The organism is Bacillus cereus ATCC 14579, assembly GCF_000007825.1.
GTDB classification, from domain to species: Bacteria; Bacillota; Bacilli; order Bacillales; family Bacillaceae_G; genus Bacillus_A; species Bacillus_A cereus.
On the sequence record NC_004722.1, the window covers coordinates 90,001 to 147,127 of the forward strand.

The following is a 57,127-nucleotide window of genomic DNA, read 5'->3' on the forward strand; positions in this document are numbered from 1 at the left end:
CGTAGTCGAAACTTCGTTCTCTCTTGAATGTATCCTGAGTACGGCGGAACACGTGAAATTCCGTCGGAATCTGGGAGGACCATCTCCCAAGGCTAAATACTCCCTAGTGATCGATAGTGAACCAGTACCGTGAGGGAAAGGTGAAAAGCACCCCGGAAGGGGAGTGAAAGAGATCCTGAAACCGTGTGCCTACAAATAGTCAGAGCCCGTTAACGGGTGATGGCGTGCCTTTTGTAGAATGAACCGGCGAGTTACGATCCCGTGCGAGGTTAAGCTGAAGAGGCGGAGCCGCAGCGAAAGCGAGTCTGAATAGGGCGTTTAGTACGTGGTCGTAGACCCGAAACCAGGTGATCTACCCATGTCCAGGGTGAAGTTCAGGTAACACTGAATGGAGGCCCGAACCCACGCACGTTGAAAAGTGCGGGGATGAGGTGTGGGTAGCGGAGAAATTCCAATCGAACCTGGAGATAGCTGGTTCTCCCCGAAATAGCTTTAGGGCTAGCCTTAAGTGTAAGAGTCTTGGAGGTAGAGCACTGATTGGACTAGGGGTCCTCATCGGATTACCGAATTCAGTCAAACTCCGAATGCCAATGACTTATCCTTAGGAGTCAGACTGCGAGTGATAAGATCCGTAGTCAAAAGGGAAACAGCCCAGACCGCCAGCTAAGGTCCCAAAGTGTGTATTAAGTGGAAAAGGATGTGGAGTTGCTTAGACAACTAGGATGTTGGCTTAGAAGCAGCCACCATTTAAAGAGTGCGTAATAGCTCACTAGTCGAGTGACTCTGCGCCGAAAATGTACCGGGGCTAAATACACCACCGAAGCTGCGGATTGATACCAATGGTATCAGTGGTAGGGGAGCGTTCTAAGGACAGTGAAGTCAGACCGGAAGGACTGGTGGAGTGCTTAGAAGTGAGAATGCCGGTATGAGTAGCGAAAGACGGGTGAGAATCCCGTCCACCGAATGCCTAAGGTTTCCTGAGGAAGGCTCGTCCGCTCAGGGTTAGTCAGGACCTAAGCCGAGGCCGACAGGCGTAGGCGATGGACAACAGGTTGATATTCCTGTACCACCTCTTTATCGTTTGAGCAATGGAGGGACGCAGAAGGATAGAAGAAGCGTGCGATTGGTTGTGCACGTCCAAGCAGTTAGGCTGATAAGTAGGCAAATCCGCTTATCGTAAAGGCTGAGCTGTGATGGGGAAGCTCCTTATGGAGCGAAGTCTTTGATTCCCCGCTGCCAAGAAAAGCTTCTAGCGAGATAAAAGGTGCCTGTACCGCAAACCGACACAGGTAGGCGAGGAGAGAATCCTAAGGTGTGCGAGAGAACTCTGGTTAAGGAACTCGGCAAAATGACCCCGTAACTTCGGGAGAAGGGGTGCTTTCTTAACGGAAAGCCGCAGTGAATAGGCCCAAGCGACTGTTTAGCAAAAACACAGCTCTCTGCGAAGCCGTAAGGCGAAGTATAGGGGGTGACACCTGCCCGGTGCTGGAAGGTTAAGGAGAGGGGTTAGCGTAAGCGAAGCTCTGAACTGAAGCCCCAGTAAACGGCGGCCGTAACTATAACGGTCCTAAGGTAGCGAAATTCCTTGTCGGGTAAGTTCCGACCCGCACGAAAGGTGTAACGATTTGGGCACTGTCTCAACCAGAGACTCGGTGAAATTATAGTACCTGTGAAGATGCAGGTTACCCGCGACAGGACGGAAAGACCCCGTGGAGCTTTACTGTAGCCTGATATTGAATTTTGGTACAGTTTGTACAGGATAGGCGGGAGCCATTGAAACCGGAGCGCTAGCTTCGGTGGAGGCGCTGGTGGGATACCGCCCTGACTGTATTGAAATTCTAACCTACGGGTCTTATCGACCCGGGAGACAGTGTCAGGTGGGCAGTTTGACTGGGGCGGTCGCCTCCTAAAGTGTAACGGAGGCGCCCAAAGGTTCCCTCAGAATGGTTGGAAATCATTCGTAGAGTGCAAAGGCATAAGGGAGCTTGACTGCGAGACCTACAAGTCGAGCAGGGACGAAAGTCGGGCTTAGTGATCCGGTGGTTCCGCATGGAAGGGCCATCGCTCAACGGATAAAAGCTACCCCGGGGATAACAGGCTTATCTCCCCCAAGAGTCCACATCGACGGGGAGGTTTGGCACCTCGATGTCGGCTCATCGCATCCTGGGGCTGTAGTCGGTCCCAAGGGTTGGGCTGTTCGCCCATTAAAGCGGTACGCGAGCTGGGTTCAGAACGTCGTGAGACAGTTCGGTCCCTATCCGTCGTGGGCGTAGGAAATTTGAGAGGAGCTGTCCTTAGTACGAGAGGACCGGGATGGACGCACCGCTGGTGTACCAGTTGTTCTGCCAAGGGCATAGCTGGGTAGCTATGTGCGGAAGGGATAAGTGCTGAAAGCATCTAAGCATGAAGCCCCCCTCAAGATGAGATTTCCCATAGCGTAAGCTAGTAAGATCCCTGAAAGATGATCAGGTTGATAGGTTCGAGGTGGAAGCATGGTGACATGTGGAGCTGACGAATACTAATAGATCGAGGACTTAACCATATAATATGTAGCAATGTTATCTAGTTTTGAAGGAATATGCCTTCATAGTTTGGTGATGATGGCAGAGAGGTCACACCCGTTCCCATACCGAACACGGAAGTTAAGCTCTCTAGCGCCGATGGTAGTTGGGACCTTGTCCCTGTGAGAGTAGGACGTCGCCAAGCAACTAAACACGAGTCAAATGACTCGTGTTTTTTCGTGTTTTCTTTTATAATCCATAGTAATTAAAAAAATATGCTTAAATAATTACTATTTTGATTAAATGCAGGGGAATGTGGCTAGGATAGTGAATAAGCAAAAGAGTTGCAAATTTTATTAATACGTATATAATTAAAGTCAAAGATAGTCAAAGTCAATAAAGGTGGCGGATAAATGAGAAATATATCTGATATCATTGAGCAATATCTAAAGCAAGTTATTGACTTAAGTAATAATAATGTGATTGAAATCAAAAGAAATGAGATTGCGGATCGATTCGAGTGCGTACCATCTCAAATCAATTATGTAATCAATACCCGTTTTACATTAGAAAGAGGATTTGTAGTAGAAAGTAAACGTGGTGGAGGAGGTTACATTCGCATTATAAAAGTCAAACTGCATGATGATATAGACATTATTGATCAAATGCTTCATATGATTGATCATAGCGTTGCACAAGGGAATGCAGAGAGTATGATTATACGTTTATTAGAAGAGGGAATCATAACAGGCCGTGAAGCAAAATTAATGTTAAGTGTACTAGATCGTTCTGTATTATCAATGGATATTCCTTCTCGAGATGAACTTAGGGCTCGAATATTATGCGCAATGTTAAGAACACTGAAATATAAATAAATACAGCTTTTGTAAAAGAATGATAATTAAGATAGGGCAGTTAAATATTGTAGAAGTTTTGAAAAAGAGCATGTACTTTTATCTGAGTGGATTAAGGAAAGAGGACAATCTAGTAATGTATGAAAAGTATCATGAGGTAGATCGTTCCTGTTGTAAAGGTGGGGATATTGATGACTTGTCAAAACTGTAATATAAGACCAGCAACTTTACATTATACAAAAGTAATCAACGAGAAGAAGGCGGAAGTTCATCTTTGTGAGCAATGTGCGGAGCAAAGTGGCTATACGTCTTTCTTTCAATCATCACAGTCTAACTTTTCATTTCATGATGTATTTGCTGGTTTATTACACGGTGAATCAACAATGTTTGGAGAAGGAAAAAACGGGTTTTCAAATACAAATACAGTAAGATGTCCAGATTGTAAGATGACATATGAACATTTTACAAAAGTGGGACGCTTTGGTTGTGCTTCTTGTTACGATACATTTAAAGGACACTTAAACCCATTGTTAAAGCGACTTCATGGTGGACATACAGAACATTGTGGAAAAATTCCGGAACGAATGGAAGGAAATATCCACTTAAAGAAAGAATTAGATGAACTAAAACTTATTCTGAAACAATATGTACAGAATGAGGAGTTTGAGAAAGCTGCTGAGGTAAGAGATGAAATTCGAGGGCTTGAAACTCAGCTTAGTGAGCATAGAGAGGGGGAGTAGTTCTATGTCACTGGACAAAATTATGAATGAAGCGATTAGTCCATGGATGAAGGGGGATGGCCCTGATTCTGATATTGTTTTAAGTAGTCGAATTCGTTTGGCTCGTAATTTTAAGCAATATCAATTTTCTACTATGCAAAACGAAGAGGAAGCTCAAAAGGTTCAAGAATTATTTAAAAAGAAATTTATAAATAAAGCGGTAGAGCCCTTTGGGAAGTTTGGACTATTAAAAATGAATGAACTAACTCCTCTTCAAAGGAGAGTTTTAGTCGAAAAGCATTTAATTAGTCCAAATCTAGCAGGGACCGAATATGGAGCATGTCTGTTATCAGAAAGCGAACACATTAGTGTGATGCTTAATGAGGAAGACCACATTAGGATTCAGTGCCTATTTCCAGGACTACAGTTATCAAAGGCGCTTCAAAGCGCCAATCAAATAGATAATTGGATTGAGAAAGAGGTTGAATATGCTTTTGATGAATCACTTGGATATATTACGAGTTGTCCTACTAACGTTGGTACAGGATTAAGAGCTTCTGTAATGATTCATTTACCAGGGCTGGTTTTAACAAAAAGAATTAGCCGTATTATACAAGTAATTCAAAAATTAGGTTTAGTAGTAAGAGGAATATACGGTGAAGGTAGCGAAGCGTTAGGTAATATATTTCAAGTATCAAATCAAATGACGTTAGGGAAATCCGAAGAAGATATTATTGCAGATTTAAAGAGTGTCATGCAGCAAATTATACAACAAGAAAAATTGGCCAGAGAATTAATTGTACAAAATTCGAGCATTGAGCTTGAAGATAAGGTTTATCGTTCTTACGGTATACTAGCAAACAGTCGTTTAATTCAATCTGCAGAAGCGGCAACTTGCTTATCGGATGTACGACTCGGTATTGATCTAGGATATATAAAAGGTATATCGAGAAATATTTTGACTGAGCTAATGGTTCTTACGCAACCTGGTATTTTACAACAATATGCAGGAGGACCTTTAGGACCAGAAGAAAGAGATTATCGAAGAGCAACCTTAATCCGTGAGCGATTACGTATTGAAAAAAACTAAGCGCAAGTAGGAGGCGATTTCTATGATGTTTGGAAGATTTACAGAAAGAGCACAGAAAGTATTAGCTTTATCTCAAGAGGAAGCAATTCGCATTGGGCATAATAACATTGGAACAGAACATATTTTACTTGGGCTTGTACGCGAAGGTGAAGGAATTGCAGCAAAAGCGTTAATTGCTCTTGGATTGAGCCCGGAGAAAGTGCAAAAAGAGGTAGAAGCGTTAATTGGACGTGGAACAGAAGCTTCTCAAACTGTACATTATACACCTCGTGCTAAAAAAGTTATTGAATTGTCTATGGATGAAGCGCGTAAGCTAGGACATTCTTACGTTGGAACAGAACATATTTTACTTGGCTTAATCCGTGAAGGTGAAGGTGTAGCGGCACGTGTATTAAATAATTTAGGTGTAAGCCTCAACAAAGCAAGACAACAAGTGTTACAACTTCTTGGAAGTAACGAAGCAAGTTCAGGTCATCAAGGTGGTTCATCGACAAATGCAAATACACCGACACTAGACAGTTTAGCGCGCGACTTAACAGTTGTTGCACGTGAGAATCGTTTGGATCCTGTTATTGGACGTAGTAAAGAAATTCAACGTGTAATTGAAGTGTTAAGCCGTAGAACAAAAAACAATCCAGTGTTAATTGGAGAGCCTGGTGTAGGTAAAACAGCAATTGCTGAAGGGTTAGCACAGCAAATCGTAAATAATGAAGTTCCTGAAACGTTAAGAGATAAGCGTGTTATGACACTAGATATGGGAACAGTGGTAGCTGGGACGAAATATCGTGGTGAGTTTGAAGATCGTTTAAAGAAAGTAATGGATGAAATACGTCAAGCAGGGAATATTATTCTATTTATTGATGAACTTCATACATTAATCGGTGCAGGTGGAGCAGAAGGTGCAATCGATGCATCGAATATTTTAAAACCATCTTTAGCACGCGGAGAATTACAATGTATTGGTGCGACAACTTTAGATGAGTATCGTAAATATATTGAAAAGGATGCAGCTTTAGAGAGACGTTTCCAGCCAATTCATGTTGATGAGCCGAGTCTAGAAGAATCAACTCAAATCTTGAAAGGGTTACGCGATCGTTATGAGGCGCATCACCGTGTGTCTATTACAGATGATGCAATTGATGCAGCTGTAAAACTTTCAGATCGTTATATTACGGATCGTTTCTTACCAGATAAAGCAATTGATTTAATTGATGAAGCTGCTTCAAAAGTTCGCTTGCGTTCTTATACAACACCACCAAACTTAAAAGAGCTTGAAGTGAAGCTTGAGGAAATTCGAAAAGAAAAAGATGCGGCTGTACAAAGTCAAGAGTTTGAAAAGGCTGCTTCCTTACGTGATATGGAACAACGCTTACGTGAGAAATTGGAAGATACAAAACGTCAGTGGAAAGAACAACAAGGAAAAGAAAATTCAGAGGTTACGGTAGAAGATATTGCAAATGTCGTTTCTACATGGACACGTATCCCTGTTTCTAAACTTGCACAAACAGAGACTGATAAATTATTAAACTTAGAATCCATTCTTCATGATCGTGTCATCGGTCAGGATGAAGCTGTAGTGGCTGTAGCGAAAGCTGTTCGTCGTGCAAGAGCAGGATTGAAAGATCCGAAACGTCCAATTGGTTCATTTATTTTCTTAGGGCCAACAGGTGTAGGTAAAACAGAATTAGCAAGAGCATTGGCAGAATCTATGTTCGGTGATGAGGATGCAATGATTCGCATTGATATGTCTGAGTATATGGAGAAACATTCAACTTCTCGCTTAGTTGGTTCTCCTCCAGGATATGTTGGGTATGAAGAAGGCGGACAATTAACAGAGAAGGTTCGTCGTAAGCCTTATTCAGTTGTCCTATTAGATGAAGTAGAGAAGGCACATCCTGATGTATTTAATATTCTACTACAGGTATTGGAAGATGGTCGTTTAACTGATTCTAAAGGACGTACAGTTGATTTCCGTAATACGATTGTTATTATGACGTCTAACGTTGGTGCTGAGGCGTTAAAACGTAACAAACATCTTGGATTTAACGTACAAGATGAAAGCCGTGATTATTCGGATATGAAAGGTAAAGTAATGGATGAGCTGAAAAAGGCATTTCGTCCAGAATTCTTAAACCGTATTGATGAAATTATCGTATTCCATATGCTTGAGAAAAAACATATTCAAGAAATTGTGACTCTTATGGTAAATCAGTTAGTGAATCGCTTAAAAGAACAAGAAATTGAATTGCACTTAACAGAAGGAGCGATTGCAGCTATTGCTGATAAAGGGTTTGATCGTGAATATGGTGCTCGTCCACTACGTAGAGCAATTCAGAAGCATGTAGAAGATAGACTATCGGAAGAACTTTTAAAAGGTGCTATTGAGAAAGGTCAAAAAGTTATCTTTGATGTAGAAGGGGAAACATTTGTCATTCATAGTGCTGAAAAGGTAAAATAAGTATAGACAAACTAAGAGGGCTACGAGATAGCCCTCTTTCTTGTACGAGAAGGTCAAATGTTTATAGATGAAAGCGAAGTGAAATATAAAAAGATATGGCTAAAAAGAAAACAAAATTCACATGTCAAGAGTGTGGTTATCAATCACCAAAATATATGGGTAAATGTCCAGGGTGTGGTCAATGGAATTCGCTTGTTGAAGAGATGGAACCCGTTGTATCATCCAGACGCCTAAATTATGCAAATGCAATTCAAACAGAAGTAACAAAACCAAGACGTCTTACAGAAGTAGAAACAAAGTCTGAGGCACGTATTGAAACGAAATTTCAAGAGTTTAACCGTGTACTAGGTGGCGGAATTGTAGATGGATCTTTAGTACTTATTGGTGGGGACCCTGGGATTGGAAAATCAACGTTATTATTACAGATTTCCTCGCAATTAGCAGATGCTTCATATGATGTATTGTATATATCGGGTGAGGAGTCAGCAAAGCAGATTAAACTTCGTGCAGATCGTTTACATGTAAATGGTAGTAATCTATTTGTTGTATCAGAGACAGATTTACAGCGTATTGCAGCACATATTGAAGAGATGAATCCTGCTTTTGTTGTTATTGATTCTATTCAAACGATACATTTACCTGAGGTGACATCAGCTCCTGGTAGTGTGGCGCAAGTACGTGAATGTACAGCAGAATTAATGAAACTTGCAAAAACAAAGGGAATCCCAATTTTCATCGTAGGACATGTGACAAAAGAAGGTGCAATTGCGGGACCGCGTATGCTAGAACATATGGTCGATGCAGTTCTTTACTTTGAAGGAGATCGACACCATACATATCGTATTTTACGAGCTGTAAAGAATCGTTTTGGTTCTACGAATGAAATGGGTATCTTTGAAATGAAAGAACTTGGCCTTGCAGAAGTCTTAAATCCTTCTGAAATTTTCCTTGAGGAAAGACCAGTTGGAGTTGCAGGTTCAACAGTAGTTGCCTCAATGGAAGGAACAAGACCAGTTTTAGTAGAAATACAGGCATTAATTTCCCCTACTAGTTTTGGAAATCCTCGAAGAATGGCGACAGGAATTGATCATAATCGTGTCTCGCTTATTATGGCGGTACTAGAGAAAAGAACAGGTTTACTATTACAAAATCAAGATGCGTATTTAAAAGTAGCTGGTGGTTTGAAATTAGACGAACCGGCAATTGATTTAGCTGTCGCCTTAAGTATAGCTTCAAGTTTTAGAGATAAATCTACGGCACCAACTGATGCGGTAATAGGAGAAGTTGGATTAACTGGAGAAATAAGAAGAGTATCAAGAATTGAACAACGTGTACAAGAAGCAGCTAAATTAGGATTTCAACGTGCTATCATTCCTAGAAAAAATTTAGGGGGATGGACAATTCCAGAGGGGATTGAGGTTGTAGGTGTTTCTAATTTGGGAGAAGCGCTTCGTTTGACATTAGGAGGCTAGGCTATGGAAGAAAATAAGCAACGTGTCAAAAGTATGATTAACATTTTACAGCTCGTGGCCCCAGGAACACCACTGCGCGAAGGGATAGATAATGTACTTCGCGCACAAACGGGGGGACTAATTGTTCTTGGGTATAATGAGCAGATTAAAAGCATTGTTGATGGTGGTTTTCATATTAATTGCGCATTCTCTCCTGCTAGTTTATATGAATTAGCAAAAATGGATGGAGCACTTATTTTAAATGAAACTGGAAGTAAAATTTTAATTGCAAACGCACAGTTAGTTCCAGATTCATCTATTGATTCTATTGAAACAGGTATGCGTCACCGAACAGCAGAGCGTGTAGCAAAGCAGACGGGCAGCCTTGTTGTGGCCATTTCACAAAGACGTAATGTAATTACGCTATATCAAGGGAACTTACGTTATACATTAAAAGATATAGGTGTCATTTTAACGAAGGCAAATCAAGCAATTCAAACGCTAGAAAAATATAAGGCTGTATGGAATGACGGCATTACGAATTTGGGTATTCTAGAATTTGAAGAGGTCGTTACAATGTCCGAGGTGGTTCACGTTTTACATAGTGTTGAAATGGTGCTGCGTATTAAAAATGAAATATTGAGCTATATTCATGAGTTAGGAACAGAAGGTAGGTTAATTCGTTTACAGCTTACAGAATTACTAGCTGATTTAGAGGCAGAGGCAGCATTGTTAATTAAAGATTATCACCAGGAGAAAACACAAGACCATCATCAAATCTTGAAAAAGTTACAAGATCTTGCAAATACACAACTTTTAGAGGATAGTGATTTAGTTAAATTGCTTGGCTATCCAGGACAAACAAGTTTAGAAGAAAGTGTGACACCTAGAGGGTACCGAATCACAAGCAAGATTTCTCGTGTTCCACCACTTATTATCGAGAATTTAATTAATCGATTTAAAACATTGCAAGGTGTTTGCCGAGCAACTATTAATGAATTGGATGATGTGGAAGGAATTGGAGAAGTGAGAGCGAAGAAAATACGAGAAGGTCTAAAAAGAATTCAAGAGCATCTCTATATGAGTAGACACAATTAAGAATATTACATTGATTCTATAATATAACGACACTAGAACATTTTTGGTATATGATATGATATATTGGTAAATAAAACTATTTACAAAAAAACACGTCCGCTTTTGCATTCGGCGTTTTGATTAGCGAAACAATGGTTAATAATGAGTAGGAGGTGGTTGGATGTTAAAACGGATTGTACAGCTCTTCTTTTTAGTGATCGGGGGAGCGTTAGGGATTTACTTAATCCCAAAAATTATTAATGTATTAGATATCGGTGCGGTTCCTTTGTTGGAAGGATCGTATGTTCGTGCAATTATTGGTGCAATTATTTTATTTTTAACAACATTTTGGCTTGTAGATTATATTGTTCAACTTATTAAGCATATTGAAGAGGCTCTTGTAAAGGCGCCTGTAGCAGATGTTTTATTTGGTACATTAGGATTAATCTCTGGTCTTATTGTTGCATATTTAATTTTGATACCAATTCGTGAATTTACAATTCCAGTTATTAGTACGGTGTTGCAAGTGTTCTTCACCCTTTTACTTGGATATTTAGGATTCCAAGTAGGATTTAAAAAGAGGAATGAATTGCTAGGATTATTTACATTACCCCAACGCGGAGGTAAGAAGAAAAACAATAGTGAGAATGAAGAGGTAGAGGTCGAAGCAGAAAAATCTACGACTCATTGGAAAATTCTCGATACGAGTGTAATTATTGACGGACGTATTGCAGATATTTGCCAAACAAAGTTTTTAGAAGGAACAATTGTCATTCCGCAATTCGTATTAGAAGAGCTTCAGCATATTGCCGATTCTTCAGATGCTTTAAAGCGTAATCGTGGCCGCAGAGGGCTAGACATTTTAAATCGTATTCAAAAGGAGATGCCAATTCCGGTAGAAATTTATGAAGGCGATTTCGATGATATCCAAGAAGTAGATAGCAAGCTTGTAAAGTTGGCAAAAATCACTGGTGGAACTGTAGTAACAAACGATTTCAATTTAAACAAAGTTTCTGAATTACAAGGGGTTACGGTGTTAAACATTAATGATTTAGCTAATGCGATTAAACCAGTCGTACTCCCTGGTGAAGAATTAAGTGTTTATGTTGTGAAAGATGGTAAAGAACAAAATCAAGGTGTTGCATACTTAGATGATGGTACGATGATTGTAGTAGAAGATGGTAGAGAGTATGTGGGTTCACAACTTGACGTACTTGTTACTAGCGTATTACAAACATCGGCTGGTCGTATGATTTTCGCAAAACGTAAATTGCTAGAAAAAGCATTATAAGTAGAGGATTATTAATATGTATACATTAATTATTCCGGCAGCGGGCCAAGGAAAACGAATGGGTGCTGGTAAAAATAAGTTATTTTTACTTATAGATGAAGTACCAATTATTGTGCACACATTGCGTGCTTTTGAAAAAGATAAAGCGTGCAAAAGTATTATTATGGCAATTAACGAAGAAGAACGCCCGTATTTTGAAGAGTTAATGCAGAAGTACCAGATTGAAAAGCACGTACAATTCATTCAGGGTGGAGCCGAAAGACAAGATAGCGTCTATAACGCACTTCAGTATGCGAGTGGTGTCGAATATGTTCTTGTGCATGACGGGGCGCGCCCGTTCGTAACGAATAAAGTGATTCGCGATGTATTAACTGCAGCAGAAAAATATGGAGCTTCCATTTGTGCAGTGCCAGTAAAAGATACTGTTAAGAAAGTAGAGCAGGGTGTTGTTGTAGAAACGGTAGAGCGATCTCAACTTAACGCTGTACAAACACCACAAGGATTCTCTGTTTCTCTTTTGCTAGAAGCTCATAGAAGCGCAAAGCAAAGTTGTTTTCTTGGCACAGATGATGCAAGTCTTGTAGAACGTGTTGGGAAGCAAGTAGGTGTAGTAGAGGGGAGTTACTATAATATTAAAGTGACGACTCCGGAAGATCTATTAATTGCTGAAAGTTTCCTACGTGTTCAAAAGAAATAACATTGATGACGTGTTAATAAAGAAAAGCTCGGCAACAGCCGGGCTTTTCTTTATAAGGATAGCGATATAATATAGAGTCATAAAGCTCAGTAGTTTAGCTTAAGGAGGAAGTAAGGATGTTTCGAATTGGACAAGGTTTTGATGTACATGAATTTGCGGAAGGGCGCCCGTTGATTATCGGTGGAATTACAATTCCACACGAGAAAGGATTAATCGGCCATTCAGATGCAGATGTATTGTTACATACGATTGCTGATGCATGTTTAGGTGCGATTGCAGCAGGAGATATCGGAAAGCATTTTCCTGATACAGACCCAGCTTTTAAAGATGCAGATTCAGCTGTATTGTTACAAAAAGTTTGGGAATTTGTGCGTGAACAAGGTTACGAGTTAGGAAATTTAGATTGTACAATTATTGCTCAAAAACCAAAAATGGCACCACATATTGAGAGTATGCGTAAGCGCATTAGTGAACTGTTAGAAACGTCTATCGATAACATTAATGTAAAGGCAACAACAACAGAAAAATTAGGATTTACAGGTAGAGAAGAAGGGATTGCTTCTCAAGCGGTTGTTTTATTACAGAAAAAATAATGGTTTTTAATTCGTAAGATGGATAATCACATTTTTTTGGTGTACAATTATAGAATGTGTTGACATTAAGAATGGAAGGTGTACCAATTATGGAAAAGCAAGTGAGAGTGCGCTACGCGCCAAGTCCAACAGGACACTTACATATCGGAAATGCGCGTACGGCATTATTTAATTATTTATTTGCTCGTCATTTAGATGGCAAATTTATTATTCGTATTGAAGATACTGATGTAAAACGTAACGTGGCTGGTGGAGAAGAAAGCCAATTAAAATACTTGAAATGGCTCGGTATGGACTGGGATGAAGGTGTTGATGTTGGTGGTGAATTTGGACCATATCGCCAAACAGAGCGTTTAGATATTTATAAAAAATTATATGAAGATTTATTAGAGCGTGGTCTAGCTTATAAATGTTATATGACAGAAGAAGAGCTAGAAGCAGAGCGTGAAGGACAAATCGCTCGCGGTGAAACACCTCGTTACGCATGTAACCACCGTGAATTAACTGAAGAACAAGTGAAAGAATTTGAAGCTGAGGGACGTATTCCAAGTATTCGTTTCCGTGTACCAGCTAATCGTGACTACACATTCAAAGATATTGTAAAAGATGAAGTTGCGTTCCATTCAAATGATTTCGGTGATTTTGTTATTGTGAAAAAGGATGGAATTCCAACTTATAACTTTGCAGTAGCAGTAGATGATCATCTAATGGAAATTACACATGTACTTCGTGGTGATGATCATATTTCAAATACACCGAAACAAATGATGATTTATGAAGCTTTCGGCTGGGATATTCCACAATTCGGTCATATGACTCTAATTGTTAATGAAAGTCGTAAAAAGTTAAGTAAGCGTGATGAATCTATTATTCAATTTATTGAGCAATATAAAGAGCTTGGGTATCTTCCAGAAGCAATCTTTAACTTTATTGCACTACTAGGTTGGTCTCCGGTAGGAGAAGAAGAAATCTTCTCTAAAGATGAGTTTATCAAAATGTTCGATGCAGCTCGTTTATCAAAATCACCTGCATTATTTGATTCTCAAAAACTAAAATGGATGAACAACCAGTATATGAAAAAGCAAGATTTAGATACGGTTGTAGAGTTAAGCTTACCGCATTTAGTGAAAGCTGGACGTGTGGGAGAAACTTTAAGCGAACAAGACCAAGCTTGGATTCGTGATGTAATTGCTTTATACCATGAACAAATGAGTTTTGGAGCTGAAATTGTAGAGCTTTCTGAAATGTTCTTTAAAGATCATGTTGATTATGAAGAAGAAGGACAAGAAGTATTAAATGGTGAACAAGTACCTGAAGTACTTCGTGCATTTGCTGGTCAAATAGAAGCTCTAGAAGTAATGGAGCCAGCAGCAATTAAGGCAGCGATTAAAGCAGTTCAAAAGGAAACAGGACATAAAGGTAAAAATTTATTTATGCCAATCCGTGTTGCAACTACAGGACAAACGCATGGTCCAGAGCTTCCGAATGCTATTGCACTTCTTGGAAAAGAAAAAGTTTTAAATCGTCTTCAAAAAGTAATTGGTTAACATTTTCTAGGTTTAGAAATATAATAAGTATACCTAAAACCTAATAAGGAAAAGCGACGAGAAGGAGAAGTAGAAAATCAGGCTTTTTACAGAGAGAACCACCTTTAGGCTGGGAGTGGTTTATAAGCGGATTTTTGAAATGCCCCTTCGAGTCTTCTGCTGAACAGCGAATTGCTTCGTGGGATGTCTTAGGCCGCAAAGTAAGCAGAAGCGGTTTACACCGTTATCATGGATGAGTTTGAGGCTTTTTTAAGCCTAAACAGAGTGGAACCGCGCTTAAAAGGCGTCTCTGTCAATATGACAGAGACGCCTTTTTTTTATACCGTGTAAATAGGTATGACTATAGAATTTATCTCCTTATATAAAGAATTATGGGAGAAGTGATGAGTTAGGGGAGTTAGTTCGCTCGACAAAAAAGCAGCCCATAAAGGGGAGGGAACACCGATGTTTAAGAGGCTTCGGGAAGATATTGAAGTCGTTTTTGAACAGGATCCAGCGGCAAGAGGTTATTTCGAAGTCATTTTAACTTACTCTGGATTACATGCAGTTTGGGCCCATCGAATTGCACATGCTTTTTATAAAAAAAATTTTTTCTTTCTTGCACGTTTTGTTTCACAAGTGAGCCGCTTTTTTACTGGCATTGAGATCCATCCAGGAGCAACAATTGGTCGACGTTTTTTCATAGATCATGGAATGGGAGTTGTAATCGGAGAAACTTGTGAAATTGGTGATAATGTAACGATTTATCAAGGGGTTACATTAGGTGGTACAGGAAAAGAAAAAGGAAAGAGGCATCCAACAATTCAGGATAATGTATTAATTGCGACGGGTGCTAAAGTTCTTGGTTCTATTACTGTGGGAGAGAATTCTAAAATCGGAGCAGGGTCCGTCGTATTAAAAGAAGTTCCTGCACATTCTACAGTTGTAGGTATACCTGGCCGTGTCGTTATTCAAAATGGAGTAAAGATTGGTCAAGAATTAAATCACTCTGACCTTCCGGATCCGATTTTTGATAAATTAAAGGCTATGGAAGTAGAACTTGATAAATTGAAGAAACAATTGGAATTAAAGGTAGAAAGGAAGGATAAAAATGACTATTCACATTTATAATACGTTAACACGTCAAAAAGAAGAGTTTGTTCCATTAGAAGAAAATAAGGTAAAGATGTATGTATGCGGACCTACAGTTTATAACTACATTCATATTGGGAATGCAAGGCCTCCTATGGTATTCGATACAGTGCGTCGTTATTTAGAATACAAAGGATACGATGTGCAATATGTATCTAACTTTACGGATGTAGATGATAAATTAATTAAAGCGGCAAATGAATTGGGTGAAGATGTACCGACAATTGCTGATCGTTTTGTTGAAGCGTACTTTGAAGATGTAACAGCACTAGGTTGCAAACACGCAACAGTTCATCCTCGTGTAACAGAAAATATGGATATCATTATTGAATTTATTCAAGAACTTGTGAATAAAGGGTATGCATATGAATCAGAGGGTGATGTGTACTTTAAGACGAAGGAATTCGAAGGTTACGGTAAATTATCACATCAACCAATCGCAGATTTACGTCACGGTGCTCGTATTGAGGTAGGGGAAAAGAAACAAGATCCTCTTGATTTTGCTTTATGGAAAGCTGCGAAAGAAGGAGAAATCTTCTGGGAAAGCCCTTGGGGGCAAGGACGTCCAGGATGGCATATTGAATGCTCAGCAATGGCGCGTAAGTACTTAGGGGATACAATTGACATTCATGCTGGTGGTCAAGACTTGGCTTTCCCACATCATGAAAATGAAATTGCGCAGTCAGAGGCATTGACTGGAAAAACGTTTGCACGTTACTGGATGCATAATGGATATATTAATATTAACAATGAGAAGATGTCTAAATCGCTTGGTAACTTTATTTTAGTTCACGATATTATTAAGCAATACGACCCGCAGTTAATTAGATTCTTTATGTTATCAGTACACTATCGTCACCCGATTAACTTTAGTGAAGAGTTATTACAAAGTACGAATAATGGACTGGAAAGAATTAAAACAGCTTATGGAAACTTAAAGCATCGTATGGAGAGTAGTACGGATTTAACGGACCATAATGAGAAATGGTTAGCTGAAATAGAGAAATTCCAGACTGCATTTGAAGAGGCAATGAATGATGACTTTAACACTGCAAATGCAATTACCGAATTATACAACGTAGCAAATCATGCAAATCAATATTTACTTGAAGAGCATACATCTAAAGTTGTGATTGAAGCATACGTAAAACAACTGGAAACGTTATTTGATATTTTGGGATTAGAATTATCAAAAGAAGAATTACTGGATGAAGAAATTGAAGAGCTTATCCAAAAGCGCATTGAAGCTCGTAAAAATCGTGATTTTGCATTGTCTGATCAAATTCGTGACGATTTAAAAGAACGTAATATTATTTTAGAAGATACCGCTCAAGGTACAAGATGGAAAAGAGGATAAGGATGATCGATGCAAAGCAATTAAACAGCTTGGCGTTAGCGTATATGGGTGATGCGGTATATGAACAATATATCCGCTATCACCTCCTTCAAAAAGGAAAAGTTCGCCCTAATCAATTACACCGCTTAGGGACGAGCTTTGTTTCAGCAAAAGCACAGGCAAAAGTTGTTTATCATTTATTAGAGACGGCATTTTTGACAGAGGAAGAAGAGGCGGTATTAAGAAGAGGGCGTAATGCAAATTCAGGTACAGTTCCGAAAAATACGGATGTACAAACATATCGACATAGTACAGCCTTTGAAGCGCTAATTGGTTATCATCATTTATTAAATAATCGTGAAAGATTAGACGAAATTGTATATAAGGCAATTGCAGTTTTAGAAGAACAGGAAGGGGGCACATCATCATGACTAGTGAATATATTATCGGACGTAACCCTGTAATTGAAGCGTTAAGATCAGGGAGAGATATTAATAAAATTTGGATCGCAGAAGGTGCTGCCAAAGGACAAGTACAAATTGTACTAGCGTTAGCGAAAGAAAATAAGATTATTTTACAACATGCACCAAAGAAAAAGTTAGATCAATTAGTTGAGGGTAATCATCAAGGTGTAATTGCTCAAGTAGCTGCATATCAGTATGCAGAGTTAGAAGATTTATTCAAAGTGGCAGAAAAACGTAATGAAGATCCATTCTTCTTGATTTTAGATGAGATTGAAGATCCGCATAACCTAGGTTCTATTATGCGTACTGCTGATGCAACAGGAGCTCATGGAATTATTATTCCGAAGAGAAGAGCTGTGGGACTTACAGCATCAGTTGCGAAAGCATCAACAGGAGCGATTGAATACATTCCTGTTGCGCGCGTAACAAACTTATCTCGTACAATTGATGAATTAAAAGAGCGTGGACTTTGGATTGCTGGTACAGATGCTAAAGGGAAAACGGATTACCGTAATTTAGATGGTACAATGCCGATTGGGTTAGTAATTGGTAGTGAAGGAAAAGGTATGAGTCGTATTATTGGTGAAAAGTGTGATTTCTTAATCACTTTACCGATGGTTGGTAAAGTTACATCCTTAAATGCTTCAGTAGCCGCAAGTTTGTTAATGTATGAGGTATATCGTAAACGTCACGAAATTGGTAAATAAAAAATGAACGATATTTTAATCGTTGACGGTTACAACATTATCGGAGCTTGGGGAGATTTGAAGAAACTGCGGGATGTAGATTTACAATCATCAAGAGATGCGCTTATTGATAAGATGGCGGATTATCAAGGTTATACAGGTACAAAAGTGATGATAGTCTTTGATGCCTATACAGTCCATGGTATTGAAAAAAAGATGAAACAATCTCGTGTAGAAGTAATATTCACACGAAAGAATCAAACTGCAGACGAAAAGATAGAGCAACTTGCGATAGAGCTTAGAAATATAAATACACAAATATATGTTGCGACTTCTGATTATACAGAACAATGGGTTATATTTGGACAAGGTGCCCTTCGAAAATCTGCGCGTGAATTAGAGTTGGAAGTACAAGCGATGGAACAACAAGTAAGAAGGCGCACAAAAGACACGAAAGAACAGCAGCCCGCCATGCGAAAGATATTTAGTAAAGATATTACAGAAAAATTAGAAAAATTAAGAAGAGGAGAGCGTTGAAGCATTGACGCTCTTTATCTTTTTACTGTATAATATTGCTAAATAAATAGCGGTCGGAGGGATCAAGGTGGAAGCAGGCTTCGTAAGTATAGGCGACGTTACATTTCGTGATTTAGAGGATGAGGCAATCGTTGAGTTAGTTCGAAAAGGTAATACTGACGCTCTAGAATATTTAATTCACAAGTATAAGAACTTTGTTCGTGCGAAATCAAGATCTTACTTTTTAGTGGGTGCCGATCGAGAAGACATTGTTCAAGAAGGTATGATAGGGTTGTTTAAAGCAATTCGTGATTATAAAGAGGACAAGCTGTCTTCATTCAAAGCATTTGCTGAACTATGTATCACTCGACAAATTATTACCGCTATTAAAACGGCAACAAGACAAAAACATATTCCTTTAAATTCGTATGTGTCTTTAGATAAGCCGATTTACGATGAGGAATCTGATCGAACGTTATTGGATGTTATTTCTGAAGCGAAGGTGACTGATCCTGAAGAGATGATCATTAGCCAGGAAGAATATACAGACATAGAATCAAAAATATCTGAATTATTAAGCGATTTAGAAAGGAAAGTGCTTTCTTTATATTTAGATGGTCGTTCTTATCAAGAGATTTCAGAACAGTTAAACAGGCATGTGAAATCTATTGATAACGCTTTACAAAGAGTAAAGAGAAAATTGGAACGATATATGGAAATGAGAGAAAGTACAACTTTAAATTCATAAGAAGTAACAAGTGCTACAGGTGTAAAATAAATCACCTGTTTTCTTTTGTAGAGAGTACAAAATGCATGTCATTGACATTGTCTTTTATTGTATGATACATTTTTAGGGACATAATGTTACAAGGTTGGTGTAACTAATGAGGAAAAAAGTTGTACTCTCATGTGAAGAGTGTAAAAATCGAAACTACTCTACTATGAAAGATACGAGCTCAATAGAGCGACTTGAATAAAAAAGTTTTGTAAAACATGCAATCAGCATACAGTTCACAAGGAAACAAAATAAATAATTGAAATAATACACTGGAGGTCCCGCAGATGCGTTTAACGAACTTTTTCGGCGATGTAGGTCGCGAAATGAAAAAAGTAAGTTGGCCTAAAAAAGATGAATTACTCCGCTCAACAGCGACTGTTGTTGCTACAGTTGTGTTCTTTGCGATTTTCTTCGCAGTAGTTGATATGGGCATTTCTTCTTTAATTCGGTTAATTCTTGGTTAATTCTTGAATAAGAAGCACTTATCCATGATATAATGTTATTTATAAGAACTGTGTAAAAGCCCGGTGAACGGGTTTTTTCATTTGCGCAAAAAAATGTACGTCAGGGAGGGAAGGACGCTCGTCCTAAATGAATGGAAAAAAGTTGGTATGTTGTCCATACTTATTCTGGATATGAAAATAAAGTAAAAGCAAACCTAGAGAAACGTGTAGAATCAATGGGTATGCAAGATAAAATTTTCCGTGTTGTTGTCCCGGAAGAAGTAGAAGTAGAAATGAAAAACGGAAAAGAAAAATTAATGAAAAGAAAAGTGTTCCCAGGTTATGTATTAGTAGAATTAATCATGACTGATGACTCTTGGTATGTTGTACGTAACACGCCGGGTGTAACTGGGTTCGTTGGTTCTTCTGGTTCTGGATCTAAACCATCACCTCTATTAGAAGAGGAAGTTGTTACCATTATGAAACATATGGGAATGGATAACGAAGTGGTTGATTTCGACTTTGAACTTCATGAGACAGTACGTGTAAATGAGGGACCATTCGCAGATTATACAGGTGCTATTGAAGAAATTGATGTGGAGAAGAAAAAGGTTAGCGTGCTTGTGGACATGTTTGGTCGCGAGACTCCAGTTGAACTTGACTTCCATCAAATTGAAAAATTATAAAATGAAACTTGAAATGAATTGTAAAAAGTGATAATATCTTTTAAGTCAGTACGTCTTCGTTATCGGAGACGTTTTTTGAAAGATTTTATCCTTACAGATAAAATATGACGTGGGAGGGCAAATCACTGTCCAATTGACCACATCACGGACTTAAGGAGGTGTGTCTCGTGGCTAAAAAGGTAATTAAAATGGTAAAGCTTCAAATTCCTGCAGGTAAAGCTAACCCAGCTCCACCAGTTGGTCCAGCATTAGGACAAGCAGGTGTTAACATCATGGGCTTCTGTAAAGAGTTTAACGCTCGTACAGCAGATCAAGCTGGTCTTATCATCCCTGTTGAAATTACGGTATTTGAGGACCGTTCATTCACTTTCATTACTAAAACTCCTCCTGCTGCTGTTCTTCTTAAGAAAGCGGCTGGTATTGAGTCTGGTTCTGGTGAACCAAACCGTAATAAAGTGGCAACTGTTAAGCGTGATAAAGTACGCGAAATCGCTGAAACTAAAATGCCTGACCTAAACGCTGCTAGTGTAGAAGCTGCAATGCGTATGGTTGAAGGTGCTGCACGCAGTATGGGCATCGTTATCGAAGATTAATTCGATTTGTTTTTAAAAAAGGTTGCGGGTCTGGAATTCCAATTCGCAACCTTTATTATCGTAAATGATTATCGTTTTTAAATAAATGGATGGCGCTCATCCTCAGGTTATACCTGAAAACAGGCGTAAACGTGGGAGGTTATTCCGCTAAAACCACATTCGAGGAGGAAATGAAAATGGCTAAAAGAGGTAAAAAGTACGTAGAAGCTGCAAAGCTTGTTGATCGTGCAGCTGCTTACTCTGCAACAGAAGCAGTAGAGTTAGTAAAGAAAACAAACACAGCTAAATTTGATGCAACTGTAGAAGCTGCATTCCGTTTAGGTGTTGACCCTAAGAAAGCTGACCAACAAATCCGTGGCGCAGTTGTTCTTCCACACGGTACTGGTAAAGTACAACGTGTATTAGTATTTGCTAAAGGTGAAAAAGCTAAAGAAGCTGAAGCTGCTGGAGCTGACTTCGTAGGCGATACTGATTACATCGGTAAAATCCAACAAGGTTGGTTCGATTTCGATGTAGTAGTAGCAACTCCTGACATGATGGGTGAAGTTGGTAAACTGGGTCGCGTATTAGGACCTAAAGGTTTAATGCCAAACCCTAAAACTGGAACAGTTACTTTCGATGTAACTAAAGCTGTTAACGAAATCAAAGCTGGTAAAGTTGAATACCGCGTTGATAAAGCTGGTAACATCCACGTTCCAATCGGTAAAGTATCTTTCGAAGATGCTAAATTAGTAGAAAACTTCAAAACAATTGCTGACACTTTACAAAAAGTTAAGCCAGCTGCTGCAAAAGGTACTTACATGAAGAACGTAACAGTTGCTTCTACAATGGGACCTGGCGTACGTGTAGACGTTTCTACATTAGCGTAAATTTTGGAAGTTGACTTCATAAAGAAGTTTTAATATAATCATTTATGTTGTGAATTTAATTAGTGTACCGTAGACAGTAGGTGTCAATAGACTTAATTTCCTACCCAGGTGTTAATATACGAAGCGGAATCTTTTTTCTGTGACTATATGCCTCCATGTCTACAAGTTGGGCATGGAGGTTTTTAGTGCACTTTCGGTACATCTTCTATATAATCTACAGGAGGTGTAATAACATGAGCAAAGTAATGGAAACTAAACAACAAGTTGTAACTGAAATCGCGGACAAACTTCGCGCTAGTAAATCTACAATCGTTGTTGACTACCGTGGTTTAACAGTTTCTGAAGCAACAGAATTACGTAAGCAATTACGTGAGGCTGGCGTTGAGTTCAAAGTTTACAAAAACTCTCTAACTCGTCGTGCTGCAGAATCTGCTGAAATGGCTGAGTTAAATGAATTCTTAACAGGACCAAACGCAATCGCGTTCAGTAACGAGGATGTAGTTGCTCCTGCGAAAGTATTAAACGACTTCGCTAAAGATCATGAAGCTTTAGAAATTAAAGCGGGCGTAATCGAAGGTAAACTTGTAACACTTGATGAGGTTAAAGCAATCGCTACTCTTCCATCACGTGAAGGCTTACTTTCTATGCTTCTTAGCGTTCTTCAAGCTCCAATCCGTAACCTTGCACTTGCTACTAAAGCAGTTGCAGACCAAAAGGAAGAGCAAGGCGCTTAATTTTTTAAAAGATAATTACGTATTATCGATAAACCAATACAAACCTATTTAAGGGAGGATATTTACAATGACTAAAGAACAAATCATTGAAGCAGTTAAATCTATGACTGTATTAGAACTTAACGACTTAGTAAAAGCTATCGAGGAAGAATTCGGCGTAACTGCTGCTGCTCCTGTAGCTGTTGCTGGTGGCGCTGGAGAAGCTGCTGCTGAGAAAACTGAATTTGATGTGGAACTAACTAGCGCTGGTGCACAAAAAATCAAAGTTATCAAAGTTGTTCGTGAAATCACTGGTCTTGGCTTAAAAGAAGCTAAAGAATTAGTTGACAACACTCCAAAAGTAATCAAAGAAGCTGCTGCTAAAGAAGAAGCTGAAGAAATCAAAGCTAAACTTGAAGAAGTTGGCGCTGCTGTAGAAGTTAAGTAATTAACTTTTGATGCTTTAAAAAAAGCTCGCTCTCATGCGAGCTTTTTTTTTAACTGTAAAGAAAAGAGGTGGCCATATGGCAGACCATTATTTTTCTAACGACCCTTCTAGTAAAAGTGATCGTAAGCGATGGGAGTTTGCCCTTCGTGGATCTCGATTTACTTTTTTATCTGACCATGGGGTGTTCTCGAAAAACGAAGTGGACTTTGGTTCCCGTCTTTTAATTGAAGCGTTTCAAATGCCAGATATTAAAGGTAATATATTAGACGTAGGTTGCGGATACGGTCCTATTGGTTTGTCGTTAGCGAAAGAGTTTCAAGGTCGTGAAGTTCACATGGTGGATGTGAATGAGAGGGCACTTGGGCTTGCGAAAGAAAACGCCGCTAATAACAAAATCAAGAATATACGTATTTTTCAAAGTAGCGTCTATGAAAATGTAGATGGTAAGTATGCTGCTATTCTATCTAACCCTCCAATTCGTGCGGGTAAAGATATCGTACATGAGATTTTAGAAAAAGCTGTGGAGTATTTAGTTCCAGGTGGAGAACTTTGGATTGTTATTCAAAAGAAACAAGGTGCACCGTCTGCGCTAAAAAAACTAGAAGAAGTATTTTCTGAGGTTGAGGTTGTAGAAAAGAAAAAAGGATATTATATCATAAAATCAAAAAAACGTTGACGGTTATTTTTGGCTATGTTAACATTATACAATGCCAATATATGATTTTCTGCGTTGAGAAAGATGTATATTTTTGTTTCTCTTGGAAAAGATAGTAAAATCAGCAGATTATGAAACAGAATGATGGTTTTCTTATAGAAGCCATTTTTCTTTTTTGAGCAGGTAGAAAGACTCAACGTATTTATCTTTAAGAGAAAGAGACTACGCTAATAGCAGTAGTTGTATTTATTTGTGATTTTGCACAAATTTTTTGTGCATTTATAATACTCATGATTTGAGGGGTGAAGCAGTTGACAGGTCAACTAGTTCAATACGGACGCCACCGCCAACGAAGAAGTTATGCCCGTATTAGTGAAGTATTAGAGTTACCAAATCTTATCGAAATTCAAACCTCTTCTTATCAGTGGTTTCTTGATGAGGGTTTGCGAGAAATGTTCCAAGACATTTCTCCGATTGAAGACTTTACGGGAAATCTATCGCTTGAATTTATCGACTACAGCTTAGGTGAACCTAAATACTCTGTAGACGAATGCAAAGAGCGTGATGTGACGTATGCAGCACCACTTCGTGTAAAAGTGCGTCTAATCAACAAGGAAACTGGTGAAGTAAAAGAACAAGATGTGTTCATGGGAGATTTCCCACTCATGACAGAGACTGGAACATTCGTAATTAACGGTGCAGAACGTGTTATCGTTTCCCAGTTAGTTCGCTCTCCAAGCGTATACTATAGTGGCAAAGTGGATAAAAACGGAAAACGTGGTTTTACTGCTACTGTAATTCCAAACCGCGGAGCTTGGTTAGAGTATGAGACAGATGCTAAGGATGTTGTATATGTGCGTATTGACCGTACGCGTAAACTTCCTGTAACTGTTTTGTTACGCGCATTAGGGTTTGGCTCTGATCAAGAAATCACCGAGCTTTTAGGTGATAACGAATACTTAAGCAACACATTAGAAAAAGACAACACAGATAGCACAGAAAAAGCATTGCTTGAAATTTATGAGCGTCTACGTCCTGGTGAACCACCAACAGTAGAAAATGCTAAGAGCTTACTTGTGTCTCGTTTCTTTGATCCAAAGCGCTACGATTTAGCAAATGTAGGTCGCTATAAGATCAACAAGAAGTTACACATTAAAAACAGATTGTTTAATCAACGTTTAGCTGAAACATTAGTGGATCCAGAAACTGGTGAAATTTTAGCGGCAGAAGGAACAATCTTAGATCGTCGTACACTTGATCGCATTTTACCTTACTTAGAGAAAAACATTGGATTCAAAACAGCGAAACCAATGGGTGGAGTGGTAGAAGGCGATGTTGAGCTGCAATCTATTAAGATTTATGCTCCTGAGTCGGAAGGCGAACGCGTAATTAATGTAATTGGTAATGCAAACATTACTCGTGATGTGAAACACATCACACCAGGTGATATCCTTGCTTCTATCAGTTACTTCTTCAACCTACTATACAAAGTAGGGGATACAGATGATATTGACCATTTAGGAAACCGTCGTCTGCGTTCTGTTGGAGAACTGTTACAAAATCAATTCCGTATCGGTCTTTCTCGTATGGAACGTGTTGTTCGTGAGAGAATGTCGATCCAAGATACAAATGCAATTACACCACAGGCACTAATTAATATTCGTCCTGTTATTGCATCTATTAAAGAGTTCTTCGGAAGTTCTCAGTTATCTCAGTTTATGGACCAAACAAACCCATTAGCAGAGTTAACTCATAAACGAAGACTATCTGCATTAGGACCTGGTGGTTTAACGCGTGAGCGCGCAGGCTTTGAAGTGCGTGACGTTCATTACTCTCACTACGGTCGTATGTGTCCGATTGAAACACCAGAGGGACCAAACATCGGTTTGATTAACTCATTATCTTCGTTCGCGAAAGTAAATGAGTTTGGTTTCATTGAAACACCATACCGTCGTGTTGACCCAGAAACTGGTCTTGTAACAGGGCATGTTGATTACTTAACAGCAGATGAAGAAGATAACTATGTTGTAGCCCAAGCGAATATGAAATTATCTGACGAAGGTGAATTCCTAAGTGAAGATATCGTAGCTCGTTTCCGTGGTGAAAACATTGTCACAAATAGAGAACGCATCGACTACATGGATGTATCTCCAAAACAAGTAGTGTCGGCAGCGACAGCTTGTATTCCGTTCTTAGAAAACGATGACTCTAACCGCGCACTTATGGGAGCGAACATGCAACGTCAGGCGGTTCCGTTAATGAATCCGGAATCTCCGATTGTAGGTACAGGTATGGAGTACGTATCAGCAAAAGACTCAGGTGCTGCAGTAATCTGTAAACATCCTGGGGTTGTTGAGCGCGTAGAAGCACGTGAAGTTTGGGTACGTCGCTATGTAGAAGTTGACGGTCAAACAGTAAAAGGCGACTTAGATCGCTACAAAATGCAAAAATTCATTCGTTCTAACCAAGGAACTTGTTACAACCAACGTCCAATCGTAAGTGTTGGAAATGAAGTTGTAAAAGGTGAAATCCTTGCGGATGGTCCTTCTATGGAATTAGGTGAACTAGCACTTGGACGTAACGTGCTTGTTGGCTTCATGACTTGGGACGGTTATAACTACGAGGATGCGATCATCATGAGTGAGCGCCTTGTAAAAGATGATGTGTACACTTCTATTCATATTGAAGAATATGAATCAGAAGCTCGTGATACGAAGCTTGGACCAGAAGAAATTACACGTGACATTCCAAACGTTGGGGAAGACGCATTACGTAACCTTGACGAGCGCGGTATCATTCGCGTTGGTGCTGAAGTAAAAGATGGAGATTTACTTGTTGGTAAAGTAACACCTAAAGGTGTAACAGAATTAACAGCTGAAGAACGTCTATTACATGCTATCTTTGGAGAAAAAGCGCGTGAAGTACGTGATACATCACTACGTGTACCACACGGTGGTGGCGGTATTATCTTAGACGTAAAAGTATTCAACCGTGAAGATGGCGATGAATTGCCACCGGGCGTGAATCAACTTGTACGTGCATATATCGTTCAAAAACGTAAAATTTCTGAAGGTGACAAGATGGCCGGACGTCACGGTAACAAAGGTGTTATTTCTCGTATTTTACCAGAAGAAGATATGCCTTACCTACCAGACGGTACGCCAATCGATATCATGTTAAACCCATTAGGGGTACCATCTCGTATGAATATCGGTCAGGTATTAGAGCTTCATCTTGGTATGGCAGCAAGATACCTTGGCATTCACATTGCAACACCAGTATTCGATGGTGCTCGTGAGGAAGATGTTTGGGGCACAATTGAAGAAGCTGGTATGGCAAATGACGCGAAAACAATCCTGTATGACGGACGTACTGGTGAACCATTCGATAACCGCGTATCTGTTGGTGTCATGTATATGATCAAACTTGCGCACATGGTTGACGATAAACTTCATGCTCGTTCTACTGGACCATACTCACTTGTAACGCAGCAACCTCTTGGTGGTAAAGCTCAGTTCGGTGGACAGCGTTTCGGTGAGATGGAGGTTTGGGCACTTGAAGCTTACGGTGCTGCTTATACTCTTCAAGAAATCTTAACAGTGAAGTCTGATGATGTTGTTGGACGTGTTAAGACTTATGAAGCAATTGTTAAAGGCGAAAATGTTCCAGAACCAGGCGTTCCTGAATCATTCAAAGTATTGATTAAAGAGCTGCAAAGTTTAGGTATGGACGTTAAAATGATGTCTAGCGACGATACAGAAATTGAAATGCGTGATACAGAAGATGACGATGATCATCAATCAGCAGATAAATTGAATGTCGAAGTTGAGACAACTAAGGAATAATTGGGATAACCTGTAGACTAAAAGGGAGGTAGGCCCCTTGATAGATGTAAATAACTTTGAATATATGAAGATTGGACTTGCTTCACCTGACAAGATTCGTTCTTGGTCATACGGTGAAGTTAAGAAACCAGAAACTATTAACTATCGTACGTTAAAGCCTGAAAAAGATGGCTTGTTCTGTGAGCGTATTTTCGGACCACAAAAGGACTGGGAATGTCATTGCGGAAAATACAAACGTGTACGTTATAAAGGTGTAGTTTGTGATCGATGTGGTGTTGAAGTAACGCGTGCAAAAGTACGTCGTGAACGTATGGGTCATATCGAATTAGCTGCTCCTGTATCTCATATTTGGTATTTCAAAGGTATCCCGAGCCGCATGGGACTTGTCTTAGACATGTCCCCTCGCGCGCTTGAAGAAGTAATTTATTTCGCTTCTTATGTTGTAACAGAAAGTGGAGATACACCACTTGATAAGAAGCAATTACTTTCTGAAAAAGAATACCGTGCATATCGTGATCGATATGGTAGCACATTCCAAGCTGCTATGGGTGCAGAAGCAATTAAAAAGCTACTACAAGACATCGATTTAGATAAAGAAGTAGACTTCTTAAAAGAAGAATTAAAAACAGCACAAGGACAACGCCGTACTCGTGCTATTAAACGTCTAGAAGTATTAGAAGCATTCCGTAACTCTGGAAATGAACCGTCTTGGATGATCTTAGATGTTCTACCAGTAATCCCACCAGAACTACGCCCAATGGTACAGTTAGACGGTGGACGTTTTGCTACTTCTGACTTAAACGACTTATACCGTCGTGTAATTAACCGTAACAACCGTTTAAAACGTCTATTGGACTTAGGTGCACCAAGCATCATCGTTCAAAACGAAAAACGTATGTTACAAGAAGCTGTAGACGCATTAATCGATAATGGTCGTCGTGGCCGTCCAGTTACTGGGCCAGGTAACCGTCCATTAAAATCACTATCTCACATGCTTAAAGGTAAACAAGGACGTTTCCGTCAAAACTTATTAGGTAAACGTGTTGACTACTCTGGTCGTTCTGTAATCGTTGTAGGACCGAACTTAAAGATGTATCAATGTGGATTGCCAAAAGAAATGGCGCTTGAACTGTTCAAACCTTTCGTAATGAAAGAGTTAGTTGAAAAAGGATTAGCACATAACATTAAGAGTGCGAAACGTAAAATCGAGCGTGTACAACCTGAAGTTTGGGACGTTTTAGAGTCTGTGATTAAAGAACATCCAGTACTTCTAAACCGCGCACCAACACTTCACCGTCTTGGTATCCAGGCGTTTGAACCTACATTAGTAGAAGGTCGCGCAATCCGTCTTCACCCACTTGTATGTACTGCATACAACGCGGACTTTGACGGTGACCAAATGGCCGTTCACGTACCTTTATCATCAGAAGCTCAAGCTGAAGCTCGTCTTCTTATGTTAGCGGCACAAAACATCTTGAACCCGAAAGACGGTAAACCAGTTGTTACTCCATCTCAGGATATGGTATTAGGTAACTATTACTTAACACTTGAGCGTGAAGGTGCAATCGGTGAAGGTATGGTCTTCAAAGATGCAAACGAAGCATTGCTTGCATATCAAAATGGATATGTTCATCTTCATACACGTGTTGCAGTAGCTGCAAGTGCAGTAAACAACGCAACATTTACTGAAGAGCAAAAGAGTATGCTTCTATTAACAACAGTTGGTAAATTAATATTTAACGAAATCTTACCAGAGTCGTTCCCTTATATTAATGAACCAACAAATTCAAACCTTGAAAAAGAAACACCAGCGAAATATTTCGTTGAAAAAGGTGCGAACATTAAAGAAATTATTGCTAGTCGCGAAGAAGTGGCGCCATTTAGCAAGAAGATCCTTGGTAACATCATTGCGGAAGTGTTCAAACGTTTCCAAATTACAGAAACGTCTCGCATGCTTGACCGTATGAAAAACTTAGGATTCAAGTACTCTACAAAAGCTGGTATTACAGTTGGGGTATCTGACATTCTTGTATTAGGCGAAAAAGATGAAATTCTCCACGAAGCACAAGCAAAAGTAGATAATGTAATTAAACAATTCCGTCGCGGTTTAATCACGGAAGAAGAACGTTACGATCGCGTTATCTCTATTTGGAGTAATGCAAAAGATGTTATCCAAGGAAAACTGATGAAATCCTTGAATAAACGCAACCCAATCTTCATGATGAGTGACTCAGGTGCCCGTGGTAACGCATCTAACTTTACTCAGCTTGCTGGTATGCGTGGTCTTATGGCCAATCCATCTGGTCGTATCATCGAACTTCCAATCAAATCGAGTTTCCGTGAAGGTTTAACAGTACTTGAGTACTTCATCTCTACGCATGGTGCGCGTAAAGGTCTTGCCGATACAGCACTTAAAACTGCCGATTCTGGTTACTTAACACGTCGTCTTGTTGACGTTGCACAAGATGTAATCGTTCGTGAAGATGATTGTGGAACAGATCGCGGTTTATTAATTGGTGCGATTAAAGAGGGTAATGAAGTTATCGAGTCATTATATGATCGTCTTGTTGGACGTTTTGCAAGAAAAACTGTAAAACATCCTGAAACAGGTGAAGTATTAGTTGCTGAAAATCAATTAATTACTGAAGATATCGCTCATATCGTTGAAAATTCGGGTGTTGAAACTGTAAACATTCGTTCAGCGTTTACGTGTAACACTCGCCACGGTGTATGTAAGAAGTGTTACGGTCGTAACTTAGCAACTGGAACAGACGTAGAAGTAGGAGAAGCGGTAGGTATTATCGCAGCTCAATCTATCGGTGAGCCAGGTACACAGTTAACGATGCGTACATTCCATACAGGTGGGGTTGCCGGAGATGATATTACTCAAGGTTTACCTCGTATCCAAGAGATCTTCGAAGCTCGTAATCCGAAAGGTCAGGCAGTTATCAGTGAAATCGACGGTGTTATCGCAGCGATCAACGACGTTAAAGATCGCCAAGAAGTAGTTGTACAGGGTGAAGTTGAAGCTCGTACGTATGCTATTCCTTACGGTGCTCGTCTGAAAGTAACTCCAGGACAGCCAATTAGCCACGGTAAAGAGTTAACAGAAGGTTCTATTGATCCGAAAGAATTACTAAAAGTAACGGACATTACGGCGGTTCAAGAATACTTATTACGTGAAGTTCAAAAAGTATACCGTATGCAAGGGGTAGAAATTGGTGACAAACACGTAGAGGTAATGGTACGTCAAATGTTACGTAAAGTTCGTGTAAGTGATGCAGGTGAAACAGATGTATTACCAGGAACATTACTAGATATCCATCAGTTTACTGATGCGAATGCTAAGGTCTTACTGCAAGGTAAGCAACCAGCAACAGCTAGACCTGTTCTACTTGGTATTACAAAAGCTTCACTTGAAACAGATTCATTCTTATCTGCAGCATCGTTCCAAGAAACAACTCGTGTCTTAACTGATGCAGCAATTAAGGGTAAACGCGATGAACTTCTAGGATTAAAAGAAAATGTTATTATCGGTAAACTTGTTCCTGCTGGAACAGGTATGAATCGTTATCGCAAAGTGGATCTTGTAAAAACAACACAAGATGACATGAACGTAGAAAACGATGAGGTTTATGTGGAACAGTAAAATTTTCCGTCATAAATTTTGTATAAAAACAATTAATCTTAGTTGACATTGTATGAGTCAAAATGTTACTATAATCAAGGTTGCTCCTGAACGATGCTTTGGAGGATATTTATATGTCTTATCAAAAAGTATCAACTGCTGAAAATGTAGTCGTTGGTCATAAACGCACATTGGAAGCAATCAAAAATGGTACAGTTAAAGAAGTTGTCATCGCAGAGGATGCTGACATGCGGTTAACCCATGCTATCATTCGTATTGCAATGCAATATAACGTGCCCATAACAAAAGTTGAATCAGTTCGTAAGCTTGGTAAAGCTTCGGGGATTCAAGTGGGAGCTTCAGCAATAGGAATAATAAGTTAAAACTGTTTTTGTGAGGAGAGAGCATTTGCTCTTCCTTGCAAAAACTTTGTTTTCAACTAATAATGAACCACCTGGATATGTGGTCATACAAACATGCGAAGGGAGGATAATCAAATGCCTACTATTAACCAATTAGTGAGAAATGGTCGTACTGATAAAGTATGGAAATCTAAATCACCTGCGTTAAACAAAGGTTTTAACTCTTTAAAGAAAAAATCAACTGATATCTCTGCACCTCAAAAACGTGGTGTATGTACTCGTGTTGGTACAATGACTCCAAAGAAACCTAACTCAGCGTTACGTAAATACGCTCGTGTACGTTTAACAAACGGTATCGAGGTTACAGCTTACATCCCAGGTATCGGTCATAACCTACAAGAGCATAGCGTAGTATTAATTCGCGGTGGTCGTGTAAAGGATTTACCGGGGGTACGTTACCACATCGTTCGTGGTGCGCTTGACACAGCTGGTGTTGACAAACGTATGCAAGGACGTTCTAAATATGGTACTAAGAGACCAAAACCTGCTAAAAAATAATAACTTTAAAATGAAAGGAGGAACTCAATATGCCTCGTAAAGGACCTGTTGCGAAACGTGACGTGTTACCAGATCCAATGTACAATTCGAAGCTAGTAACACGCCTTATCAACAAAATGATGGTTGACGGTAAAAAAGGTAAATCTCAAACAATTCTTTATAATGCGTTCGATATCGTAAACGAACGTACTGGTAAAGAGCCAATGGAAGTATTCGAGCAAGCTCTTAAGAACATCATGCCTGTTCTTGAAGTACGCGCTCGTCGTGTTGGTGGTGCTAACTACCAAGTTCCAGTTGAGGTTCGTCCAGAACGCCGTACAACTTTAGGTCTTCGTTGGTTAGTAAACTACGCTCGTCTTCGTGGTGAAAAAACTATGGAAGAGCGTCTTGCTAACGAAATCTTAGATGCAGCTAACAACGCTGGTGCATCTGTTAAGAAACGTGAAGACACTCATAAAATGGCAGAAGCTAACAAAGCATTTGCTCATTACCGTTGGTAGGATTCAACGTAAAATAAATGTAAGCATAAACCGCTTTATTTGTCGCTTATGGAAGTGTGGAGAGGGAGAATGCCTCTCCCTTTCATCGGGCGCTCGTTTTACATAATGAGAGTACTGGACATACTGACATGTGTAACAATATAAAGTGGCTTTTTTGCTACTTAAAATAAAAAAATCCAATCCATATATGGAAGGAGCAAGACACCAAATGGCAAGAGAGTTCTCTTTAGAAAACACTCGTAATATTGGTATCATGGCTCACATCGATGCTGGTAAAACAACAGCAACTGAGCGTATTCTGTACTACACAGGACGTATTCATAAAATCGGTGAAACTCACGAAGGTGCATCTCAGATGGACTGGATGGAGCAAGAGCAAGAGCGTGGTATCACAATTACTTCTGCTGCAACTACAGCACAATGGAAAGGTCATCGTGTAAACATCATTGATACTCCAGGACACGTAGATTTCACAGTAGAAGTAGAACGTTCTTTACGCGTACTTGATGGCGCTGTAGCAGTACTTGATGCGCAATCTGGTGTAGAACCACAAACAGAAACTGTTTGGCGTCAGGCTACTACTTACGGCGTACCTCGTATCGTATTCGTTAACAAAATGGATAAGATCGGTGCAGATTTCTTATACTCTGTAGGAACAATCCACGATCGTTTACAAGCAAACGCACATCCAATTCAGTTACCAATCGGTGCTGAAGATGAGTTCAATGGTATCATTGACCTTGTTGAAGAGTGTGCTTACATGTACGGTAACGATTTAGGAACAGACATTCAACGTGTTGAAATTCCTGAAGAGCACAAAGAATTAGCTGAAGAATACCGTGGAAAACTTATTGAAGCGGTAGCTGAGCTTGATGAAGAAATGATGATGAAGTACCTAGAAGGTGAAGAAATCACTGTAGAAGAGCTTAAAGCTGGTATCCGTAAGGCTACAACTTCTGTAGAATTCTTCCCAGTAATCTGTGGTTCTGCATTCAAAAACAAAGGTGTTCAAATTCTGTTAGACGCAGTTATCGACTACCTTCCATCTCCACTAGATGTACCTGCTATCAAAGGTACTCTACCGGATACAGATGAAGAAGTAGAACGTAAGTCTAGCGATGAAGAACCATTCGCAGCTTTAGCATTCAAAATCATGACTGACCCTTATGTTGGTAAGTTAACGTTCTTCCGTGTGTACTCTGGTGTGTTAAACTCTGGATCATACGTGAAAAACTCAACTAAAGGTAAGCGTGAGCGTGTAGGTCGTATCCTACAAATGCACGCTAACAGCCGTGAAGAGATTTCAACAGTTTACGCTGGTGATATCGCTGCTGCTGTAGGTTTAAAAGATACTACTACTGGTGATACTCTTTGTGACGAGAAGAGCCTTGTTATCCTTGAGTCTATGGAATTCCCAGAGCCAGTTATCTCTGTAGCTATCGAACCAAAATCTAAAGCTGACCAAGATAAAATGGGTACAGCATTATCTAAGCTTTCTGAAGAAGATCCAACATTCCGTGCTCACACTGACCAAGAAACTGGCCAAACTATCATCGCTGGTATGGGTGAACTTCACCTTGATATCATCGTTGACCGTATGCGCCGTGAATTCAAAGTGGAAGCAAACGTTGGTGCTCCTCAGGTAGCATACCGTGAGACTTTCCGCGCTGCTGCGAAAGTTGAAGGTAAGTTCGCTCGTCAATCTGGTGGTCGTGGACAATTCGGTCACGTTTGGATTGAGTTTGAACCTAACGAAGAAGGTAAAGGATTCGAATTCGAAAACAAGATCGTCGGTGGTGTAGTTCCTCGTGAATACATCCCAGCTGTTGGAGCAGGTCTTGAAGATGCACTTAAAAATGGTGTACTAGCTGGTTATCCACTAGTTGACATTAAAGCTGCATTAGTTGACGGATCTTACCATGATGTCGATTCATCTGAGATGGCGTTCAAAATCGCTGCATCTATGGCACTTAAAGCTGCGGTTTCTAAATGTAGCCCAGTAATTCTTGAGCCAATGATGAAAGTTGAAGTTGTAATTCCTGAAGAGTACATGGGTGACATTATGGGTGACGTAACATCTCGTCGTGGACGTGTAGAAGGTATGGAAGCTCGCGGTAACGCACAAGTTGTTCGCGCTATGGTTCCACTTTCTGAAATGTTCGGTTATGCAACGTCATTACGTTCTAACACTCAAGGACGCGGAACATTCTCTATGGTGTTTGACCACTATGAAGAAGTACCAAAGTCTGTTTCTGAAGAAATTATCAAAAAAAATAAAGGTGAATAATTGATTTTTATCGATTGTTCAAGTATAACTACTTATGTAAGCTTAGAAAGTGGGACGTAAGTTTCACTTTCTAGTCTAAATATAAAATAACCTATATAAACTAAGGAGGAATTTAGAATGGCTAAAGCTAAATTCGAACGTTCTAAACCCCATGTTAACATCGGTACAATCGGCCACGTTGACCATGGTAAAACTACATTAACTGCTGCGATCACTACAGTTCTTGCAAAAGCTGGTGGTGCTGAAGCACGCGGATACGATCAAATCGATGCTGCTCCAGAAGAAAGAGAGCGCGGTATCACAATCTCAACTGCACACGTTGAGTACGAAACTGAAACTCGTCACTATGCACACGTTGACTGCCCAGGTCACGCTGACTATGTTAAAAACATGATCACTGGTGCTGCTCAAATGGACGGCGGTATCTTAGTAGTATCTGCTGCTGATGGCCCAATGCCTCAAACACGTGAGCACATCCTTCTTTCTCGTCAAGTAGGTGTTCCTTACATCGTTGTATTCTTAAACAAATGCGACATGGTAGATGACGAAGAATTATTAGAATTAGTAGAAATGGAAGTTCGCGACCTATTATCTGAATACGGATTCCCAGGCGACGACATTCCTGTAATCAAAGGTTCTGCTCTTAAAGCTCTTCAAGGAGAAGCTGATTGGGAAGCAAAAATCATTGAATTAATGGCTGAAGTTGATGCTTACATCCCAACTCCAGAACGTGAAACTGACAAACCATTCTTAATGCCTGTAGAGGACGTATTCTCTATCACAGGTCGTGGTACAGTTGCTACTGGTCGTGTTGAGCGCGGTATCGTTAAAGTTGGTGACGTAGTAGAAATCATCGGTCTTGCTGAAGAAAATGCTTCTACAACTGTAACTGGTGTAGAGATGTTCCGTAAACTTCTTGACCAAGCTCAAGCTGGAGACAACATCGGTGCTTTACTTCGTGGGGTTGCTCGTGAAGACATCCAACGTGGACAAGTACTTGCAAAAAGCGGTTCTGTAAAAGCTCACGCTAAATTCAAAGCTGAAGTTTTCGTATTATCTAAAGAAGAAGGTGGACGTCACACTCCATTCTTCGCTAACTACCGTCCTCAGTTCTACTTCCGTACAACTGACGTAACTGGTATCATCCAATTACCAGAAGGTACTGAAATGGTAATGCCTGGTGACAACATTGAAATGACTATCGAACTTATCGCTCCAATCGCTATCGAAGAGGGAACTAAATTCTCTATTCGTGAAGGTGGACGTACAGTAGGTTACGGTGTAGTTGCTACTATCGTTGAGTAATCTTAACTGATATAAAAAAACCTAAGGGATTTTCCCTTAGGTTTTTTGTTTGCGTTTATATAAGGAAGAAGAGGGTGTTTTTTGTTTTGACGAGTTTCTTCTATAGTATTATAAAAACGACAAAAGATAATCCAGAAACTGTAAAATGAATTCTGTTAGATGAAAACTTGAAATTCTTTAAAGTGCCATGTATAATAGCAAAAGTAGAGAAAAGCAGATGCAAACAAAAAGATGCTTGCATCTAGACGAATAACATTGTATAATAGACAATGTTGGTCTTTGACTGCGATGAAGTGGAAGGTTGCTGACACACCCGGCCGCTTTGCCATGGCATGGTGTGGGGAAATTTCCATGGAGAAGGTCTATTTTAGAAATAGGCGAACGAAGGAGGGAAAATAATGGCAAAAGAAAAAATTCGTATCCGTTTAAAAGCTTACGATCACCGTATTCTTGATCAGTCAGCTGAGAAAATTGTAGAAACAGCTAAGCGTTCTGGGGCAACAGTTTCTGGTCCGATCCCATTACCAACTGAAAAAACTGTTTACACAATTCTTCGTGCTGTTCATAAGTACAAAGATTCTCGTGAGCAATTCGAAATGCGCACGCACAAACGTCTAATCGACATCGTGAGTCCTACTCCACAAACAGTAGATTCATTAATGCGTTTAGACTTACCATCTGGTGTAGATATCGAAATCAAACTATAATTTATATAACTTAAAAATGTAGGAGGTGTAACTCATGACCAAAGGAATCTTAGGAAGAAAGATCGGTATGACTCAAGTATTTGCTGAGAACGGTGAGTTAATCCCAGTAACAGTTATCGCTGCTAATCCAAACGTTGTTCTTCAAAAGAAAACAACTGAAACTGATGGCTACAATGCAATCCAGTTAGGATTTGAAGATAAACGTGAAAAGTTAACTAACAAACCTGAACAAGGCCACACTGCTAAAGCATCTACAACTCCTAAGCGCTTCATTCGCGAAATCCGCGATGCAGACGTGGACGGATTAGAGGTTGGTCAAGAGGTAAAAGTTGACGTATTCGCTACAGGTGAAATCGTTGATGTAACAGGAATTTCTAAAGGTAAAGGTTTCCAAGGTGTTATCAAACGCCACGGACAATCTCGCGGACCTATGTCTCATGGTTCTCGCTATCACCGTCGTCCAGGTTCAATGGGCCCAGTTGCTCCGAACCGTGTATTCAAAGGCAAAAAACTTGCTGGACGTATGGGTGGAGACCAAGTTACTATCCAAAACTTAGAAATCGTTCAAGTTGACACTGAGCGCAACTTATTACTAGTAAAAGGTAACGTTCCAGGTGCTAAGAAATCTCTTGTAGTTGTTCAAGGCGCTGTGAAGGTTACCCAATAATTCACAATAGGAAGGAGGAATTCCAATGCCAAAAGTTACTGTATATAACCAAACTGGTTCACAGGTTGGTGAAATCGAATTAGCTGAAGCTATTTTCGGTATCGAACCAAATGAAGCTGTACTTTTCGAAGCTGTAATGATGCAACGTGCATCTTTACGTCAAGGTACACACAAAGTAAAAACTCGCTCTGAAGTTCGCGGTGGTGGTCGTAAACCATGGCGTCAAAAAGGAACTGGACGTGCTCGTCAAGGGTCTATCCGCTCTCCTCAATGGCGTGGTGGTGGTACGGTATTCGGACCTACACCAAGAAGCTATGCGTACAAACTTCCTAAGAAAGTTCGTCGTTTAGCAATCAAATCTGCATTAGCTACTAAAGTAGTTGAGAACAACATTGTAGTTCTTGAAGACCTAGTGTTAAATGCACCAAAAACAAAAGACATGCTAGCAGTACTTAAAGGATTAACTGTTGAGAAGAAAGCTCTTATCGTAACTGCTGATGCAAACGAATCTGTAGAGTTATCTGCTCGCAATATCCCTGGAGTAACAGTAATCACTGCTGATGGCGTAAACGTTTTAGACGTGCTTCATCATGATAAGCTAATCATGACAAAAGCGGCAGTGGAAAAAGTAGAGGAGGTGCTTGCATAATGAGAGATCCTCGTGATATCATTAAGCGCCCAGTTATCACTGAACGTTCTATGGAAATGATGGCTGAAAAAAAATACACGTTCGATGTGGACGTTAAATCTAATAAAACAGAAGTTAAAGATGCTCTTGAAGCGATCTTTGGTGTTAAAGTAGAAAAAGTGAACATCATGAACTACAAGCCGAAAGCAAAACGCGTTGGTCGTCACGCTGGTTTTACTAGCCGTCGTCGTAAAGCAATCGTTAAGCTAACTGCTGACAGCAAAGAAATCGAAATCTTCCAAGGCGTTTAATTCTTACTAAAGAAGGAGGGAAATTGAGATGGGAATCAAAAAGTATAATCCAACTACTAACGGTCGTCGTAATATGACTACGAATGATTTCGCTGAAATCACGACTGATAGACCCGAAAAGTCATTACTTGCTCCTTTAAGCAAGAAGGCTGGTCGTAATAACCAAGGTAAAATCACTGTACGTCATCAAGGTGGCGGACATAAGCGTCAATACCGTATCATCGACTTTAAGCGTAACAAAGATGGAATTCCAGGACGCGTTGCTACGATCGAATACGATCCAAACCGCTCTGCGAATATCGCATTAATTAACTACGTTGACGGTGAAAAACGTTACATTCTTGCTCCTAAATCTTTAGAAGTAGGTATGGAAGTTATGTCTGGCCCAGAAGCTGACATTAAAATCGGTAACGCATTACCATTAATCAACATTCCAGTAGGTACTGTTGTTCATAACATCGAGCTTAAGCCTGGTCGTGGCGGACAATTAGTTCGTTCTGCTGGTACATCTGCTCAAGTACTTGGTAAAGAAGGTAAATACGTACTTGTACGTTTAACTTCTGGTGAAGTACGTCTTGTATTATCTGCTTGTCGCGCTTCAATCGGTCAAGTAGGTAACGAACAACACGAACTTATCAAAATCGGTAAAGCAGGTCGCTCTCGCTGGTTAGGTAAACGCCCAACAGTTCGTGGTTCTGTAATGAACCCTGTTGATCACCCACACGGTGGTGGTGAAGGACGTTCTCCAATCGGACGTAAGTCTCCAATGTCTCCATGGGGTAAACCAACTCTTGGATTCAAGACTCGTAAGAAAAACAAAGCGTCTGACAAATTTATCGTTCGTCGTCGTAAAAAATAATGGGATTGTAGTACGGTTCATTTCTAGAACCGTACGCCAATCACGAAGGGAGGCACCAAAATGGCTCGTAGCTTAAAAAAAGGACCATTTGTCGATGATCACTTAATGAGCAAAATGGAAAAATTAGTTGCATCTGAGCAAAAACAAGTTGTTAAAACTTGGTCTCGCCGTTCAACAATCTTCCCTCAGTTCATCGGACACACAATCGCTGTATATGATGGTCGTAAACACGTACCTGTGTACATCACTGAGGATATGGTTGGCCATAAGTTAGGTGAATTCGCACCAACTCGTACGTACAAAGGTCACCTTGCTGACGATAAGAAAACTAGAAGATAATGAGAGGAGGCACTTCAATGCAAGCTAAAGCAGTAGCGAGAACAGTTCGTATTGCTCCTCGTAAAGTTCGTTTAGTAGTAGACTTAATCCGAGGTAAGCAAGTGGGTGAAGCGATTGCTATCCTTAACCACACACCAAAAACTGCTTCTCCAGTTGTAGAAAAAGTTTTAAAATCTGCAATCGCAAATGCAGAGCACAATTATGAGATGGACATTAACAACCTAGTTGTAGAAAAAGTTTTCGTTGACGAAGGTCCAACGTTAAAACGTTTCCGTCCACGTGCAATGGGTCGTGCAAGCCAAATTAACAAACGCACAAGCCACATCACAGTTGTGGTATCAGAAAAGAAGGAGGGATAATCGATGGGTCAAAAGGTTAATCCAATTGGTCTTCGTGTCGGCGTTATCCGTGACTGGGAATCTCGTTGGTTCGCTGAGAAAGATTACGCTACATTATTACATGAAGACATCAAAATCCGTGAGTACATTAATGTACGCTTAAAAGATTCTGCTGTTGCTAAAGTAGAAATCGAACGTGCAGCAAATCGTGTAAATGTTACAATTCACACTGCAAAACCTGGTATGGTAATTGGTAAAGGTGGTACTGAAGTTGAAGCACTTCGTAAAGCTCTTAACCAATTAACAGGCAAGCGTGTACACATCAACATTTTAGAAGTTAAGAGAGCTGATCTTAACGCTAAATTAGTAGGCGAAAACATCGCTCGTCAATTAGAAAACCGTGTATCATTCCGTCGTGCACAAAAGCAAGTTATTCAACGTGCTATGCGTGCAGGTGCTAAAGGTATTAAAACACAGGTTTCTGGTCGTCTTGGCGGAGCTGATATCGCTCGTGCAGAATCTTACAGTGAAGGAACTGTTCCACTTCATACACTTCGCGCTGATATTGACTATGCAGCAGTTGAAGCTGATACAACATACGGTAAATTAGGCGTAAAAGTATGGATCTACCGTGGAGAAGTCCTTCCTACAAAAAAGAAAGCTTCTGAGGAAGGAGGAAAATAATATGTTAATGCCAAAACGCGTAAAATATCGTAGAGAGCATCGTGGTAAAATGCGTGGTCGTGCTAAAGGTGGAACTGAAATTGCTTTCGGTGAATTCGGTTTACAAGCACAAGCTGCTTCATGGATTACAAACCGTCAAATCGAAGCTGCTCGTCGTGCAATGACTCGTTACATGAAACGTGGCGGTAAAGTATGGATTAAAATTTTCCCTTCTAAACCTTACACTGCAAAACCTCTAGAAGTACGTATGGGTTCCGGTAAAGGGGCACCAGAAGGCTGGGTAGCAGTAGTAAAACCTGGGAAAATTATGTTCGAAATCGCGGGTGTATCTGAAGAGGTAGCACGCGAAGCATTACGTCTTGCAGCTCACAAGTTACCTGTGAAATGTAAATTCGTAAAACGTGAAGAAAATGGTGGTGAATCTAATGAAAACTAATGATATTCAGTGAATTAACCACTGCCGAAATCGAAACAAAAGTTAAAGCTTTAAAGGAAGAGTTGTTTAATCTTCGCTTACAACTTGCTACAGGACAATTAGAGAATCCAACTCGCATTCGTGAAGTGCGTAAAGCAATTGCTCGTATGAAAACTGTAGTTCGTGAAAGAGAGATCGGAATTAATCGATAAATTGAGGGGAGGTTTGCATAGTGAGCGAACGTAACCAACGCAAAGTTTATACTGGTCGTGTAGTGTCTGACAAAATGGACAAAACGATTACAGTTTTAGTTGAAACTTACAAAACTCATTCCTTGTACGGAAAACGTGTTAAGTATTCTAAGAAGTACAAAGCCCATGATGAGCAAAACCAAGCGAAACTTGGCGATATCGTTAAAATCATGGAAACTCGCCCGCTTTCTGCTACTAAGCGTTTCCGTTTAGATGAAATCGTTGAAGAAGCGGTTATTATCTAAATAGACGAATCGGAATTTTTAGTCCGAAGGGAGGTTTCATAACATGATCCAACAAGAATCTCGTTTGAAAGTTGCTGACAACTCTGGTGCACGTGAACTTTTAACAATTAAAGTATTAGGCGGCTCTGGTCGTAAATATGCTAACATTGGTGACATTATCGTTGCTACGGTAAAACAAGCAACACCAGGTGGCGTTGTTAAAAAAGGTGACGTTGTTAAAGCAGTAGTAGTACGTACGAAGAGCGGAGCTCGTCGTCCGGACGGTTCTTACATCAAATTTGATGAAAACGCAGCGGTTATCATTAAAGACGATAAGAGCCCACGTGGTACTCGTATCTTCGGACCAGTAGCTCGTGAATTACGTGATAGCAACTTCATGAAAATCGTTTCTTTAGCTCCAGAAGTTCTATAATTTAAGGTATTGCCTTGCTAAGGAGGTGCAGAATTAAGATGCATGTAAAAAAAGGTGATAAAGTACAGGTAATCACTGGTAAAGACAAAGGAAAACAAGGCGTTATCCTTGTGGCTTTCCCAAAGCAAAACCGTGTTATCGTTGAGGGTGTCAATATCGTTAAGAAGCACTCTAAGCCATCTCAATTAAATCCACAAGGTGGAATTATTACTAAAGAAGCACCTATTCACGTTTCTAACGTTATGATTTTAGATCCGAAAACAGGTGAACCTACTCGCGTAGGCTTCAAAGTAGAAGATGGTAAAAAAGTTCGTATTGCAAAAAAATCTGGTGAATTATTAGATAAATAATTTTCTTAAGAAAGGAGGTCACTTCATTGAATCGCCTTAAAGAGAAGTTCCAAAAGGAAATTACTCCTGCTCTAGTGAGCAAGTTTAACTATAAATCTGTAATGCAGGTACCAAAAATCGAAAAGATCGTAATCAACACTGGTGTTGGTGACGCGGTATCTAACTCAAAAGCGTTAGACAACGCAGTAGAAGAATTAACACAAATCACAGGTCAAAAACCTGTTGTAACTCGTGCTAAAAAATCAATCGCTGGTTTCCGTCTTCGTGAAGGTATGCCAATCGGTGCGAAAGTAACTTTACGCGGCGAGCAAATGTATGAGTTCTTCGACAAATTAGTATCAGTTTCTTTACCACGTGTACGTGATTTCCGTGGTGTTTCTAAGAAATCATTCGATGGTCGTGGAAACTATACATTAGGTGTTAAAGAGCAACTTATTTTCCCTGAGATTGATTATGATAAAGTAAGCAAAGTCCGCGGTATGGACATCGTAATCGTTACTACAGCGAAAACTGATGAAGAAGCTCGTGAACTTTTAACACAATTCGGTATGCCATTCCAAAAATAATGGAAGCCAACGCTAAGTAGAGGAGGCGAAAACGTGGCTAAAAAATCTATGATAGCGAAACAAAAGCGTACTCCTAAGTTTAAAGTACAAGAGTATACACGTTGCGAACGCTGCGGTCGTCCGCATTCTGTATACCGCAAATTTAAACTTTGCCGTATTTGTTTCCGTGAACTTGCATATAAAGGTCAAATTCCTGGTGTTAAAAAAGCTAGTTGGTAAAACCCACAAATGGGAAGGAGGTAAAACACATGGTGATGACAGATCCAATTGCAGACATGCTTACTCGCATCCGTAATGCGAACATGGTACGTCATGAGAAATTAGAGGTTCCTGCTTCTAAAATCAAAAAAGAGATCGCTGAACTTTTAAAACGTGAAGGTTTCATTCGTGATGTAGAATACATCGAGGATAACAAACAAGGTATCCTTCGTATTTTCCTGAAATATGGTGCAAACAATGAACGTGTAATCACTGGATTAAAACGTATCAGTAAACCTGGCTTACGCGTTTACGCTAAAGCTGACGAAGTACCACGTGTACTTAACGGATTAGGTATCGCTCTTGTTTCTACATCTAAGGGAGTAATGACAGACAAAGACGCTCGTCAATTACAAACTGGTGGAGAAGTAGTAGCATACGTTTGGTAATATATATTTAAAACGAACGGAGGTGTGACCACATGTCTCGTATTGGTAAAAAGATTCTTGAAATCCCTGCAGGTGTTACTATTACAGTTGCAGAAGACAATACTGTAACAGTAAAAGGCCCTAAAGGTGAATTAACTCGTACTTTCAATGCTGATATGCTTATCAAAATTGAAGAGAATACATTAACAGTTGAGCGTCCATCTGAACAGAAGGAACACCGTGCATTACACGGTACAACTCGTGCTTTAATCGGAAACATGGTTGAAGGTGTAACTGAAGGTTTCGCACGCGGACTTGAATTAGTCGGTGTTGGTTACCGTGCTCAAAAACAAGGTGATAAACTTGTATTAAGCGTAGGTTATTCTCATCCAGTAGAAATGACTCCGGAAGCAGGTCTTGAAGTTGAAGTACCTGCACCAACTAAGATCGTAATTAAAGGTATCGACAAGCAACGTGTTGGCGAATTCGCTGCTAACATCCGTGCTGTACGTGCTCCTGAGCCTTACAAAGGTAAAGGTATTCGTTACGAAGGCGAAGTTGTTCGTCGTAAAGAAGGTAAAACTGCTAAGTAAACCCGTTAGGTGAGAGAAAGGAGTGACAAGAATGATCACTAAAGCTGATAAAAATGCGACTCGTAAGAAAAGACATGCACGTGTACGTGCTAAACTTACTGGTACTGCAGAGCGTCCACGTTTAAACGTGTTCCGTTCTAACCAACATATTTACGCTCAAGTTATTGATGATGTGAATGGTGTAACGTTAGTAAGTGCATCTACTCTTGATAAAGACCTTGCTCTTAACGGTACTAGCAATATTGAAGCTGCTACGAAAGTTGGAGAATCAGTTGCTAAGCGTGCTGTAGAGAAAGGCGTTAAAGAAGTAGTATTTGATCGCGGTGGTTACTTATACCATGGCCGTGTTAAAGCTCTAGCTGAAGCTGCTCGTGAGGCTGGATTACAATTTTAATGGTCAAAGGAGGGAAAATTGATGCATCGCATTGACCCAAGTAAATTAGAACTTGAAGAACGTGTAGTTACGATAAATCGTGTCGCGAAAGTTGTTAAGGGTGGTCGTCGTTTCCGCTTTGCTGCACTAGTTGTAGTTGGCGATAAAAACGGTCATGTTGGATTCGGTACTGGTAAAGCACAAGAGGTACCAGACGCAATCCGTAAAGCTATCGAAGACGCTAAGAAAAACTTAATCGCTGTACCATTAGTTGGTACAACAATTCCACACACAATCAACGGTCATTTTGGCGCTGGTGAAGTATTCTTAAAACCTGCTGCTGAGGGTACTGGTGTTATTGCTGGTGGACCTGTTCGTGCGGTCCTTGAATTAGCTGGTGTACAAGATATTCTTTCGAAATCTCTTGGTTCTAACACACCAATCAACATGATTCGCGCTACTGTGAACGGATTAAGCGAACTTAAGCGCGCTGAAGATGTTGCAAAATTACGCGGTAAATCTGTAGAAGAGCTACTAGGTTAAGGAGGGAAAACAAATGGCGAAAAAGTTAGAAATTACCCTCACTCGTAGTGTAATTGGTCGTCCACAAGATCAACGTGCGACGGTAGAAGCTTTAGGTCTTAAAAAGTTGAATTCAACTGTAGTTAAAGAAGAAACTCCTGCTATTCTTGGTATGATCAACAAAGTTTCTCACCTTGTAACTGTAAAAGAAGCTTAAGGATAACTCATTAATATAAGGAGGTGCCTGGGAATGAAACTTCATGAATTAAAACCTGCAGAAGGTTCTCGTAAAGTACGTAACCGTGTCGGTCGTGGTATCGGTTCTGGTAACGGTAAAACTGCTGGTAAAGGTCATAAAGGACAAAACGCACGTTCTGGCGGCGGTGTTCGTCTTGGCTTCGAAGGTGGTCAAACTCCATTATTCCGTCGTTTACCAAAACGCGGCTTCACAAACATTAACCGTAAAGAGTTTGCTATTGTAAACTTATCAACGTTAAATCGTTTTGAAGATGGTACAGAAGTAACACCTGAATTATTGCTGGAAACTGGCGTTATCAGCAAGTTAAACGACGGTGTTAAAGTTCTTGCAAGCGGAGCAGTAGAGAAAAAACTAACTGTTAAAGCGCACAAGTTCTCTTCAAGTGCTAAAGAAGCAATTGAAGCAGCTGGCGGATCAGTTGAGGTGATCTAATGTTTCGTACAATCTCCAACTTTATGCGCGTTGCTGAGATAAGACGTAAAATATTATTCACTTTAGCGATGTTAATCGTATTCAGGATTGGCACGTTTATCCCCGTGCCATTTACAAATGGAGACGTACTGAAGGCACAAGATCAATTAAATGCTTTAGGTATTCTAAATACATTTGGCGGTGGAGCCTTGAAAAACTTCTCCATCTTTGCGATGGGAATCATGCCGTATATTACAGCATCCATCATCAGTGCAATTATTGCAGATGGATGTTGTTCCTAAATTTTCGGAATGGTCGAAGCAAGGTGAAATGGGCCGTCGTAAATTAACGCAATTCACGCGTTACTTTACAAAGGTTCTTGCGTTTATTCAGGGGTTTGGTATGTCAATCGGTTATAACGGTATGGTAGGTGGACAATCAATTTTGAATCCAGGTTGGAGCACTTATTTATACATTGCTACGGTACTGACTGCTGGTACTGCATTTTTAATGTGGTTAGGTGAACAGATTACAGCTAAAGGTGTAGGTAATGGTATTTCCATCCTTATCTTTGGCGGTATTGCCGCAGCGATCCCAAGTGTTATATCTCAAGTGTATCAGCAACAGTTTCAAAATATCGGAGATCAATTGTTCATGAGTATCGTTAAAGTTGCATTGATTTTACTAGCTGTGCTAGCAGTTATTGTGGGTGTTATTTTCATTCAACAGGCTGTTAGAAAGATCCCAATTCAATATGCGAAGCGTGTAACAGGAGGAAATGGTGGTTATGCTGGAGCACAAAACACACATTTACCGCTTAAGGTAAATAGTGCTGGTGTTATTCCAGTAATTTTTGCTGTTTCATTCTTAATTACGCCTCCGACTATTGCACAGTTCTTCCCGAAACATGATGTATCGCAGTGGATTATTGCAAACTTTAACTATTCTCACCCAGTGGGAATGATCATATATGTTGCGCTCATTGTAGCCTTCACATATTTCTATGCATTTGTTCAGGTTAATCCAGAGCAAATGTCAGAGAATCTAAACAAGCAAGGTGGATATGTTCCAGGTATTCGTCCGGGTAAGAATACGGAACAATATCTAACAAAAATCTTGTATCGTTTGACCTTTGTAGGATCAATTTTCCTAGCAGCGATTGCAATCTTACCAGTTATCTTTACGAAATTGGGAAATCTTCCTCCATCTGCACAGATCGGTGGAACGAGTATGTTAATCGTTGTCGGCGTTGCTTTAGAAACAATGAAGCAGCTAGAAAGCCAACTGGTAAAACGCCATTACAAAGGGTTTATCAAGCAGTGAGTAAGTGGGAAGAATTGTCTTCCCTACATGCTCATGTACTCTGAGGGGGAACAAGGATGAACTTAATTTTAATGGGGCTTCCTGGTGCTGGTAAAGGTACACAAGCCGAACAGATTGTTGCCAAGTATAACATCCCTCACATTTCAACAGGAGACATGTTCCGTGCAGCTATGAAGGCTGAAACTGAAATGGGTCTACAAGCAAAATCTTTTATTGATAAAGGTGCACTTGTTCCAGATGAAGTTACAATCGGAATCGTTCGTGAACGTTTAAGTCAAGACGACTGCGTAAGAGGTTTCTTACTAGACGGTTTCCCACGAACTGTTGCACAAGCATCAGCTCTTGAAGAAATTATGAAAGATCTTGGCAAAAAAATCGACTATGTTTTAAACATTAATGTGGATTCAGGGTTGTTATTAAAACGCCTTACAGGCCGTCGCATTTGTAAAGAGTGCGGTGCGACTTACCACTTAGAATTCAATCCACCAGCAAAAGCTGATGTGTGCGATAAATGTGGTGGCGAATTATATCAACGCTCTGATGACAATGAAGAAACTGTAGCAAATCGTTTAGATGTAAATATTAAGCAAACAAAACCTTTGCTTGATTTCTACGAAGAGCTTGGTTACTTACAAAGCATTAATGGTGAGCAAGATATCAATAAAGTATTTGCTGATATCGATGTTCTCATCGGAGGCTTAGCGTAATGATAATCTGCAAAACTCCTCGCGAGATAGAAATCATGCGAGAAGCTGGCAGGATCGTTGCTTTGACTCATCAAGAGTTGAAACAGCACATTACTCCAGGAATTACAACGAAAGAGCTCGATCAAATAGCGGAAAAGACGATTCAAAAATATGGTGCTACGCCATCTTTTAAAGGATACAACGGATTTCCGGGGAGCATATGTGCTTCTGTAAATGAAGAGCTTGTACACGGAATTCCAGGGAAGCGCAAGCTCAAAGAGGGCGATATCATCAGTATCGATATTGGTGCGAAATACAATGGGTACCATGGAGATTCTGCATGGACGTATCCAGTTGGAAACATTTCTGAATCTGTTCAAAAGCTACTTGATGTCACAGAAAAATCGTTGTATCTTGGTCTAGAACAAGTAAAACCAGGCGAGAGATTATCAAATATCTCACATGCGGTTCAAACCCATGCTGAAGAGAATGGATTCTCGATCGTTAGGGAGTATGTTGGTCACGGAATCGGGCAAGACTTACATGAGGACCCTCAAATCCCGCACTATGGTCCACCAAATAGAGGCCCTAGATTAAAGCCGGGAATGGTCATCTGTGTTGAGCCGATGGTGAATCAAGGAAGACGATATGTAAAAACACTATCTGATGACTGGACAGTGGTAACGGTAGATGGTAAATGGTGTGCCCATTTTGAGCACACGATTGCTCTTACAGAAGCAGGATACGAAATCCTTACCACTTTATAAGTAGCTGGCTCTCCGGGATTTCAGAGCAGTGTAAAATGTTACTGATTTGAAGAAGGGAGAACTATTGAATGGCTAAAGATGATGTAATTGAAGTCGAAGGTACCGTTCTTGAAACGTTGCCAAATGCTATGTTCAAAGTAGAATTAGAGAATGGGCATGTCGTATTGGCTCACGTTTCTGGTAAAATCCGTATGAACTTCATTCGTATTTTACCAGGAGACAAAGTTACGGTAGAATTATCTCCGTACGATTTAAATCGTGGTCGTATTACGTACCGTTTTAAATAATATAGCACTCCGTAATCTTTAAGGAGGTTCGAGACATGAAAGTAAGACCGTCAGTTAAACCAATCTGCGAAAAATGTAAAGTTATTCGTAGACGTGGAAAAGTAATGGTTATTTGTGAAAACCCTAAACATAAACAAAAACAAGGTTAATCAGAAGGAGGTGCATTCGTAATGGCACGTATCGCAGGTGTAGATATTCCTCGAGACAAACGCGTTGTTATTTCTTTAACTTACGTATTCGGCATTGGTCGCACAACTGCTGAAAAAATTCTTGCTGAAGCAGGTATTTCTGAAGAAACACGAGTTCGTGATTTAACGGAAGACGAATTAGGACGTATCCGTGATATCATCGATCGTATTAAAGTTGAGGGAGACCTTCGTCGTGAAGTATCTCTTAACATCAAACGTCTAATGGAGATCGGTTCTTACCGTGGTCTTCGTCACCGTCGTGGTTTACCAGTTCGTGGTCAAAACTCTAAAAACAATGCTCGTACACGTAAAGGTCCACGTCGTACAGTAGCAAATAAAAAGAAATAATAAGTAAAGGAGGTTGAACTAACAATGGCACGTAAAACAAACACTCGTAAAAAACGTGTGAAAAAGAATATTGAAGCTGGTATAGCTCATATTCGTTCTACTTTCAACAACACAATCGTAACACTTACAGATACTCACGGTAACGCACTTTCTTGGTCTAGTGCTGGTGCACTTGGTTTCCGTGGATCTCGTAAATCTACTCCATTCGCTGCGCAAATGGCTGCTGAAACTGCTGCTAAAGCTGCAATGGAACACGGTTTAAAAACTTTAGAGGTTACTGTTAAAGGTCCTGGTGCTGGTCGTGAAGCTGCAATTCGTGCTCTTCAAGCTGCAGGTCTAGAAGTAACAGCAATTAGAGATGTTACTCCAGTTCCTCATAATGGATGTCGTCCACCAAAACGTCGTCGTGTGTAATTTTTCTGTATAGAATTTTCCCTTTTGTCTATAATGGATATGATGCATTATCGAGAAATTTCGTACAGAAACATCGCTTGTTGTGCACAATCGGGAACTGCCTAAGGGGGACTTTCGGTTAGACAGGGGTTATACCTTTGTTTAACCGGGGTTTCGACGTTTTGAAGGAGGGTTTAGTTAATGATTGAAATCGAAAAGCCGAAAATCGAAACGGTTGAACTTAACGAAGATGCTAAATATGGTAAATTCGTAATTGAACCGCTTGAGCGTGGATATGGTACTACTTTGGGTAACTCCTTACGTCGTATTCTTTTATCCTCACTCCCTGGTGCCGCTGTTACTGCTATCCAAATCGATGGCGTATTACATGAATTTTCAACAGTTGAGGGCGTAGTAGAAGACGTTACGACGATCATCTTAAACTTGAAAAAGTTAGCTCTTAAAATCTACTCTGAAGAAGAGAAGACGTTGGAAATTGATGTACAGGGCGAAGGTATTGTCACAGCTGCTGATATTACTCACGATAGTGATGTAGAAATCTTAAATCCAGATTTACACATTGCAACGTTAGCAAAAGATGCGCATTTCCGCGTGCGTTTAACTGCAAAGCGTGGCCGTGGGTATACGCCAGCTGATGCAAATAAAAGCGAAGATCAACCAATAGGAGTAATTCCTATTGATTCTATTTATACTCCAGTATCACGTGTGACTTACCAAGTGGAAAAGACACGTGTCGGACAAGTGGCTAATTATGATAAGCTTACGCTTGATGTATGGACGGATGGAAGCATCGGGCCAAAAGAAGCTATCTCTTTAGGTGCCAAAATCTTAACTGAGCATTTAAATATCTTTGTTGGTTTAACTGATGAAGCACAAAATGCTGAGATTATGGTCGAGAAGGAAGAAGATCAAAAAGAGAAAGTTCTTGAGATGACTATCGAAGAACTAGACCTTTCTGTTCGTTCTTATAATTGCCTAAAACGTGCAGGAATTAATACTGTACAAGAGCTTGCGAACAAAACAGAAGAAGATATGATGAAAGTTCGTAACTTAGGACGTAAATCCTTAGAAGAAGTTAAACATAAACTTGAGGAATTAGGTTTAGGTTTACGTAAAGACGACTGAGGATTTAAACCCATCAACAAAGGAGGGAACTACGAATGGCATACAGAAAATTAGGCCGTACAAGTGCGCAACGTAAAGCTATGTTACGTGATTTAGCTACTGATTTAATTATCAACGAGCGCATCCAAACGACAGAAACTCGTGCAAAAGAACTTCGTTCTGTAGTGGAAAAAATGATCACTTTAGGTAAACGCGGAGATCTTCATGCTCGTCGTCAAGCAGCAGCTTTCATTCGCAATGAAGTAGCTAACGCTGAGACTGGTCAAGATGCACTTCAAAAACTATTCGCTGATGTAGCTCCACGCTATGCTGAGCGCCAAGGCGGATACACTCGTATTGCAAAAATTGGTCCACGTCGCGGAGACGCAGCACCAATGGTAATTATCGAGTTAGTATAATGATAATTAAAAGGGCAGGACAGTTCTTTTCAAGAAACTGGTCATGGCCCTTTTTTTTAAATATAAAAATAGGCTAACTTGGCGAAGGAAAGGGTGCCTTCTATTGAAAAAAGAGAAACTTCGGATAGAAAATATATCATTTCAATATCCTGGGGCAGCCACTTATGCATTAAAAGATGTTTCATTTTCCTTATATGAGGGAGAATGGGTATCTATTATTGGACAAAACGGTTCAGGAAAGTCTACACTTGCAAAATTATTGAATGGTTTGTTTTTGCCAGAAGCAGGGACTATTACAGTAAATGATACAATGGTTTTATCAGAGGAAACGGTATGGGATGTTCGAAAACAAATTGGAATGGTATTTCAAAATCCAGATAATCAATTTGTTGGAACAACAGTGCAAGATGATGTTGTATTTGGCTTGGAGAATATCGGAATGCCAAGAGAACAAATGATTGAAAGATTAGAACAGGCCTTGCAACTTGTCCGTATGGAAGATTTTCTTAATGATGAGCCTCATTCCTTATCTGGTGGGCAAAAGCAGCGAGTGGCAATAGCAGGCGTTTTAGCACTTCAACCATCTATTTTAATATTAGATGAAGCAACGTCAATGTTAGACCCTCAAGGGAGACGTGAAGTAGTAGAAACGGTTAGACAACTTGTTACTCAAAAAGGTATTACCGTGTTATCAATTACGCACGATTTAGAAGAAGCGGCACAGTCAGATCGTGTCATTATTTTAAATAAGGGAGAAATATTAGAGGAAGGGACTCCAGAAAAAATTTTCAAATCCTCTCATATGCTCCAAGAAATTGGCTTAGATGTACCGTTTTCGGTGAAAATAGCAGAATTATTAAAAAGAAATGAAATTCTCTTGCAAAATACGCATCTTACAATGGAAAGCTTGGTGAACGAACTTTGGAGATTACATTCCAAAAAGTAGAACATCGTTATCAATATAAAACTCCATTTGAAAGACGCGCACTTTATGATGTAGACGTGTCGTTTCCAAGTGGGGGCTATTATGCCATTATCGGTCATACTGGTTCAGGAAAGTCGACGATGATTCAACATTTAAATGGTTTATTGCAGCCGACAAATGGTACAGTTCAAATTGGTGAACATTTGATTTCGGCAGGAAAGAAAGAAAAAAAGCTAAAGCCACTACGTAAAAAAGTAGGGGTTGTCTTTCAATTTCCAGAACATCAGTTGTTTGAAGAGACTGTGGAGAAAGATATTTGTTTCGGCCCTACTAATTTTGGAGTATCTGTAGACGAAGCAAGGCAAAAGGCTAGAAAGGCAATTGAACTTGTAGGGCTAGAACCAGAACTGTTAACACGTTCTCCGTTCGAATTAAGTGGTGGACAAATGAGACGTGTTGCTATAGCGGGTGTACTGGCAATGGAACCTGAAGTGCTTGTATTAGATGAACCTACAGCAGGACTAGATCCAAAAGGGCAGAACGAACTTATGGAGATGTTTTATAAGCTGCACAAGGAGAAGGGTCTTACAGTCATCCTTGTAACGCATAATATGGAGGATGCTGCTCAGTATGCGGAGCAGATTGTAGTTATGCATAAAGGAACGGTCTTTTTGCAAGGAAGTGCAGAGGAAGTATTTTCACATGCTGATGAACTAGAGAAAATTGGTGTGGATCTTCCTATGTCATTAAAGTATAAACGTGCAATTGAAGAGAAGTTTGGTATTTCAATTCCAAAGGCTACCTTATCTTTAGAGGATCTTACTCATGAAGTTGTGCAGGTGTTACGAAAAGGTGGTCATGAATCATGCAGCAGTTGATTATTGGGAGATATATCCCGGGGAATTCACTTATTCATCAACTTGATCCACGTACGAAGCTGCTGATTGTCTTTTTATATGTATTTGTTGTTTTCTTAGCAAATAATGCGATTTCATATGGATTTTTATTTTTATATGCACTCATTGCTTTATTTTTTGCAAAAGTGCCGATTCGTTATGTACTTTCGGGCTTAAAACCAATTTTATGGATTTTTCTTTTTACATTTTTCCTGCATATTTTTACAAATAAAGAGGGGGATGTACTATTCCAGCTTGGTTGGTTTTCGATATATGAAAAAGGATTAGAGCAAGGGATATACATTTCTGTACGATTCTTCGTTATTATTTTAATGACGACATTATTAACGTTAACGACGACACCTATTGAAATTACAGATGGTTTGGAGACGTTATTAAAGCCGTTGAAGCGTATAAAGGTTCCTGTTCATGAAATCGCATTAATGATGTCAATTTCTCTTCGTTTTATCCCGACATTAATGGATGAAACGAGTAAAATAATGAAAGCACAAGCGTCACGTGGTATTGATTTTGCCGGGGGACCGATAAAAGATAGAATGAAAGCTATTATTTCACTGCTCGTTCCTCTGTTTATCAGTGCTTTTAAGCGTGCAGAGGACTTAGCCATTGCGATGGAAGCTCGTGGATATCAAAGTGGTGAAGGACGTACTAAATTTAGGCAACTACGCTGGAAAACAAGCGATACAGTAACGATTGTCAGCTTATTTTGTTTAGCTTGTATTTTGGCATGGGTGCGATCGTAATGGAGAATAGAGAAATGGATAGAATAAAATGTACGGTTGCATATGATGGCATGCATTTTTGTGGTTATCAAATTCAGCCGAACCATCGTACTGTTCAACAGGAGATAGAAAAAGCATTGCAGAAATTGCATAAGGGAGAACTTGTTCGTGTTCAGGCATCTGGTAGAACAGATTCTACAGTTCATGCAAAAGGACAAGTAATACACTTTGATACTCCTTTGTCTCTTGAAGAGTGGCAATGGAGTAATGCTTTAAACACAATGTTGCCAGATGATATTGTTATTAGGCAAGTAGAGAAAAAAACAGAAGAATTTCATGCACGTTACGGTGTTGAGAAAAAAGAATATCGTTATCGTGTATTATTATCAAAGACTGCGGATGTATTCCGTAGAAATTACGTATATCAATATCCATATCCGCTCGAAATCAACTCTATAAGAAAAGCAATTCCTTATTTTATTGGAACGCATGATTTTACTTCTTTTTGTTCGGCAAAAACTGACAAAAAAGATAAAGTGCGAACAATTTATGAAATCGAGTTAATTGAACAAGATGATGAAATAATTTTTCGTTTTGTAGGTAATGGATTTTTATATAATATGGTCAGAATTATTGTTGGTACGTTACTTAGCGTAGGGCAAGGAAAGCTTGATCCTGATAGCATTCCAGAGATTTTAGCGAAACAAAATCGTCAGTTTGCTGGAAAGATGGCTCCAGGTCATGGGCTTTACTTGTGGGAGGTAAACTATAACAACTAATCCTGGTGTAACATTTGCTTGACATTAGAAACTCAAAAGTATATCATAACATATGGTATTGTTTCTAAAACCACGATTAGCCCCGGAAGGAAATCGTGTTTAAGATAAACAATAGATTTTTTCTATGGAAAAGATAACGAGGAGGGAAACACATGCGTACGACTTTTATGGCAAAAGCTAACGAAGTTGAGCGTAAATGGTATGTGGTTGATGCTGAAGGTCAAACTTTAGGTCGCCTTGCTAGTGAAGTAGCATCCATTTTACGTGGTAAAAACAAACCTACATTTACACCACACGTTGACACGGGTGATCATGTAATTATTATTAACGCTGAGAAAATTCATTTAACAGGTAATAAATTAAACGATAAAATTTACTACCGTCACACTAACCACCCAGGTGGACTTAAGCAAAGAACAGCTCTTGAAATGCGTACAAACTACCCTGTACAAATGTTAGAGCTTGCAATTAAAGGCATGCTTCCAAAAGGACGCTTAGGCCGTCAAGTTTCTAAGAAACTTAACGTGTATGCTGGAGCAGAGCATCCACACCAAGCACAAAAACCAGAAGTTTACGAACTTCGCGGATAATTAATTAAAGGAGGGCTTACTTTGGCACAGGTTCAATACTATGGCACTGGACGTCGTAAGAGTTCAGTAGCGCGCGTACGCCTAGTTCCAGGCGAAGGACGCGTTATCATTAACGGTCGTGATTTTGAAAACTATATCCCATTTGCTGCATTACGTGAAGTAGTGAAACAACCTCTAGTTGCAACAGAAACTTTAGGTAACTACGATGTACTTGTAAACGTAAATGGTGGTGGATACACTGGTCAAGCTGGTGCTATTCGTCACGGTATTTCTCGCGCTTTATTAAAAGCTGATCCAGAATACCGTCTAACACTAAAACGTGCAGGTCTATTAACTCGTGACGCACGTATGAAAGAGCGTAAAAAATACGGTCTTAAAGGCGCACGTCGTGCACCTCAGTTCTCAAAACGTTAATTTTTGCGAACTACAAACCCCAACCATTTTGGTTGGGGTTTTTTTATGTTTCATTCCTCTTTTGCAATTTTTATAGCTTGGAATATTTTAGTGCTACCGCCGCGCGTATGCTTCTTCTTTAGAAGTTTAGACTAATACGTATTAGGGAGGTTTATATGTACTATGAATGTCATTGTCAGCTTACAAGAAAAACAAAAAGAAAAGCAGTTAAAATACGAGCGGAAGATGTTGCGGGAATTATCATTAAAAACATTGCGTTCAAATATTCGTGATGCCTTTCAAATGCAAGAGCTTCATCGTCAGTATGAAGATTACTGTATTGAATTAGGGATAGAATCTTATTTATTAGGAGCGAGATACAGTAAATTTGGTTATTATGGTGAATCGTTTTTTGATGTGAAATATAGAGCTTTAGAAGAAGAACAACAATTAACTGAAACGCTATTTCAATTTTTAACGAGTATGACTATGCGAGAAATAAAGTTGAAAGATGAGGAGTTACTTTTTGAATCTTGTCAGCAGTTTATAGGATTGTGGTGGCAAGAAGGGTATGAAAAAGGTGAAAGAAGATATCGATTAAAGCTTCATTAAGACAAGCATAAACTTTCCTCTTGTCCCATATAAGTAATTAGAGGGACTAGCTGGAGGAGGAAAGGTATGAAGAGAATTCGAATTATCTCTTTTGCACTCGCTGCGGTTGTATTGTTTTTTTTAGTCAAGCAAGAATTTCAAATTACAAAATCGTGGCGAGCTTGGAATTTACCCTTATCAGGGAAAGTAATTGTATTAGATGCTGGGCATGGTGGACCAGATGGAGGGGCTGTTGGTGGAAAGGATATTATAGAAAAGGATATTACGCTTGAAATTACAAAAAAGGTACAAGACTATTTACAAGAACAAGGTGCACTAGTTATTTTAACGCGTGAGGGAGATTATGATTTAGCTAACAAAGATACAAAGTCATATAGTAGACGTAAAGCAGAGGATTTAAAAAAACGTGTAGAAATCATCAATAAACCTGATGTAGACTTTTTTGCAAGTATTCATTTAAATGCTTTAACTAGTAGTGGATCGAAAGGTGCACAAACGTTCTATTACCGCTCTTCGATTGAAAATGAACGTGCTGCAAAATTTATACAGGCTGAATTGAGAACAAGTTTAGAGAACACGAATCGTTCTGCTAAGACAATTTCGCATGTGTATTTATTAAAGTATTCTAAAACACCAGGTGCTTTAATTGAAGCCGGCTTTTTATCGAATGTGAACGAAAGGTATATGTTAAATTCGGAGAAATATCAGCAAAAGGTAGCAGCTGCAATATACCGTGGTATATTACGTTATTTCACGGAAAAAGGAAATCCTCCAGAATAAGGAGGATTTTTTTGAGCTTCTCTCGTTAACGAAGTTTTCGGAAAATATGTTATACTGGAAATGTAAACGCATTTATTTCAAGAATACGCAGAGATAAATTCAATTAACATTACGTTATTTTTCATACAGGGGGCTGGGCTAATTATGGTAACGAAAGAGCAAGTGGTTGAAGCGTTAGAAGGGATTGTAGATCCGTTTTTACATAAAACATTAAAAGAAACAAGTGCAATTAAAGA

Annotated in this window: 67 protein-coding genes, 2 rRNA genes, 3 pseudogenes and 2 other annotated features (2 of these 74 running past the window's edge); all 72 genes and pseudogenes read left to right on the plus strand. The window is 39.7% G+C overall.

The features are described 5' to 3' along the window. Positions 1-2,542, plus strand: a 23S ribosomal RNA gene (locus BC_RS00500) (it extends 380 nt beyond the left edge of the window). Positions 2,543-2,590: 48 nt separating this feature from the next. After that, positions 2,591-2,706 (plus strand): 5S ribosomal RNA (gene rrf, locus BC_RS00505). Positions 2,707-2,914: 208 nt separating this feature from the next. Continuing rightward, on the plus strand, positions 2,915-3,376 hold the full coding sequence (ctsR, locus tag BC_RS00510; RefSeq protein ID WP_001244565.1) for a transcriptional regulator CtsR: 462 nt from the start codon (positions 2,915-2,917) through the stop codon (positions 3,374-3,376). 170 nt (positions 3,377-3,546) lie between these two features. Next, a complete protein-coding gene (locus tag BC_RS00515) occupies positions 3,547-4,095 on the plus strand; it encodes a UvrB/UvrC motif-containing protein (RefSeq protein ID WP_000128399.1) in 549 nt (182 codons plus the stop codon). Between the two features lie 4 nt (positions 4,096-4,099). After that, entirely contained in the window at positions 4,100-5,164 is a 1,065-nt protein-coding gene (locus BC_RS00520) for a protein arginine kinase (RefSeq protein WP_000050842.1), read from the plus strand. A gap of 22 nt (positions 5,165-5,186) precedes the next feature. Continuing rightward, complete coding sequence (gene clpC, locus BC_RS00525; RefSeq protein ID WP_000971183.1) at positions 5,187-7,622, plus strand: ATP-dependent protease ATP-binding subunit ClpC; 2,436 nt, start codon at positions 5,187-5,189, stop codon at positions 7,620-7,622. A 95-nt stretch (positions 7,623-7,717) separates the two neighbouring features. Further along, positions 7,718-9,094 (plus strand): DNA repair protein RadA, encoded by a 1,377-nt coding sequence (gene radA, locus BC_RS00530; protein WP_001085202.1) that lies wholly within the window; start codon positions 7,718-7,720, stop codon positions 9,092-9,094. Between the two features lie 3 nt (positions 9,095-9,097). Further along, entirely contained in the window at positions 9,098-10,171 is a 1,074-nt protein-coding gene (disA, locus tag BC_RS00535) for a DNA integrity scanning diadenylate cyclase DisA (protein WP_000392163.1), read from the plus strand. Between the two features lie 160 nt (positions 10,172-10,331). After that, positions 10,332-11,441, plus strand: coding sequence for a PIN/TRAM domain-containing protein (locus tag BC_RS00540; protein WP_000919677.1), 1,110 nt, complete (start codon positions 10,332-10,334; stop codon positions 11,439-11,441). A 16-nt stretch (positions 11,442-11,457) separates the two neighbouring features. Further along, entirely contained in the window at positions 11,458-12,138 is a 681-nt protein-coding gene (gene ispD / locus BC_RS00545; protein ID WP_000288284.1) for a 2-C-methyl-D-erythritol 4-phosphate cytidylyltransferase, read from the plus strand. Between the two features lie 116 nt (positions 12,139-12,254). Then, positions 12,255-12,731 (plus strand): 2-C-methyl-D-erythritol 2,4-cyclodiphosphate synthase, encoded by a 477-nt coding sequence (gene ispF / locus BC_RS00550; protein ID WP_000488386.1) that lies wholly within the window; start codon positions 12,255-12,257, stop codon positions 12,729-12,731. A gap of 89 nt (positions 12,732-12,820) precedes the next feature. Beyond that, positions 12,821-14,278, plus strand: a complete 1,458-nt coding sequence (gene gltX / locus BC_RS00555; RefSeq protein WP_000415140.1) for a glutamate--tRNA ligase — start codon at positions 12,821-12,823, stop codon at positions 14,276-14,278. A 47-nt stretch (positions 14,279-14,325) separates the two neighbouring features. Continuing rightward, positions 14,326-14,572: a binding site (T-box leader), on the plus strand. A 150-nt stretch (positions 14,573-14,722) separates the two neighbouring features. Continuing rightward, positions 14,723-15,388 (plus strand): serine O-acetyltransferase, encoded by a 666-nt coding sequence (gene cysE, locus BC_RS00560; protein ID WP_000476494.1) that lies wholly within the window; start codon positions 14,723-14,725, stop codon positions 15,386-15,388. Continuing rightward, complete coding sequence (gene cysS, locus BC_RS00565; protein WP_000152276.1) at positions 15,369-16,766, plus strand: cysteine--tRNA ligase; 1,398 nt, start codon at positions 15,369-15,371, stop codon at positions 16,764-16,766. Before cysE ends, cysS begins: the two co-directional genes overlap by 20 nt. A 2-nt stretch (positions 16,767-16,768) precedes the next feature. Next, complete coding sequence (locus BC_RS00570; RefSeq protein ID WP_000564262.1) at positions 16,769-17,176, plus strand: Mini-ribonuclease 3; 408 nt, start codon at positions 16,769-16,771, stop codon at positions 17,174-17,176. Then, entirely contained in the window at positions 17,173-17,916 is a 744-nt protein-coding gene (gene rlmB / locus BC_RS00575; RefSeq protein WP_000200237.1) for a 23S rRNA (guanosine(2251)-2'-O)-methyltransferase RlmB, read from the plus strand. The genes BC_RS00570 and rlmB overlap by 4 nt, the downstream gene beginning before the upstream one ends. A 3-nt stretch (positions 17,917-17,919) precedes the next feature. Beyond that, positions 17,920-18,432 (plus strand): NYN domain-containing protein, encoded by a 513-nt coding sequence (locus BC_RS00580; RefSeq protein ID WP_000997886.1) that lies wholly within the window; start codon positions 17,920-17,922, stop codon positions 18,430-18,432. Between the two features lie 67 nt (positions 18,433-18,499). Beyond that, complete coding sequence (locus tag BC_RS00585) at positions 18,500-19,159, plus strand: RNA polymerase sporulation sigma factor SigH (RefSeq protein WP_000387193.1); 660 nt, start codon at positions 18,500-18,502, stop codon at positions 19,157-19,159. A 136-nt stretch (positions 19,160-19,295) separates the two neighbouring features. Then, positions 19,296-19,441: pseudogene (gene rpmG / locus BC_RS00590) on the plus strand (50S ribosomal protein L33). Positions 19,442-19,473: 32 nt separating this feature from the next. Continuing rightward, positions 19,474-19,653: a preprotein translocase subunit SecE gene (secE, locus tag BC_RS00595; RefSeq protein WP_001241323.1), complete on the plus strand. Its 180-nt coding sequence runs from the start codon at positions 19,474-19,476 to the stop codon at positions 19,651-19,653. Between the two features lie 131 nt (positions 19,654-19,784). After that, the gene (nusG, locus tag BC_RS00600) at positions 19,785-20,318 is read left to right on the plus strand and encodes a transcription termination/antitermination protein NusG (protein WP_000415794.1); all 534 of its coding nucleotides are present in this window, start codon (positions 19,785-19,787) and stop codon (positions 20,316-20,318) included. Between the two features lie 167 nt (positions 20,319-20,485). Next, positions 20,486-20,911, plus strand: a complete 426-nt coding sequence (rplK, locus tag BC_RS00605) for a 50S ribosomal protein L11 (protein WP_001085871.1) — start codon at positions 20,486-20,488, stop codon at positions 20,909-20,911. A gap of 176 nt (positions 20,912-21,087) precedes the next feature. Beyond that, positions 21,088-21,780 (plus strand): 50S ribosomal protein L1, encoded by a 693-nt coding sequence (rplA, locus tag BC_RS00610; RefSeq protein ID WP_001987630.1) that lies wholly within the window; start codon positions 21,088-21,090, stop codon positions 21,778-21,780. A gap of 49 nt (positions 21,781-21,829) precedes the next feature. Next, positions 21,830-21,974, plus strand: a sequence feature (ribosomal protein L10 leader region). A 39-nt stretch (positions 21,975-22,013) separates the two neighbouring features. Then, positions 22,014-22,514 carry a 50S ribosomal protein L10 gene (gene rplJ / locus BC_RS00615; protein ID WP_000048982.1) on the plus strand — a complete coding sequence of 167 codons (501 nt, stop codon included), beginning with the start codon at positions 22,014-22,016 and terminating at the stop codon, positions 22,512-22,514. A 67-nt stretch (positions 22,515-22,581) separates the two neighbouring features. Then, on the plus strand, positions 22,582-22,941 hold the full coding sequence (gene rplL / locus BC_RS00620) for a 50S ribosomal protein L7/L12 (protein WP_000159736.1): 360 nt from the start codon (positions 22,582-22,584) through the stop codon (positions 22,939-22,941). A gap of 76 nt (positions 22,942-23,017) precedes the next feature. Continuing rightward, a complete protein-coding gene (locus tag BC_RS00625) occupies positions 23,018-23,617 on the plus strand; it encodes a class I SAM-dependent methyltransferase (RefSeq protein ID WP_000763267.1) in 600 nt (199 codons plus the stop codon). 290 nt (positions 23,618-23,907) lie between these two features. After that, complete coding sequence (gene rpoB / locus BC_RS00630; protein ID WP_000147553.1) at positions 23,908-27,441, plus strand: DNA-directed RNA polymerase subunit beta; 3,534 nt, start codon at positions 23,908-23,910, stop codon at positions 27,439-27,441. A gap of 37 nt (positions 27,442-27,478) precedes the next feature. Continuing rightward, complete coding sequence (gene rpoC, locus BC_RS00635) at positions 27,479-31,090, plus strand: DNA-directed RNA polymerase subunit beta' (RefSeq protein ID WP_000567939.1); 3,612 nt, start codon at positions 27,479-27,481, stop codon at positions 31,088-31,090. 113 nt (positions 31,091-31,203) lie between these two features. Then, positions 31,204-31,452, plus strand: coding sequence for a 50S ribosomal protein L7ae-like protein (locus BC_RS00640; protein ID WP_000121836.1), 249 nt, complete (start codon positions 31,204-31,206; stop codon positions 31,450-31,452). A 114-nt stretch (positions 31,453-31,566) separates the two neighbouring features. Further along, complete coding sequence (gene rpsL, locus BC_RS00645) at positions 31,567-31,989, plus strand: 30S ribosomal protein S12 (protein ID WP_001142341.1); 423 nt, start codon at positions 31,567-31,569, stop codon at positions 31,987-31,989. Between the two features lie 29 nt (positions 31,990-32,018). Continuing rightward, complete coding sequence (rpsG, locus tag BC_RS00650) at positions 32,019-32,489, plus strand: 30S ribosomal protein S7 (RefSeq protein WP_001137491.1); 471 nt, start codon at positions 32,019-32,021, stop codon at positions 32,487-32,489. Between the two features lie 208 nt (positions 32,490-32,697). Next, positions 32,698-34,776, plus strand: coding sequence for an elongation factor G (gene fusA, locus BC_RS00655; RefSeq protein WP_000090370.1), 2,079 nt, complete (start codon positions 32,698-32,700; stop codon positions 34,774-34,776). A gap of 117 nt (positions 34,777-34,893) precedes the next feature. Then, complete coding sequence (gene tuf / locus BC_RS00660) at positions 34,894-36,081, plus strand: elongation factor Tu (protein ID WP_001029614.1); 1,188 nt, start codon at positions 34,894-34,896, stop codon at positions 36,079-36,081. Positions 36,082-36,479: 398 nt separating this feature from the next. Continuing rightward, positions 36,480-36,788, plus strand: coding sequence for a 30S ribosomal protein S10 (rpsJ, locus tag BC_RS00665; protein WP_001040596.1), 309 nt, complete (start codon positions 36,480-36,482; stop codon positions 36,786-36,788). Positions 36,789-36,822: 34 nt separating this feature from the next. Continuing rightward, positions 36,823-37,455 (plus strand): 50S ribosomal protein L3, encoded by a 633-nt coding sequence (gene rplC / locus BC_RS00670; protein WP_000160208.1) that lies wholly within the window; start codon positions 36,823-36,825, stop codon positions 37,453-37,455. A gap of 25 nt (positions 37,456-37,480) precedes the next feature. Then, entirely contained in the window at positions 37,481-38,104 is a 624-nt protein-coding gene (gene rplD / locus BC_RS00675; RefSeq protein WP_001127258.1) for a 50S ribosomal protein L4, read from the plus strand. Further along, complete coding sequence (rplW, locus tag BC_RS00680) at positions 38,104-38,394, plus strand: 50S ribosomal protein L23 (protein WP_001205558.1); 291 nt, start codon at positions 38,104-38,106, stop codon at positions 38,392-38,394. Before rplD ends, rplW begins: the two co-directional genes overlap by 1 nt. 28 nt (positions 38,395-38,422) lie before the next feature. Continuing rightward, positions 38,423-39,253 carry a 50S ribosomal protein L2 gene (gene rplB, locus BC_RS00685; protein WP_000511583.1) on the plus strand — a complete coding sequence of 277 codons (831 nt, stop codon included), beginning with the start codon at positions 38,423-38,425 and terminating at the stop codon, positions 39,251-39,253. A 60-nt stretch (positions 39,254-39,313) separates the two neighbouring features. Further along, positions 39,314-39,592 carry a 30S ribosomal protein S19 gene (gene rpsS, locus BC_RS00690; RefSeq protein WP_000124454.1) on the plus strand — a complete coding sequence of 93 codons (279 nt, stop codon included), beginning with the start codon at positions 39,314-39,316 and terminating at the stop codon, positions 39,590-39,592. A 17-nt stretch (positions 39,593-39,609) separates the two neighbouring features. Beyond that, positions 39,610-39,951, plus strand: coding sequence for a 50S ribosomal protein L22 (gene rplV / locus BC_RS00695; protein WP_001148024.1), 342 nt, complete (start codon positions 39,610-39,612; stop codon positions 39,949-39,951). Between the two features lie 3 nt (positions 39,952-39,954). Further along, entirely contained in the window at positions 39,955-40,614 is a 660-nt protein-coding gene (gene rpsC / locus BC_RS00700) for a 30S ribosomal protein S3 (protein WP_000529956.1), read from the plus strand. A gap of 1 nt (position 40,615) precedes the next feature. Further along, a complete protein-coding gene (gene rplP / locus BC_RS00705; RefSeq protein WP_000928969.1) occupies positions 40,616-41,050 on the plus strand; it encodes a 50S ribosomal protein L16 in 435 nt (144 codons plus the stop codon). Continuing rightward, positions 41,040-41,241 (plus strand): annotated as a pseudogene (gene rpmC / locus BC_RS00710) (50S ribosomal protein L29). The gene rplP and the pseudogene rpmC overlap by 11 nt, the downstream one beginning before the upstream one ends. 20 nt (positions 41,242-41,261) lie before the next feature. After that, positions 41,262-41,525 (plus strand): 30S ribosomal protein S17, encoded by a 264-nt coding sequence (gene rpsQ, locus BC_RS00715; protein WP_000004105.1) that lies wholly within the window; start codon positions 41,262-41,264, stop codon positions 41,523-41,525. Between the two features lie 43 nt (positions 41,526-41,568). Next, on the plus strand, positions 41,569-41,937 hold the full coding sequence (gene rplN / locus BC_RS00720; RefSeq protein WP_000615912.1) for a 50S ribosomal protein L14: 369 nt from the start codon (positions 41,569-41,571) through the stop codon (positions 41,935-41,937). A gap of 38 nt (positions 41,938-41,975) precedes the next feature. Beyond that, positions 41,976-42,287, plus strand: a complete 312-nt coding sequence (gene rplX, locus BC_RS00725) for a 50S ribosomal protein L24 (RefSeq protein WP_000558200.1) — start codon at positions 41,976-41,978, stop codon at positions 42,285-42,287. Positions 42,288-42,313: 26 nt separating this feature from the next. Beyond that, positions 42,314-42,853 (plus strand): 50S ribosomal protein L5, encoded by a 540-nt coding sequence (rplE, locus tag BC_RS00730; RefSeq protein WP_001080831.1) that lies wholly within the window; start codon positions 42,314-42,316, stop codon positions 42,851-42,853. 33 nt (positions 42,854-42,886) lie between these two features. After that, positions 42,887-43,072, plus strand: coding sequence for a 30S ribosomal protein S14 (gene rpsN, locus BC_RS00735; protein WP_001085700.1), 186 nt, complete (start codon positions 42,887-42,889; stop codon positions 43,070-43,072). 29 nt (positions 43,073-43,101) lie between these two features. Further along, positions 43,102-43,500 carry a 30S ribosomal protein S8 gene (gene rpsH, locus BC_RS00740; RefSeq protein ID WP_000245511.1) on the plus strand — a complete coding sequence of 133 codons (399 nt, stop codon included), beginning with the start codon at positions 43,102-43,104 and terminating at the stop codon, positions 43,498-43,500. Positions 43,501-43,532: 32 nt separating this feature from the next. Next, positions 43,533-44,072 carry a 50S ribosomal protein L6 gene (gene rplF / locus BC_RS00745; protein WP_000086558.1) on the plus strand — a complete coding sequence of 180 codons (540 nt, stop codon included), beginning with the start codon at positions 43,533-43,535 and terminating at the stop codon, positions 44,070-44,072. Positions 44,073-44,103: 31 nt separating this feature from the next. Beyond that, on the plus strand, positions 44,104-44,466 hold the full coding sequence (rplR, locus tag BC_RS00750; protein ID WP_000628816.1) for a 50S ribosomal protein L18: 363 nt from the start codon (positions 44,104-44,106) through the stop codon (positions 44,464-44,466). A 21-nt stretch (positions 44,467-44,487) separates the two neighbouring features. Next, entirely contained in the window at positions 44,488-44,988 is a 501-nt protein-coding gene (gene rpsE, locus BC_RS00755) for a 30S ribosomal protein S5 (protein WP_000554646.1), read from the plus strand. 13 nt (positions 44,989-45,001) lie between these two features. Next, positions 45,002-45,184 carry a 50S ribosomal protein L30 gene (gene rpmD, locus BC_RS00760; RefSeq protein WP_001085234.1) on the plus strand — a complete coding sequence of 61 codons (183 nt, stop codon included), beginning with the start codon at positions 45,002-45,004 and terminating at the stop codon, positions 45,182-45,184. 33 nt (positions 45,185-45,217) lie between these two features. Then, a complete protein-coding gene (rplO, locus tag BC_RS00765; protein WP_000766081.1) occupies positions 45,218-45,658 on the plus strand; it encodes a 50S ribosomal protein L15 in 441 nt (146 codons plus the stop codon). Beyond that, positions 45,658-46,960: pseudogene (gene secY, locus BC_RS00770) on the plus strand (preprotein translocase subunit SecY). Before rplO ends, secY begins: the two are co-directional and overlap by 1 nt. A gap of 56 nt (positions 46,961-47,016) precedes the next feature. Further along, positions 47,017-47,667, plus strand: coding sequence for an adenylate kinase (locus tag BC_RS00775; protein ID WP_001048989.1), 651 nt, complete (start codon positions 47,017-47,019; stop codon positions 47,665-47,667). Further along, positions 47,667-48,413 carry a type I methionyl aminopeptidase gene (map, locus tag BC_RS00780; protein WP_000582539.1) on the plus strand — a complete coding sequence of 249 codons (747 nt, stop codon included), beginning with the start codon at positions 47,667-47,669 and terminating at the stop codon, positions 48,411-48,413. Before BC_RS00775 ends, map begins: the two co-directional genes overlap by 1 nt. Positions 48,414-48,481: 68 nt before the next feature. Beyond that, positions 48,482-48,700 (plus strand): translation initiation factor IF-1, encoded by a 219-nt coding sequence (gene infA, locus BC_RS00785; protein WP_001029884.1) that lies wholly within the window; start codon positions 48,482-48,484, stop codon positions 48,698-48,700. Positions 48,701-48,735: 35 nt separating this feature from the next. After that, a complete protein-coding gene (gene rpmJ / locus BC_RS00790; protein WP_000868344.1) occupies positions 48,736-48,849 on the plus strand; it encodes a 50S ribosomal protein L36 in 114 nt (37 codons plus the stop codon). 21 nt (positions 48,850-48,870) lie between these two features. Then, entirely contained in the window at positions 48,871-49,236 is a 366-nt protein-coding gene (rpsM, locus tag BC_RS00795; protein ID WP_000090788.1) for a 30S ribosomal protein S13, read from the plus strand. 24 nt (positions 49,237-49,260) lie between these two features. Next, entirely contained in the window at positions 49,261-49,650 is a 390-nt protein-coding gene (gene rpsK, locus BC_RS00800) for a 30S ribosomal protein S11 (protein WP_000101798.1), read from the plus strand. Positions 49,651-49,830: 180 nt separating this feature from the next. After that, positions 49,831-50,775 (plus strand): DNA-directed RNA polymerase subunit alpha, encoded by a 945-nt coding sequence (locus BC_RS00805; RefSeq protein WP_000569643.1) that lies wholly within the window; start codon positions 49,831-49,833, stop codon positions 50,773-50,775. Positions 50,776-50,810: 35 nt separating this feature from the next. After that, a complete protein-coding gene (rplQ, locus tag BC_RS00810) occupies positions 50,811-51,173 on the plus strand; it encodes a 50S ribosomal protein L17 (RefSeq protein WP_000331490.1) in 363 nt (120 codons plus the stop codon). A 103-nt stretch (positions 51,174-51,276) separates the two neighbouring features. Beyond that, the gene (locus tag BC_RS00815) at positions 51,277-52,119 is read left to right on the plus strand and encodes an energy-coupling factor ABC transporter ATP-binding protein (protein ID WP_000711757.1); all 843 of its coding nucleotides are present in this window, start codon (positions 51,277-51,279) and stop codon (positions 52,117-52,119) included. Then, the gene (locus BC_RS00820) at positions 52,095-52,976 is read left to right on the plus strand and encodes an energy-coupling factor ABC transporter ATP-binding protein (protein WP_000406535.1); all 882 of its coding nucleotides are present in this window, start codon (positions 52,095-52,097) and stop codon (positions 52,974-52,976) included. The genes BC_RS00815 and BC_RS00820 overlap by 25 nt, the downstream gene beginning before the upstream one ends. Further along, complete coding sequence (locus BC_RS00825; protein ID WP_001186526.1) at positions 52,964-53,758, plus strand: energy-coupling factor transporter transmembrane component T family protein; 795 nt, start codon at positions 52,964-52,966, stop codon at positions 53,756-53,758. Before BC_RS00820 ends, BC_RS00825 begins: the two co-directional genes overlap by 13 nt. Positions 53,759-53,772: 14 nt before the next feature. Then, the gene (gene truA, locus BC_RS00830) at positions 53,773-54,516 is read left to right on the plus strand and encodes a tRNA pseudouridine(38-40) synthase TruA (protein ID WP_002164804.1); all 744 of its coding nucleotides are present in this window, start codon (positions 53,773-53,775) and stop codon (positions 54,514-54,516) included. 152 nt (positions 54,517-54,668) lie between these two features. Then, positions 54,669-55,106, plus strand: coding sequence for a 50S ribosomal protein L13 (gene rplM / locus BC_RS00835; RefSeq protein ID WP_001260793.1), 438 nt, complete (start codon positions 54,669-54,671; stop codon positions 55,104-55,106). A gap of 21 nt (positions 55,107-55,127) precedes the next feature. After that, positions 55,128-55,520: a 30S ribosomal protein S9 gene (rpsI, locus tag BC_RS00840; protein ID WP_000079986.1), complete on the plus strand. Its 393-nt coding sequence runs from the start codon at positions 55,128-55,130 to the stop codon at positions 55,518-55,520. Positions 55,521-55,682: 162 nt separating this feature from the next. Further along, on the plus strand, positions 55,683-56,111 hold the full coding sequence (locus BC_RS00845; RefSeq protein WP_001101005.1) for a DUF2521 family protein: 429 nt from the start codon (positions 55,683-55,685) through the stop codon (positions 56,109-56,111). A gap of 66 nt (positions 56,112-56,177) precedes the next feature. After that, entirely contained in the window at positions 56,178-56,891 is a 714-nt protein-coding gene (gene cwlD / locus BC_RS00850) for an N-acetylmuramoyl-L-alanine amidase CwlD (RefSeq protein WP_000822439.1), read from the plus strand. Positions 56,892-57,035: 144 nt separating this feature from the next. Beyond that, on the plus strand, positions 57,036-57,127 hold the 5' portion of the coding sequence (locus tag BC_RS00855; RefSeq protein ID WP_000256628.1) for an Mrp/NBP35 family ATP-binding protein. The gene runs 976 nt beyond the window's last position; 92 of the gene's 1,068 nt are visible here — the first part of the coding sequence; its start codon is at positions 57,036-57,038; the stop codon falls past the right edge of the window.

Bases quoted from the DNA above. Each gene is read 5' to 3' on its own strand.
- ctsR (WP_001244565.1), top strand. From the start codon at position 2,915: ATGAGAAATATATCTGATATCATTGAGCAATATCTAAAGCAAGTTATT.
- BC_RS00515 (WP_000128399.1), top strand. From the start codon at position 3,547: ATGACTTGTCAAAACTGTAATATAAGACCAGCAACTTTACATTATACA.
- BC_RS00520 (WP_000050842.1), top strand. From the start codon at position 4,100: ATGTCACTGGACAAAATTATGAATGAAGCGATTAGTCCATGGATGAAG.
- clpC (WP_000971183.1), top strand. From the start codon at position 5,187: ATGATGTTTGGAAGATTTACAGAAAGAGCACAGAAAGTATTAGCTTTA.
- radA (WP_001085202.1), top strand. From the start codon at position 7,718: ATGGCTAAAAAGAAAACAAAATTCACATGTCAAGAGTGTGGTTATCAA.
- disA (WP_000392163.1), top strand. From the start codon at position 9,098: ATGGAAGAAAATAAGCAACGTGTCAAAAGTATGATTAACATTTTACAG.
- BC_RS00540 (WP_000919677.1), top strand. From the start codon at position 10,332: ATGTTAAAACGGATTGTACAGCTCTTCTTTTTAGTGATCGGGGGAGCG.
- ispD (WP_000288284.1), top strand. From the start codon at position 11,458: ATGTATACATTAATTATTCCGGCAGCGGGCCAAGGAAAACGAATGGGT.
- ispF (WP_000488386.1), top strand. From the start codon at position 12,255: ATGTTTCGAATTGGACAAGGTTTTGATGTACATGAATTTGCGGAAGGG.
- gltX (WP_000415140.1), top strand. From the start codon at position 12,821: ATGGAAAAGCAAGTGAGAGTGCGCTACGCGCCAAGTCCAACAGGACAC.
- cysE (WP_000476494.1), top strand. From the start codon at position 14,723: ATGTTTAAGAGGCTTCGGGAAGATATTGAAGTCGTTTTTGAACAGGAT.
- cysS (WP_000152276.1), top strand. From the start codon at position 15,369: ATGACTATTCACATTTATAATACGTTAACACGTCAAAAAGAAGAGTTT.
- BC_RS00570 (WP_000564262.1), top strand. From the start codon at position 16,769: ATGATCGATGCAAAGCAATTAAACAGCTTGGCGTTAGCGTATATGGGT.
- rlmB (WP_000200237.1), top strand. From the start codon at position 17,173: ATGACTAGTGAATATATTATCGGACGTAACCCTGTAATTGAAGCGTTA.
- BC_RS00580 (WP_000997886.1), top strand. From the start codon at position 17,920: ATGAACGATATTTTAATCGTTGACGGTTACAACATTATCGGAGCTTGG.
- secE (WP_001241323.1), top strand. From the start codon at position 19,474: ATGCGTTTAACGAACTTTTTCGGCGATGTAGGTCGCGAAATGAAAAAA.
- nusG (WP_000415794.1), top strand. From the start codon at position 19,785: ATGGAAAAAAGTTGGTATGTTGTCCATACTTATTCTGGATATGAAAAT.
- rplA (WP_001987630.1), top strand. From the start codon at position 21,088: ATGGCTAAAAGAGGTAAAAAGTACGTAGAAGCTGCAAAGCTTGTTGAT.
- rplJ (WP_000048982.1), top strand. From the start codon at position 22,014: ATGAGCAAAGTAATGGAAACTAAACAACAAGTTGTAACTGAAATCGCG.
- rplL (WP_000159736.1), top strand. From the start codon at position 22,582: ATGACTAAAGAACAAATCATTGAAGCAGTTAAATCTATGACTGTATTA.
- BC_RS00625 (WP_000763267.1), top strand. From the start codon at position 23,018: ATGGCAGACCATTATTTTTCTAACGACCCTTCTAGTAAAAGTGATCGT.
- BC_RS00640 (WP_000121836.1), top strand. From the start codon at position 31,204: ATGTCTTATCAAAAAGTATCAACTGCTGAAAATGTAGTCGTTGGTCAT.
- rpsL (WP_001142341.1), top strand. From the start codon at position 31,567: ATGCCTACTATTAACCAATTAGTGAGAAATGGTCGTACTGATAAAGTA.
- rpsG (WP_001137491.1), top strand. From the start codon at position 32,019: ATGCCTCGTAAAGGACCTGTTGCGAAACGTGACGTGTTACCAGATCCA.
- fusA (WP_000090370.1), top strand. From the start codon at position 32,698: ATGGCAAGAGAGTTCTCTTTAGAAAACACTCGTAATATTGGTATCATG.
- tuf (WP_001029614.1), top strand. From the start codon at position 34,894: ATGGCTAAAGCTAAATTCGAACGTTCTAAACCCCATGTTAACATCGGT.
- rpsJ (WP_001040596.1), top strand. From the start codon at position 36,480: ATGGCAAAAGAAAAAATTCGTATCCGTTTAAAAGCTTACGATCACCGT.
- rplC (WP_000160208.1), top strand. From the start codon at position 36,823: ATGACCAAAGGAATCTTAGGAAGAAAGATCGGTATGACTCAAGTATTT.
- rplD (WP_001127258.1), top strand. From the start codon at position 37,481: ATGCCAAAAGTTACTGTATATAACCAAACTGGTTCACAGGTTGGTGAA.
- rplW (WP_001205558.1), top strand. From the start codon at position 38,104: ATGAGAGATCCTCGTGATATCATTAAGCGCCCAGTTATCACTGAACGT.
- rplB (WP_000511583.1), top strand. From the start codon at position 38,423: ATGGGAATCAAAAAGTATAATCCAACTACTAACGGTCGTCGTAATATG.
- rpsS (WP_000124454.1), top strand. From the start codon at position 39,314: ATGGCTCGTAGCTTAAAAAAAGGACCATTTGTCGATGATCACTTAATG.
- rplV (WP_001148024.1), top strand. From the start codon at position 39,610: ATGCAAGCTAAAGCAGTAGCGAGAACAGTTCGTATTGCTCCTCGTAAA.
- rpsC (WP_000529956.1), top strand. From the start codon at position 39,955: ATGGGTCAAAAGGTTAATCCAATTGGTCTTCGTGTCGGCGTTATCCGT.
- rplP (WP_000928969.1), top strand. From the start codon at position 40,616: ATGTTAATGCCAAAACGCGTAAAATATCGTAGAGAGCATCGTGGTAAA.
- rplN (WP_000615912.1), top strand. From the start codon at position 41,569: ATGATCCAACAAGAATCTCGTTTGAAAGTTGCTGACAACTCTGGTGCA.
- rplX (WP_000558200.1), top strand. From the start codon at position 41,976: ATGCATGTAAAAAAAGGTGATAAAGTACAGGTAATCACTGGTAAAGAC.
- rpsH (WP_000245511.1), top strand. From the start codon at position 43,102: ATGGTGATGACAGATCCAATTGCAGACATGCTTACTCGCATCCGTAAT.
- rplF (WP_000086558.1), top strand. From the start codon at position 43,533: ATGTCTCGTATTGGTAAAAAGATTCTTGAAATCCCTGCAGGTGTTACT.
- rplR (WP_000628816.1), top strand. From the start codon at position 44,104: ATGATCACTAAAGCTGATAAAAATGCGACTCGTAAGAAAAGACATGCA.
- rpsE (WP_000554646.1), top strand. From the start codon at position 44,488: ATGCATCGCATTGACCCAAGTAAATTAGAACTTGAAGAACGTGTAGTT.
- rpmD (WP_001085234.1), top strand. From the start codon at position 45,002: ATGGCGAAAAAGTTAGAAATTACCCTCACTCGTAGTGTAATTGGTCGT.
- rplO (WP_000766081.1), top strand. From the start codon at position 45,218: ATGAAACTTCATGAATTAAAACCTGCAGAAGGTTCTCGTAAAGTACGT.
- BC_RS00775 (WP_001048989.1), top strand. From the start codon at position 47,017: ATGAACTTAATTTTAATGGGGCTTCCTGGTGCTGGTAAAGGTACACAA.
- map (WP_000582539.1), top strand. From the start codon at position 47,667: ATGATAATCTGCAAAACTCCTCGCGAGATAGAAATCATGCGAGAAGCT.
- infA (WP_001029884.1), top strand. From the start codon at position 48,482: ATGGCTAAAGATGATGTAATTGAAGTCGAAGGTACCGTTCTTGAAACG.
- rpmJ (WP_000868344.1), top strand. From the start codon at position 48,736: ATGAAAGTAAGACCGTCAGTTAAACCAATCTGCGAAAAATGTAAAGTT.
- rpsM (WP_000090788.1), top strand. From the start codon at position 48,871: ATGGCACGTATCGCAGGTGTAGATATTCCTCGAGACAAACGCGTTGTT.
- rpsK (WP_000101798.1), top strand. From the start codon at position 49,261: ATGGCACGTAAAACAAACACTCGTAAAAAACGTGTGAAAAAGAATATT.
- BC_RS00805 (WP_000569643.1), top strand. From the start codon at position 49,831: ATGATTGAAATCGAAAAGCCGAAAATCGAAACGGTTGAACTTAACGAA.
- rplQ (WP_000331490.1), top strand. From the start codon at position 50,811: ATGGCATACAGAAAATTAGGCCGTACAAGTGCGCAACGTAAAGCTATG.
- BC_RS00825 (WP_001186526.1), top strand. From the start codon at position 52,964: ATGCAGCAGTTGATTATTGGGAGATATATCCCGGGGAATTCACTTATT.
- truA (WP_002164804.1), top strand. From the start codon at position 53,773: ATGGATAGAATAAAATGTACGGTTGCATATGATGGCATGCATTTTTGT.
- rplM (WP_001260793.1), top strand. From the start codon at position 54,669: ATGCGTACGACTTTTATGGCAAAAGCTAACGAAGTTGAGCGTAAATGG.
- BC_RS00845 (WP_001101005.1), top strand. From the start codon at position 55,683: ATGAATGTCATTGTCAGCTTACAAGAAAAACAAAAAGAAAAGCAGTTA.
- cwlD (WP_000822439.1), top strand. From the start codon at position 56,178: ATGAAGAGAATTCGAATTATCTCTTTTGCACTCGCTGCGGTTGTATTG.